Source organism: Microbacterium sp. p3-SID336 (assembly GCF_025143365.1).
GTDB lineage: Bacteria > Actinomycetota > Actinomycetes > Actinomycetales > Microbacteriaceae > Microbacterium.
This window is the reverse complement of the sequence record NZ_JALXPE010000011.1, coordinates 1-54,977: the sequence shown is the minus strand read 5'-3', so window position 1 is coordinate 54,977 and position 54,977 is coordinate 1. Positions and strand designations below refer to the sequence as shown.

Genomic DNA, 54,977 nt, shown 5'->3' with positions numbered 1-54,977 from the left:
TTCGCCACGACCATGCACCAGTTCCTGGTCGGGCGGCTCGTGCAGGGGCTCGGCACCGGCGGCCAGACCGTCGCGCTGTACGTCGTGGTGGCGCGACTGTACCCGGCTCACCTGCACGGGCGGGTCTTCGCGGCGTTCGCGGCGGCCTGGGTCGTGCCCTCGATGGTGGGCCCGTTCCTGGCCGGAGCCGTGGCGGAGTACCTTGACTGGCGATGGGCGTTCCTGGGTGTCGCGGTGCTGACGGCGGCGGCCTTCCTGATGATCGCGGTGCGTCTGCGCGGCGTGGACCTGGGGCGCGGAGAGCCACAGGACCGGCGTGCGCTGGTCGTGCGGCTGGTGCTGGCCGTGGTCGTCGCGGTGCTTGCGGTCGTGATCGGCTTCTCCGCGGACCTCGACCCGCGGATCGGCTGGCCGCTGGCGCTCGGCGCCGCGCTCGCGATCGGGGTCGCCGTGCTGCCGCTGCTTCCACGGCGCACGCTCCGCGCCGGCGTCGGGTTGCCGAGCGTGGTGCTCATGCGCGGTGTCGCAGCCGGAGCCTTCTTCGCCGCCGAGGCCTACATCCCGTACCTGCTCATGCGGAAGTACGCGTTCACGGCGACGTGGGCCGGGGTGGCGCTGATGCTCGCGGCTCTCGCGTGGGCCGGCGCCTCCGCTGTGCAGGGCCGCTACGGCGAACGTCTGGGCAACCGGCGCATCACCGTGATCGGGCTCAGCGGGCTGCTCATCGCGATGCTCTGCGTGCTGTCGGCGGCGCTGTTCGACGTGTCGCCGCTCGTGGTGATCCTCGGCTGGGCGTTCGCGGGCGGGGGCATGGGACTGCTGTACCCCCGGCTCACGGTGCTGACCCTGGCCTACTCCACCGAGAGCAATCAGGGATTCAACTCGTCCGCCCTGTCGATCTCGGATGCGACGGGCTCCGCGGTGGCGATCGCTCTCGCGGGGCTCGGGGTCGCGACGCTCGGCGGCGACCCGGGGGCGGTCGGCGTGGTGTTCGCCTTCTGTGCGGGGCTCGTGCTGTTCGCGCTGGTCCCGGGACTCAGGCTCGGGCACGCCGCGGAGGCGCCGACGCGCTGAGGGCGCCGGCGAGCGCGGCGACGCCGAGGTCGAACACCCGATCGAGTCCGGCGGTGACGTCCACCGTCTCCGTGGCGGGCAGGGCGCCGTGGCTGTCGGCGTGCATGCGCTGCTGCACGAGCGTGGCGTGACCGAGGATGAAGTGGAGGAGTGCGACGGCGCGGTCCTCCGGGTCGCCAGCGCCCTCGACGCGCAGGGCGGTCGCGAGGGCTTCCTGGGCGTGGGAAGAGCCGAGCTGGAGCGCGTACGTGCTGAGCACGAGCTCCGCGCCGTCGCGGTGGGCGAAGAGGGCGTCGCGGACACCCCGGGCCGTCGACAGCACGCTGGGTGACGAGTTCGGAACAGCGGCGGTGATGCGGTCGGCGAGATCGGCGAGCAGCTCCTGCTTGCTGGCGAAGTGCCAGTAGAGCGCGCTCGGCTGCACATCGAGCCGACCGGCGATGCGGCGCATGGAGAGGTCGGCGAGCCCCACCTCGTCGAGCAGGGCGAGGGCCGTCAGCGCGACGCTCTCGCGGTCGTGCCTCGGGGGATTCGGTGACGGCGTCATGGGCCCACTATAGTGAACGGCGTTCAGGTGAACGGTGTTCAGGAGGTAGCGTGCCCTCACAGGAGGATCGGCGAGAGGCGTCGTCCTCGATCCAGCTGAACCGCGTCAGCGTCTCGATCGACGGCCGAGCGGTTCTCCACGAGGTCGACCTCGCCCTGAGCGCCCGCCGGATCGCGGTGGTCGGCGCCAACGGCTCCGGCAAGTCCACGTTCGCCCGTCTGCTCGACGGACTCGTGCTTCCCACCAGCGGCACCACCATGGTGCACGGCCTCGATGTGGCCCGCGACACCCGGGCGCTGCGCCGTCGCGTCGGGTTCGTGTTCACCGATGCCGATGCGCAGATCCTGATGCCGACGCCGGCCGAGGACCTGGCGCTGTCTCTGCGCGGACGGCCCCGGGACGAGGTCGCACGGCGGGTCGCCGAGGCCCTCGAGCTCCACGGCCTCAGCGCGCACGCAGACCTTCCCGCGTCCGCGCTCTCGGGGGGACAGAAGCAGCTGCTCGCGCTGGCCGCCGTGCTCCTCGCCGACCCTGCGCTGATCGTGGCGGACGAGCCCACCACGCTGCTCGACCGGCGCAACGCACGCCGGGTCGGAGATCTGCTGATGTCCCAGTCCGCTCAGGTCGTCGTGGTGACGCACGATCTGGAGCTCGCCGCGCGCTGCGATGTCGCGGTGCTGTTCGACGAGGGCCGCGTCGAGGCGGTCGGCGCTCCGGATGCGGTCATCGACCGCTACTGCCGGGAGTACGCGTGATCTCCCTCTACCGCCCCGGCGACAGCATCCTGCACCGGCTTCCCGCGGGGCTGGCCCTAGCAGGGCTGGCACTGGCCGCGCTCGTGCTCACCGTGTACCCGCACGACCCCGTGAGCATCGCGGTGTCGCTCGCTGCGGCGCTGCTGCTGTATCCGGTCGGCGGTCAGTCGCTGCGGGTCGCCCTCGGCGAGCTGTGGCGCCTGCGGTGGATCCTGCTCGTGCTCGCAGGAACTCTCGTCGTGTTCGTCTCGGTCGAGGCGGCGTGGATCAGCGCCGGGCGCGTCGCCGCGCTGCTGCTTCTGGCGGCGCTGCTCACGATGACGACCCGCATGTCAGACCTGCTGGCCGTGCTGCACCGTCTGCTGCGCCCGTTGCGGCGCCTCGGCGTCGATCCCGATGCCGTGTCGCTCGCGCTCGGGCTGACCCTCACGATGGTGCCCGTGGTCGGGGCGTTCGCGCAGCGGGTGCGTGACGCGGAGCGTGCGCGGGGCGTGCGACTGGGGCTGAGGGCGACAGTGCCGCTGCTCGTGCTCACGCTGCGGCACGCCGATCGCGTGGGCGATGCACTGGCAGCCAGAGGAGTCGGCTGACCTTCACGCGACACGGAGCACCTCAGGCGATGCCACGCGTCGCCGCGCCAGGTGCGTCGCCGCCGCCAGCAACGCGACCGCGACGACGACCGTGGTCACGGATGTGCCGACCGCCAGCAGCAGCACGACACCGAGCAGCCCGGCGATGACCGCTGCCGTCAGTCGCAGCCGCGAGCCGGTGGCGACGGGAGCCGGGTGCGTCTCGAAGCGATCGGCCCACACCGCGACGACAGCCGTGAGGGCGAGCGCGCTCAGCAGCCACAGCGGGCGGCCCGCCCACCAGTCGGCGCTGTCGAGGGCGGGGAGAGCGAACCCTGTGGTGAGGGCGAAGACGGCACTCGCACCGGCCATCGCCAGCAGCACGGGCATGTGCCAGAGGTAGATCGTCATGGTGCGGCGGGTGACGAAGGCCGTGAAGGCGACGACCGGCGTGCGACGGCTCAGCCGCGCGAGCCGATCCCGGTGCAGTGAGAGCAGGGCGGTGTGCCCGACGCCCACGAGCAGCAGGGCCGCCGTCGGCGGGTTGATGTTCGCGATGAGATCGGGGGAGTACACGCCGGTGAGGAACAGCGCCACGAGGAGGAGCACGGCGGCGACGCTCGCCACGATGCGGGTGCGGCGTGTGAGGGCGTCGATGCGGCCGTCCGCGAGGAAGAACCCCAGCTGCTGCAGCGCGAGCCACACGAAGGCGAGGTTCAGGAAGCCGAGGGCCTCCTGCCCGGTGACGGCGCGCAGGACGTCGACGGCGACAGCGGCCGCCGCGAGCGCTCCGATCGTGCGCAACGGTGCGCGGTCGTGCAGGGCCACGAAGGCCGGCAGCAGCGCCTGGCACAGCAGGAACACGGCGAGGAACCACAGCGGCTGACCGTACCGGAAGCCGGCGACCTCGATCAGCTCGGCAGGGACGCCGCTCAGTGTGAGCAGGGCGAGGGCGAGTCCCACGGCGGCGACGGTCACGAGGGCAGGACGGAGCAGCCGATGGACCCTGCCTGCGATGAAGTCCCGCGCCGACGAACCGCGCAGGAGTTGGCGGCGGTAGGCGAGCATGCCGGAGAACCCGCCGATCACGAAGAACAGCGGCATGACCTGGAGCAGCCAGCTCAGCGGCGCGATCCACCCGGTGCCGTCGCTCGCGTTCTGGAACAGCGGCGCCTCGTCCGCCACGGTGACGCCGACCATGATCGCGTGCAGCAGCACCACGCCGAGCACGCAGAGCGCGCGGACGAAGTCGATGCCGGTGTCGCGGTGTCCCGATGCGGCGGGCTTCGGGACGGTCGTGTGCGGGGCCGGAGCGATGGCCATGGAGTCCTCCTCGGAACGGTGTCCTCGGAGGCTATGGACGGGGTGTGTGCGGCGGCATCACCCCGTGGTGCTGTCGCGACCCCTACGACGGGGTGAGTCAGGAGGTGGGCTCGACCAGCCCGGTGTCGTACGCCAGGATCACTGCGTGCACTCGATCGCGCAGCCCCAGCTTCGCGAGCACCTTGCCCACGTGGGTCTTGACGGTCTGCTCGGCGATGAAGAGGTCGGCCGCGATCTCGGCGTTCGAGCGCCCCCGACCGATCAGTACCAGGACCTCGCGCTCGCGATCGGTCAGCTCGGCGAGAACCGTCGCGGAGCGGGAGGCGCGTGGCCGTCGCCCCGCGAACTGCTCGATCATGCGGCGGGTCACGCTGGGCGCCAGCAGCGCATCACCGCCGGCGACGACACGGACCGCGTGCACCAGCTCCTCCGGCAGGGCGTCCTTGAGCAGGAAACCGCTCGCACCGGCCTCCAGGGCGTCGTACACGTAGTCGTCGATGTCGAACGTCGTGAGCATCAGGATGCGCGGCACATGCGCGGCGGGGTAGGAGGGGCCGAGGATGCGGCGAGCCGCCTCGATGCCGTCGAGCTCGGGCATGCGCACGTCCATCAGGATCACGTCCGGGTCCAGTCGGGCGGACAGAGCCACCGCCTCGGCACCGTTCGCGGCCTGGCCTGCCACGCGGATACCGTCGTTCGCGTCCAGCAGCGCGGCGAAGCCGGCGCGGACCATCGCCTGGTCGTCGGCGATGAGCACGCTGATCGTCACGTTCTCTCCTTGTCGGGGGCGGATGAGGTGAGGGTGTTGGGCGCCGTGAGCGGCGCATCGGGCGTCAGCGGGAGTCGTGCATCGACGCGCCATCCTCCCTCTGCGGTCGGCCCCGCGGCGAGGCTGCCGCCGAGGATCTCCGCGCGCTCGCGCATGCCTCGCAGGCCGTAGCCTCCCGCGGGGGACTCGGGGCGGTGTGGCGGCGCGGCGTTGTCCACCTGGATCCGCAGCGCTTCCGGGTCGGCGTGCAGTCGCACGGACACCCGAGCCTCCGGGGCATGGCGCACCGCGTTGCTCAGCGCCTCCTGCACGATGCGGAACGCCGCGATCTGCACCGCGGGCGTCGCGGCTCCGGCGGCGTCCAGCCCCTCCATCACGAGCCCGACCTCCACGCCCGCCCGGCGGATGCTCTCGACGAGCGCCGGCACGTCGTCGAGACCCTGCTGAGGCGCGAGCTCCGCCTGCTGGTCCTCCGTGCGCAGCACGCCCAGCATCCGCCGCATCTCGGTGAGCGAGGTGCGTGCGGTGGCGGCGATGTCGTCGAACTCGGCGGCGACGACACCGTCGAGGTCCGGGATCCGATAGCGCGCGGTCGACGCCTGCACCTGGATGACGGACATGCTGTGCGCCACCACGTCATGCAGCTCCCTCGCGATCCGCGTGCGCTCCTCCACCAACGCACGACGGGACTCCTCGAGCGCACTGTGCTCCTTCTCTCGAGTGAGCTCTGCGGCGACCCGCACCCGGCTCGCCACCAGGATCGCGATCAGGAACATGGCCGCGGCGAGGGAAGCCGTGACGATGAGGTCGGCCGTGGCGCTGCCTGCCGAGGCATCCGTGTCCACGACGTCCGGTCGGAGCAGCGGGGCCGTCAGCGAGGTGAGGGTGCCGATCACGAGTGCGAGCGCGCCGAGCCGGGCGCCATGGACGAACGAGATCACGCCGACGAACAGCACGAAGGCGAGCAGCGCGGGGACGGACCAGGGCCACGGAGACTGGGTCGCGGCCACCGGGTCGACGATGACCGGGAGGGCGAACGCTCCCACCGTCATGAGGATGATCGCCGTGCGGGGACGGGACACGGCGAGCAGCGGCGATCCGCACAGCGCGGCGCCCAGGAGGAAGGAGAGCGCGAGCGGGGTGCCGTACAGCACGGTCTGCAACGGCACCACGAGCGCGTACAGCACGACGACCGCCGCAGTCAGCGCCGCGAGGGCGGTGGTGCGGCGGCTCATCCGCGGCGCGCGCGGGGGTCGCTCTCGGCGGCGTGCCATGCGTCTCATCCTGCCAGGTGCGCCACCGGAGCGCGGCGGCGGCGGAGTGCGGCGATGCGGTCGATGATCACGCCGATCACGAGAGCGAGGGCGATGGCGATCCCGGCGCTGAGCAGCGGCTGGTCCTCGATCCAGGCGCCGGCGAGAAGCCCGATCGCGATGCTGAAGACGCTCCAGCTGAGACCGGCGATCAGGCTGAGCGGCAGGAAGCGGCGCCACGCGAACCCGAGGGCCCCGGCGGACATGTTCACGGCGACGCGGCCGACCGGGATGTAGCGGGCACCGAGGATCAGGGTGGCGCTGCGTCGGTCGAGCGCGAGCTGGGCGTATGCGAAGGCGGCGGCGACCCGCGGACGCCGCATCCAGGCGAAGCGGGTCGTCCCGAGACGCCGTCCGATCAGGAAGGCGATGTTGTCGCCGATCGCGGCGCCGATGGCGGCGACCGCGCCGAGCAGCAGCAGGTTCCCGTCGCCCGTGGACGCGGCGACGGCTGCGGCGGCGACCAGGACGGTCTCGCTCGGCACGGGCGGGAAGAACCCGTCGATCACCGTGACGGCGAAGAGCACCAGGTAGAGCCAGGGGGAGGCGATGGCCTGCATGATGAGGTCGTTGAGGATGTCCACTCCAGCACGGTAGGCAGGGGGTGTCTCCCCGGGCATCCCTCTGCGGTATCGCGGACGTCACCCCCGGGAGTGATCTTGGCGGCGGCGTCTGCCCGCGCAGCGGCATATACTGGGAGGCTGGCCGATCGGCCCATCCACTCCTCCCGAACGAACGGACGTCCGCTGTGCTTGCCGTGCACGAACTCGAGATCCGCGTTGGCGCGCGCCTGCTGATGGAGAACGTCTCGTTCCGGGTGGCCGACGGAGACAAGATCGGGCTCGTCGGGCGCAACGGCGCCGGCAAGACCACGCTCACCAAGGTGCTCGCCGGGGACGTGCTGCCATCGGGCGGGACCGTGTCCCGCTCCGGCGAGCTCGGCTACCTGCCGCAGGATCCCCGCTCCGGCAACCCCGAGGACCTAGCGCGCACCCGCATCCTCGATGCCCGCGGCCTCGGCCAGCTGAACCTCGGGATGACCGAGGCGTCGCTCGCGATGGGCTCGGACGATCCCGCCGTGGCCGCCAAGGCGATGAAGCGGTATGCGGCTCTGACGGAGCAGTTCGAAGCGCAGGGCGGATATGCCGCCGAGGCGGAGGCGGCCTCGATCGCGCACAATCTCTCGCTGCCCGACCGCATCCTCGACCAGCCGCTGTCGACGCTGTCGGGCGGTCAGCGTCGTCGCATCGAGCTGGCGCGCATCCTGTTCTCCGACGCGGGGACGATGATCCTCGATGAGCCGACGAACCACCTCGACGCGGACAGCGTCGTGTGGCTCCGCGAGTTCCTGAAGGGGTACAAGGGCGGACTGATCGTCATCAGCCACGATGTCGAGCTCGTGGGCGAGACCGTGAACCGTGTGTTCTACCTCGACGCGAATCGTCAGATGATCGACATCTACAACATGAACTGGAAGAACTACCTGCGCCAGCGCGCCGCGGACGAGGAGCGACGCAAGAAGGAGCGCGCGAACGCGGAGAAGAAGGCCACGACGCTGCAGCAGCAGGCCGCCCGCTTCGGGGCCAAGGCGTCCAAGGCCGCCGCCGCGCACCAGATGATGGCGCGCGCGGAGAAGCTCCTGGCAGGACTCGACGAGGTGCGCCAGGAGGACCGCGTCGCGAAGCTGCGCTTCCCGAAGCCGGCGCCCTGCGGCAAGACCCCGCTCATGGCATCCGGGCTGTCGAAGTCGTACGGCTCCCTGGAGATCTTCACCGATGTGGACCTGGCCATCGACCGCGGCTCGAAGGTCGTGGTGCTCGGGCTCAACGGCGCGGGGAAGACGACCCTCCTCCGGATGCTCGCGGGCGTCGACGAGCCGGACACCGGTCAGCTCGAACCGGGCCACGGGCTCAAGGTGGGGTACTACGCGCAGGAGCACGAGAACCTCGACGTGAGCCGCTCCGTGCTGGAGAACATGGTCTCGGCCGCTCCGCACATCACCGAGACCGAGGCGAGGAAGGTCCTGGGCTCGTTCCTGTTCACGGGCGACGACGTGCTGAAGCCGGCCGGTGTGCTCTCCGGTGGCGAGAAGACGCGCCTGTCGCTCGCGACGCTCGTCGTGTCGTCCGCGAACCTGCTCCTGCTCGACGAGCCCACGAACAACCTCGACCCGGCGTCCCGCGAGGAGATCCTCGGTGCGCTCGCGCACTACGAGGGCGCTGTGGTCCTCGTGTCGCACGATCCGGGCGCCGTGCAGTCACTCAACCCGGAGCGGGTGCTCATCCTCCCTGATGGTGTCGAGGACATCTGGAACCAGGAGTACCAGGAGCTCATCGAGCTCGCCTGATGCCGGCGGCCCCGAGGTTCGCCGCGGCGCGAGGCCCTCGAAGCGCCACGGTCTCGCAGGTCTTCGCGCATCCGGATGCCGTCGCCGCGGCGGCGCGCGCTCAGCCGGATCGCGCGGCATGCCGTCCTTGCCCGCTCATGGCATCATCGGGAGCGTGACCTCGACGCCGCTCACCCCCCTGTCCCGAATGCGCGACTGGCTGCGAGAGCAGCCGACACTGACGGGCAGCGGTCGACCGATCGATGACGGCGCACTGCCGGGTGACCCCGGCGCCCTCTTCGTCTCGTGGATCCGTGCCGCCGCGGAGGCCGGGGTGGCGGAACCGCACGCGGCGACGCTGGCGACGGTGGGTGCGGACGGGGTGCCGGATGCGCGCACCCTGATCCTGAAGGACCTCGACGAGCGGGGGTGGGCCTTCGCCGGACCGCGCTCCTCGGGCAAGGGCGTGCAGCTCGCCGCACACTCAGCTGCCGCGCTGAACTTCTGGTGGCAGCCGCTCATCAGGGCCGTGCGCGTGCGCGGCGCCGTGCGGGAGGCTCCCGCTGCCGAGAGCGCGGCGGATCTGGCCGCACGCTCCACCGCCGCGCGCGAGGGCGTGGCCCCCGGCGACTGGGTGCTCTGGCGCCTTCAGCCGACGCGGGTCGAGTTCTGGCAGGGAGCCGTCGACCGTCGGCACACGCGCATCGTGTACGACGCGCAGGACGGCGGCTGGTCGCTGTCGGTGAGCGGAGCGACCACGTCGACAGGGTGACGGTGGCGGACGTGCCGGGTCCCGACGCGCTGCGCGGGGGTCAGCGGGCGTCGAGCAGCTCGTCCTCGACGTCGGCGTCGCGATCGCGTCGTCGCGGGGTCTTGACCGGGGCGGGACGACCCTCGACCTCCTCGCGGTGCTTCACGATCTCCGTGCGGATGATGTAGCCGATGAAGATGAACCCCATGATGGCGAACAGGATCCACTGGATCGCGTACGACAGGTGCGGGCCGGGGTCGTCGGTCGGGGAGGCGAAGCCACCGAGGGTTCCGGCGCCCTGCGGATCCTCGCTCACCAGGCGCCCATACGCGCCCGTGATGACGTCGTCGCCGACGAGTCCGGCGATCGAGGGCAGATGGATCGTCGGCACCTGACCCTCCGGTGCGCCGCGACCCGAGGCCGGGAGCTGCTCTCCTGGGCGCAGGCGCACCGTGACCGTGACCTCGCCGGTGGGCGGGGCGGGCACGGCGTCGGGGAGCTGCCCTTCGCCGGGTGGCACCCAGCCGCGGTCGACGATGAGCACACGCCCGTCCGAATCGCGGAACGGCACGAGGACCTCGAACGCGCTGGTGCCTCCGTGCGGTCGATTGCGCACGAGCAGCTGCTCCTCGGCGAGGTACTCGCCCTGCAGGGTGACCGGTCGCCACTCGTCATCAGGGTCGAGCGCGCCGTCGTCGCCGATGACGGCGCCGAGCGGCTCGGCTGGCGCGTCGTAGTTCTGCTCGACCAGGGCGATCTGCTCCGCGCGGGACTCGTTGCGCTCGAACTGCCAGTTCGACAGGAACGCGCAGGCGGTCGCGAACGCGATGGCGATGAGCGCGTACACGCCCCAGCGGGTCAGGCGGTTGCTCATGAGGGCACTCCGTCTCTCACCGTGACCGGGAAATCCCGGGCCGCGAGGTAGTCGCGCAGAAAGGACACGTGCTCGGGGCACGCGAGCCAGATCTTCTCGCGGTCGACGGCATGGATGCGCGGGTTGCGCCACACGACCTGACTGGTGGCCGCGCTCCGGCAGCCGGCGCGCGAGCAGATGAGGTCCGTCATCGGTCCGTGCGGCCTTCGCGGATCGTGAAGACGCCCGGATCGGTCTCGCGCACCGGGGGCGGGCCGCTCGGCGCGTCGAGCTCTCGCAGGGGGGACTCGGCGCCGGTGTCGGTGCTGTCGCTGCCGGCGTTCGCGAACACCACCGCGATGTAGGGCAGTACGGCGGCGGCGAGCGCGAAGACCCAGGTGTACCAGCCGAACGGCTGCACGAAGAACATCAGCCAGAAGCACACGATGCGGATGGTCATCGTGAGGGCGTATCGGCGCACGCGGTGGTCGCCCTCATCCCGCGGTGACTGCGGCAGGGAGGTGACGGCCGGGACTCGACGAGCGTTTTTCACGATACCTCCAGCCTACGCCGGTGCCGGCCGCTCGGCGCCCCCCAGAACGGCTCGACATGCGAAGACGCAGGGCGGGAGACGGCGTCGTCTCCGGGCCCTCGGTAGGATCGTTCACGGCTCGGCCCCGACCCCCGACCCAGATCAGGAGTGTCCCATGACTGCGCAGCGTGTCGTCCTCGTCACCGGAGGCAACCGCGGCATCGGCCGCGCCATCGCGGAGCGCTTCGTCAGGGAGGGGTACCGCGTCGCGGTCACGGCACGCAGCGGCGAGGGCCCCGAGGGCACTCTCACGGTGCGGGCGGACGTCACGGACGCCGCCGCGCTGGACGCGGCGTTCACCGAGGTGGAGCAGCAGCTCGGGCCGGTCGAGATCGTGGTCGCGAACGCCGGCATCACCAAGGACACGCTGCTGCTGCGCATGAGCGAAAAGGACTTCGACAGCGTCGTCGCCACCAATCTCGGCGGCACGTTCCGCGTGGTCAAGCGCGCCTCCAAGGGCATGCTGCGCGCCCGGTTCGGACGGATCATCCTCATCTCGAGTGTCGTCGGCCTCTACGGCTCGGCCGGCCAGGCGAACTACGCCGCGTCCAAGAGCGCTCTCGTCGGCTTCGCGCGGTCGCTCACCCGCGAGCTCGGTGGTCGGGGCATCACCGCCAACGTCGTCGCCCCGGGCTTCATCGAGACGGACATGACGGCCGAGCTGCCGGAGGAGACGCAGAAGCAGTACAAGGCCAACATCCCGGCGGGGCGCTTCGCGACCCCCGACGAGGTGGCAGGCGCCGTCACCTGGCTCGCCGGTGATGACGCGGCCTACATCTCCGGCGCGGTGATCCCCGTCGACGGCGGCCTCGGCATGGGGCACTGACGCGGACGGGATCGCTGGTTAGCGGTCTACGGCCGCCACGAGCAGTGCGGCGAGCCGCTCCGGGACCGAGAACTGCGGCCAGTGGCCCGAGCCGATGCGCACCACCTCGGCGTCGGCGATCGCACCGTACTCGTCGGCATAGGGCTCCCACTGGGTGATGACCTCATCGAAGCCCGCCTGATCGAGGCCACCCATCAGAAGCGTGACCGGCACCCGGTGGCGAGCGGTGTCGGTCAGCTCGATCGCGTCGGTCGGAACGCGCCCGGGAACACTCCGTGCGAGGGGTGCCGTGCGCGCTCGCGTCTCGCTGTCCAGGTCATGGACGTCTTCTTCGGGGAAGAAGTCCCACCCTGGGAACGGCACCACGCCGTCGACGAGCTCGAACTCGCTGATGCCGTGCCCAGGAGGCGGTGGCACCGTGTCGACGAAGATCACCCTGCTCACACGGTCGGGACGCGCATCCGCGACGCCCCAGGCCACGTTGCCGCCGCCGCTGTGTCCGACCACCACGACCTCGCCAGGAAGCGCGTCCACGGCGGCGACCGCCGCGTCGATCCAGTCTTGAATGCCGATGCCCGACGACTCGGGAGCGGCGACGCCCAGTCCGGGCATGGTGAGCGGGTGCACACGGTGACCTGCGCGCTCCAGCGCAGGGGTGACGTCGCTCCAGCTGTCGGCATCGAGCCAGAGCCCGGGGATCAGGATGATGTCCATGGCCCGACGCTACCGTCAGCCACCGACATTCGCGGGGAGAGCCGTCAGGGGAGCAGCGGGATGACCTCGGCGAGATCCTGAGGGCCGACCACGAGACTCGCGGCCTCGCGCACAGCGGGCTTGGCATTGAAGGCGAGTCCCAGGCCGGCCACCGCCATCATCGGCAGGTCGTTCGCGCCGTCGCCGATCGCGATCGTCGCATGCCGGGCGACGCCGAGGTCTTCGGCCCAGGCGCGCAGCGACGCGGCCTTGGCCCGGCCGTCGACGATCTCGCCGTCGACCCGCCCGCTGAGGACCCCGTCCACCGTGTGCAGGCGGTTGGCGCGCCACCTGTCCACCCCGAGCGCGGGCGCCACCTCGTCGAGGATCTCGTGGAAGCCGCCGGAGACGACACCGACGACACCACCGCGGTCGTGCACCGCCGCGGTGAGCTCGCGCACGCCCGGCGTCGGCTCGATGCGCGCGCGCACCCTGGCGAAGGCGGCCACGGGCACACCCTCGAGCGCGGCGACGCGGGAGCGCAGGCTGGCCGCGAAGTCGACCTCCCCGCGCATCGCCGCCTCAGTGGCGGCCTGCACCTCGGCGCGACGCCCGGCTTCATCGGCCAGGAGCTCGATCACCTCGTTGCGGATGAGCGTGGAATCGGCATCGAGGACGACGAGGAATCGCGCAGTGGTCACTCTGTCGAGCCTAGCGATCGGGAGCCGTGATCCCGTGCCGCGTGACGCTCAGCGCTCGATGAACAGGCCCTTGCCGACCACGGTGATGCCGGACTCGGTCACGGTGAAGCCGCGTTCCAGGTCGCGTTCCCGATCGACGCCCACGGTCGCGCCGTCCGCGAGGACGACGTTCTTGTCCAGGATCGCGCGATGCACGCGGGCGCCCTGCCCGACATGCACGTGATCGAACACGACCGAGTCGGTGATGGTCGACCCGCCGCCCGCGAGCGTCCACGGTCCCACGACGCTGCGTTCCAGGTGCGTCCCGGACAGCACCGAGCCGAGGGACACGATCGAGTCGATCGCGTTGCCGATCCGCCCGACAGAATCCCGGACGAACTTCGCCGGCGGCGAGTTGACCGCCTGAGAGTGGATCGGCCACTCCATGTTGTAGAGGTTGAACACCGGCAGGGTGGAGATGAGGTCTCGGTGCGCGTCGAAGAACGAGTCGATGGTCCCCACGTCGCGCCAGTAGGAGCGGTCGCGCGGCGAGGAGCCCGGCACCTCGTTCTGCTTCATGTCGTAGTAGCCGGCCTCGCCGCGGTCGACGAAGTAGGGGACGATGTCGCCGCCCATGTCATGGCTGGAGGTCGGCGACTCGCCATCGGCCTCGACCGCGGCGATCAGCGCATCGGCGTCGAAGATGTAGTTGCCCATCGAGGCGAGCACCTCGTGCGGCGAATCCGCCAGCCCGGTGGCGTCGGTCGGCTTCTCCAGAAACTGCCGGATGCGCCCCGACTCGGGGTCCGCGTCGATCACGCCGAACTGCGACGCGAGCGCGAGCGGCTGCCGGATGCCCGCCACCGTCGCCTTCGCGCCGGACTCGATGTGCGCGTCGAGCATCTGCCGGAAATCCATGCGGTACACGTGGTCAGCGCCGATCACCACGACGATGTCCGGCTTCTCGTCGTTGATGAGGTTCATGCTCTGCAGGATGGCGTCGGCGGAGCCCGAGAACCAGCGCTTGCCGAGACGCTGCTGCGCGGGGACCGACGTCACGTACGAGTCCAGGAGCGCCGACATCCGCCAGGTCTGGGAGATGTGCCGGTCCAGACTGTGCGACTTGTACTGCGTGAGCACGACGATCTGGCGCAGACCCGAGTTGATGAGGTTCGAGATCGCGAAGTCGATCAGCCGGTACTGGCCGCCGAACGGGACGGCGGGTTTCGCGCGGTCCGCTGTCAGGGGCATGAGTCGCTTGCCCTCGCCGCCGGCGAGGATGATCCCGAAGACCTTCTTAGGAGCGGACATGGCTCAACCATAGATGGCGTTCGCCGGCAGGAACTAGCGTCTGGACAAGCCGGTCGATAGCGTCTAAGAATGCGAGTCGAGATGATCAGCAAGGAATACCCGCCGGAGATCTACGGCGGGGCAGGGGTCCACGTCGCGGAGCTGGTCACCGCACTCCGCCGGAGCATCGAGGTCACGGTCCGTGCCTTCGGGGCGCCGCGCGACGAGGAGGGCACGTTCGCCTACCGCACGCCGGCCGAGCTGAGCGGCGCGAACGCCGCCCTGCAGACCCTCGGCACCGATCTGGAGATCGTGTCGGCGATCGCGGGGGCGGACCTCGTGCACAGCCACACCTGGTACGCCAATTTCGCGGGCCACCTCGCCGCGCAGCTGCACGGGATCCCGCATGTGCTGACCGCGCACAGTCTGGAGCCGCTGCGGCCGTGGAAGGCCGAGCAGCTCGGCGGCGGCTACGCGGTGTCGAGCGGGATCGAGAGGCTCGCCTACGAGAACGCCGCCGCGGTCATCGCAGTGAGTGCGGGCATGCGGGCGGACATCCTCCGCAGCTACCCCCAGGTCGATCCGGCCAGGGTTCGTGTCATCCACAACGGCATCGACGTCGAGCGGTGGCGTCCGGTGGAGGATGCGGCCTTCCTGCAGTCGATCGGCATGGACCCTGCGCGGCCGTCCGTGGTGTTCGTCGGCAGGATCACCAGGCAGAAGGGGCTGCCGTACCTGCTGCAGGCCGCCCGTCTGCTGCCGCCGGAGGTGCAGTTGGTGCTGTGCGCGGGCGCTCCGGACACCCCGGAGATCATGTCCGAGGTCCAGGAGGGCGTGCGGCTGCTGCAGCAGACCCGCGATGGTGTCATCTGGATCGAGCGGATGCTGCCGCGGGACGAACTGTCGGCGATCCTCACCGCGGCCACGACCTTCGTCTGCCCTTCGGTGTACGAGCCGCTCGGCATCGTGAACCTCGAGGCCATGGCGTGCGGTGCGGCGGTGGTGGGCACCGCGACCGGCGGGATCCCCGAGGTCATCGATGACGGCGTCACCGGACGACTGGTGCCCATCGAGCAGATGCAGGACGGGACGGGCACGCCGATCGATCCCGAGCGGTTCGTGAATGATCTCGCTGCCGCGCTCACCGAGGTCGCGACGGACCCGGTGAAGGCACGGGAGTACGGCGACGCCGGGCGGGAGCGCGCGCGGACCCGGTTCAGCTGGGCCGCGATCGCCGATGAGACCCGCGCGCTCTACGCGGAGCTGATCGGCTGAGCCGTTAGGCTTGGCGTATGCCGAGCGCTCTGGAATTCACCGACGTCGTCGTGCGCCGTGAGGGGCGCAACATCATCGATCACGTGACCTGGGAGGTCTCCGACGACCAGCGGTGGGTGATCCTCGGGCCGAACGGCGCGGGCAAGACCACGCTGCTGCAGCTCGCTGACACGCTGATGCACCCGACCGCGGGAACCGTGACGGTGCTGGGGGAGACGCTCGGCCGCACCGATGTGTTCGAGCTGCGTCCGCGCATCGGCTTCGCGTCCTCGGCGATGGCGAAGCGGGTGCCCCGCGACGAGACCGTGCTGAACACCGTCCTCACCGCGGCGTACTCGGTGCTCGGACGCTGGAACGAGAGCTATGAGGACATCGACGAGCGTCGCGCGCTGCGCGTGCTGGGCGACTGGCGTCTCGACCACCTCGCCGACCGCACGTTCGGCACGCTGAGCGATGGTGAGCAGAAGCGCGTGCAGATCGCGCGCGCGGTGATGACGGATCCCGAGCTCCTGCTGCTCGACGAGCCCACAGCCTCGCTGGACCTCGGCTCGCGGGAGGAGCTGCTCGCCCTCCTCAGTGGCTACGCCTCGTCGCCGACGACGCCCGCCATGCTGATGGTGACGCATCACGTCGAGGAGATCCCGGTCGGGTTCACGCACGTGATGCTGCTGCGCGAGGGCGCCGTGGTCGCCGCCGGGCCCATCGAGCAGACGCTGACGGCGGATGCCCTGACCGCGACGTTCGGGATGCCGATCGCGCTGTCGAGCGAGGACGGTCGCTACGCCGCGCGCGCAGCGTCCTGACGCGATCTGATAGAATCGACCCTTGGTGCGTTCAGCACCGCAGACTTCCCTCGTCCCTGGCAGAATCCAGGGCAGCAGCAAAGGAATCCGATGAAGACTGACATTCACCCCGACTACAAGGCGGTCGTGTTCCGCGACCTCGGCTCGGGCGAGACCTTCCTCACCCGCTCCACGGTCACCAGCGACAAGACCATCGAGCTGGACGGCGTGGAGTACCCGGTGATCGACGTCGAGATTTCCTCGGCCTCGCACCCCTTCTACACGGGCAAGCAGCGCATCATGGACTCGGCCGGCCGCGTCGAGAAGTTCAACCAGCGCTTCAAGAACTTCGGCGGCTCGTCCAAGTAAGCGACCGCAGGCCAAGGCCCCGTGCTCCTCGGAGCGCGGGGCCTTCGTCGTCCGCGGGAGTCGGCGTCGGGTGCCTCAGAGGTCGAGCGTGATGCGGCCGTCGGAGATGCGGTCGGGTGGATCACCGGGGGAGGGCGCCGGCGCCGTGCGCCTCGTCTGCCGATCGCGCTCCTGACCGGCCTCGTGAGCGGTGGGGGACCACACCGCGTCGAAGGCGCCGACGAGGCCGCCTCCCGCCGCGTGCTCGTACTTCTCCTCGACGGGACGACGGGAGAACGTGTGGCGCATGCCCGCGACGAGCAGCACCGGGCCGATACCCAGCACGAGGGCGACGGTCGCCCAGGCCATCACCGCGGTCATGCGTCCAGGATAGGACGAGGCGTCGGCACGGGCATCCGCCGTGCGGGGGAGCTCAGCGCAGGCGTCGGCCGCGGGCGAGGTCGATGAGCCGCGACAGGACCGGGCCGGTGCGCAGACCGTTGTGCTCGTGCTCGCTGGTCACCCAGGGCGTCACTCCCGGCAGCAGTCGCGCCGTCTCCAGTGAGAACTCCATCGGCACGTAGACATCGTTCACGTACACCGCGGCGGCACCCGTGGCACCGGAGGCGGCGATCGCGTCGGCGTCATAGATGGTCGGCCAGGGGTGCTCGGCGAGGATCGAGGCCACCTCGCGCCACGGGCGCAGGACGGGCACCGTCTCGGTCCAGTCGCTGCGGATGTGCTCGCCCGTGAACAGCGTCACGTCGTCGCGGAAGTCCTGGGGCTCGACGCGCTCGGCCGACCACCGCGTGACGTGGCCGCTCGCGTAGCTGGACTCATGGAACGCGAAGTACAGCGGATTGCGGCCGTCGAAGGGCATCGCGTGCATGAGGTCGTAGCGGAAGGCGTTCGATGCGGGGTCGCGTTCGAGCAGCGACCACACCGTCTGCCAGCCGTCGTCCGTGCCGAGAGCGGAGCCCACCGACCGCAACCGGGAGCGCGATACCACCTCGCCGTCCGGCAGCACGATGTCGCCCGCATCGGCGAGGTCCACCAGGCGCCGCATTGCGTCGCGGTGCTCGCGGAACCGGCGGTAGTAGCGCTCGGAGGCGTCGCGCATCTTGTCGTAGCAGAGCGCGTAGACCTCGTCGGGGTGCCGGTCGACCGTGCTGAGACCGCCCGTGATGAACACGTCGGCCAGGGACGCGGCATGCGTCGACAGGTAGGCGAGGGTGGTGAAGCCGCCGAACGACTGGCCGAGCACGCTCCAGGTCACGGCGCCCAGATGCTCGCGCAGCGCCTCGCAGTCGCGCACGATGGCGTCCGCCCGCAGGTGCGTGAGGTGCTCCGCGACGTCGGCGGCGCCGCGCTCGAGGTCCCGGTCGCCCACAGGAGTGGAGCGGCCGGTGCCGCGCTGATCGAGCAGCACGACGCGGTAGTGCGCGAGGGCCTGGTCGAGCCAGGCCGGCGAAGTGGCGGAGTGGAAGGGCCGCGGCGCCTCGTGTCCCGGACCGCCCTGCAGGAACACGAGGTGGGGGAGGTGCTCGCCGCCTTCCCGCGACACGACGGCGGCGTACACGTCGATCGTCCGCGGATCCGCGGGGTCGTCCCAGACGAGGGGGACGGTGAGCGTGTGCTCCTCGACGGTCAGGTCGAGCATGCGACGGCGGGTGGTGGTCGTGGCGGTGGTGGTCATGGTCACATCACATTCCCGATGTAGGAGTACTTGACGAAGACCTCGGCAGCGATGCCGGACTCCTCCAGCACGCCCTGCACGGCGGTCATCATGTAGTTGGAGTCCCAGCCCATGTAGAGGAAGTGGGCGTCGTCGAGCTCGTCCCAGTGGCCCTTCCACGCCATCTCGCCGTAGATCGGACCGCCGTGGGCCGCGCAGTATGCGAGCGTGGCCGCGGTGGTGTCCGTCCAGGCGCGACGGAAGACCCGGTTGAACAGGTGCCTGACGTCGTACACCTCCCACCGCTCCCCGCGGTACTCCACGTAGTCGAACTCGCGCTCCCACCCGGCGGGCCAGCCGCGCCGGCGCACCGCATCGAGGATCGGCGTGAGGCCGTCGTCGTCGATCTCGGGCAGGGCAGGTCGAGCCCAGATGCGCACGAGGTCGGCGGTGAGCGCGACGGTGCGGGCCGTGATCGCCGCCGTGTTCCACGCCTCCTCGGCGGCCAGCGCACGGGTCGCGGCGACCGTGCTGCGGGCGTACGCGTCGTCCCGCTTCACCGGGAACGACGCCCCGAACACGCGCTCGGTCAGGCCCTGCTCCAGCAGTGTGAGGTTGCCGAGGGTGGGTGCCAGCGCGCGATGGCTGTTCTGCTCGTCCTCGGTGTACTCGTGCCACAGGCGTGCGCCGTCGCCGGACCACGCGTCACCCGGCACCGTCGGCACGATGTGCTCGACGTCGAAGCCTGCGACGTCGTCCACGCCCTCGAGGCGGCCGAGCACATAGGCGGGGTAGGGGAGCTCGCTGTACTTGAGCACGGCGCTCACTCGCTCATCGGAGGGCGTGATGCGGGCGATCGCGCGCGCGAGGGCGTCGTGGCCCTCCTCGCGGGCACGGCAGAGCCGGGCGATCAGCCGCTCTGCGGGAAGGTTGACCAGGGCCCGGCGCAGGAACATCGCCTGCAGCCACTCCAGGGTCTCCAGGAGCTGCGCGCGGGTGATGCGTCCCGTGATGTGGTCGCTGTACGCGCTCATGACGAGAGGGAACGAGGCCCGTCCGAACGTGCCCACGTGCTGCAGCTGCCGGGAGATCTCGCGGTCGGACTCGCGCGAGGGGTCCAGCAGCACACTGTAGATCGCGGCGTAGTGCCGCCAGGTCTCGGCGTCGGCTTGGAGGTGTGCGGCGTCCACGCGCGGGAACGACTGACGGAACGCGCTGTACACGCCGTGCTCGCCGTTCGCGGCGACCTCACGACCCGTCACCATCACCAGGAAGTGACGCCAGAAGGCACCGATCGCCTCGCCGGTGTGCTGCTCGATCGGCAGCCAGAAGCGCGACTCCACGTCGAGCTGCTCCGCGTGGCTCAGCCCCATGAGGATGTAGTTGTGGATGAGCTCGTGGTCGCGCAGCGGTTCGCCGGTCGAGTTCAGGCTCTCGAAGATCTGCTGCGCATTGGCCCTGGCGCCGAGGGTGATCGACACGTGCTCCAGGCGCTGCAGGCCCTTCCAGATCGCGGGGACCTCGTCGGCGTGGATCTGGCTGCGGAAGAACGCGTAGTTGTCGTCGAAGCGGGATTCGCGATCCAGGTCGTCCCGGCGGTCGAGCACGACCGACTCGTAGAGATCCGCCCAGGCGTCATGCGGGCGCAGCTTCGTGCGCTCGGGGTCGTCGGCGCGCACGAGCACGCGCGACAGGGCGACCGCGAGGTCGGGGTCGGAGTCGCGCACTGCGTGGTGCAGCGCGGCCACCAGCAGCATGAGCGTGGTGATGCGCTGCTGCCCGTCGATGAGGATGAGGTCGGCGTCGGGGCCGGAGCCGTCCTCGGCGGAGAGGATCGAGCCGATGAAGTGCCGATGCGAGTCGTCTTCGCCGGCCACCGCGCGGATGTCCGACAGCAGCCGCTCGCAGCCGCCGATGTCCCAGCGGTACTGCCGCTGATACACCGGGACGACGATGGTGGTCCTGCCCGCCGCGAGCCATTCGATCGTGTTGACTGCTGTCGCCTCGACGTTGGTCGCGGTGCTCATGCTGGTGTCTCGTCCTCCCGTAGCGACGGGCGGCCGGGACTCGCCGGGCGCCCCGATCAGTCTATTCGGTTATCCACGGCCGCCCTCCGGGGACGCCCCGGCACCCGCTGTTAGGCTTGCCTTATCAGGGCCTGTTAAAACGTGCTGGCCCCCGATGAAAGGAACATGACTCGATCATGGGATACATCAAGTCCGCAGCGCTGGAGGAGAAGGGCTTCGTCGTCCTCGACAGCTACGACCAGGAGGCCGATCCCAAGGAGTGGCTCGACGTCGAGTACAACGACTGGAAGTCCTCGGGCGACACCCGGTTCGCGCCCCTCGCCAGCGCCTTCGGCGACATCGAGTGCAACGGCTTCTGGAACCACAAGCCGCCGCGCACCGACAAGGACGGCGTCTGGATCGACTCGCAGGTCGCGAAGGCTCCGAACCTGACGCGTCGTGCGCAGGAGCCCGGAGCGAACGTCGGCCGCTGCCGCATCATCGAGCTGCAGCCGACCCCGTACGGCGACTGCCTCTACAACCTGCACCAGGACGACAACAACCGTCTGAACCCGGACGGCACGGGCTGGGTCGTGCGCGGCTTCTTCAACCTCACCGATGACAAGGACAGCTACTTCGTCCTGCGTGAGAACCGCACCGACCCCAGCATCGAGTACCGCATCGCTCTGCCCGCGGGTGCGCAGCTGATCGTCGACACGCAGCGCCTGTGGCACGCCGCCACGCACAACGGCACCGACCCGCGCTACTGCCTCATCACGTCGTGGACCTCCGGTCCGGAGCTCGACGCGTACATCGAGAAGTACCACGGCACCGACGACGTCCCGAACGTCGAGGTCCCGCAGGACGTGCTGGAGTTCGGCTACGCCGAGCAGGCCCGCAAGGACGCCGCTCGCGCCGCTTACTACGCTGCCAAGGGCCAGCAGGTGAAGCAGGCGATGAGCGAGGCGTGATCGCCCGCTGAGACGCCCGAAGGCCCCGGTCGCACGACCGGGGCCTTCGTCGTCGAATCACACGCTTGTGATTTCGCGTCGACTCGGCGAGAATGGGCGCACAACCGCATATTCTCGCCACTTCGTGGTTCAGGTCGTAGGGGAAGACGCACCTGATGAAACGGAGAGATCATGGCGACGGCTTACGCACGCGGAGTGGTGTACATCCACTCGGCGCCTCGCGCGCTCTGCCCGCACCTGGAATGGGCGGTAGGTCGCGCTATCGGGCGTGCGGTGAACTTCGACTGGACGGAGCAGCCGGTCCTGAGCGGCGCGCGTCGTGCGGAGTTCTACTGGGACGGCCCCGTCGGCACGGGAGCGGCCCTGGCGACCGCGATCCGCGGGTGGGAGCACCTGCGGTTCGAGGTGACGGAGGACCCGACGCCGCGCAGCGACGGCGGCCGCTGGCTGCACACGCCCGACCTCGGCATCCACTACGCGCAGACGGATGCCGCGGGCAACATCGTGATCGGCGAGGACCGCATCCGCTACGCCATGGAGATCGCGGCGGGCAACGCCGTCGAGCTTCAGCGGGAACTCGACATCGCCCTCGGCTCCGCCTGGGACGAGGAGCTCGAGCCGTTCCGGCACGCCAGCGACGACGCACGCGTCGTGTGGCTGCACAAGGTCGGCTAGCCGACGAGACCCGGAGCGCGGGAGGCGTGAGTATCGGATGCCGGTGAGTCATCCCGGACGCTGAGAAGACGTATGCCCGCTCCACCTGACGAGGACCCCGCCCCGACCACGAGGCGGGGTCCTCGTCATCGCGCTCAGATGACGGCGACGTGCCCGAGCTCGCGAGCCTGGGCGACGGCTCCACCGTGGAGGTCGTCCCAGGCCAGGGCGAGACGCGCCATCGCCTCGGCGGCTCGCTCCGGGGTGAGGGTGATCGGGATCCGCAGCCGCCGCTCCAGCACGCCGCCCGTCGTGAAGCGCGGCCCGGGCGGCAGGATCAGCCCGCGGTCTCGCGCGGCCAGGGAGAGTGTCGTCGAAACCGGAGCTCCCAGGTCGATCCAGGCGGAGAGGCCTCCCGGCGTGTGCGGCATCCGGATGCCGGGGATCGGCGCGAGGCCATCGGCCACCGCTGCGCGTCCGGCGGCGAGCCGCCGGCGCACGTGAGCGGTGAGAGCGGGGACGTCGGCGAGCAGCTCCACCGCGATGCACTGCTCCAGCAGCGCCGTGCCCAGCTCGAAGGACGGTCGCACGGCGAGCAGCCGGGCGACGACGGAGCGCTCCGCGCGGATCCACCCGATGCGCATCCCGCCCCAGGCGACCTTCGACATCGAGCCCACCGTGATCACCCCGGGCCCGCCTGCGGCCATGGGCTGCGGCGCCCAGCCGCGGTCGATGTCGAGTTCTGCGGTCGTCTCGTCCACGATCAGGTGCGTGCCGATGTTGCGTGCGGTCGCGGTGATGCGCGTGCGCTCCTCGTCGGTGAGCGTGGCGCCCGTCGGGTTGTGGAAGTCGGGGATCAGGTATGCCACGTGGGGTCGCGCGCTGAGCAGGGTGTCGGTGAAGTGCCTGGTGTCCCATCCGTCGGTGTCCACAGGTGTCGGCACCAGGCGGTATCCGTGGCGGTGCAGGGCCTCCAGCGCATGCGGGAACGTCGGCTGCTCGACGAGAGCGCGTTCGCCCCGGCGGCCGATCGCGGTCAAGATCAGGTTCACCGCGTTCAGCGCGCCCGAGGTGACGACGATCTCGTCGGCCGAGGTCGGCACACCGCGCTCATCGAACCGCCGCGCGATCGCCTCTCGCAGTTCGGGGAGGCCCTGAAGGGAGTAACCGCTCGTCCCCCGGAGCGCGGCCAGACGGGGGAGCGAGCGCACCGTGGCGTCGTACAGACCGGGGGTCGAGTCCATCGAGGCGATGGACAGGTCGATGGCCTCGTCGTCGCGCTCGGGTGCGGGGGCGGACGGGCCGTGCGGGAGGGCGACTCTGGTGCTTCCTCCGTGATGCCGGGACACGTACCCGCCCGCCTCCAGCACGCCATAGGCGCGGGTTATGGTGGACCGCGAGCGGCGCAGCTCGACAGCGAGGGCTCGTTCGCTCGGGAGCCGCTCGCCGACGGTGAGGCGACCGTCGAGGATGAGGGCCCTGATGCGGTCGGCCAGTCCGGACGCGGAGGCGTCGTCCAGGTCCTGCGTGCCGAGGTGCATGACGAGACGGGAAGACATGGTCCCAGCCTGCCGCAAAAGTGGCCTCCCATGTGCAGGCCACTTTTCCCTCAGTGGTCGCCTCGGGGCGCCTCCGCACGGGCCACGATGGAGAGATGCTCTTCCGTGCCGTCTTCCTGCCCTTCACCGCGACGAGCCGTCGGGATCTGGTCGAGCGGCTGGCGCAGCTGGTCGGCGGGCTCTTCCTCTACGGCGTGGCGCTCGGCTTCATGGTGCGGGGCGGCATCGGCGTCGCGCCCTGGGACGTGCTCTCGCTGGGCGTCGCGCGATGGACAGGACTGGGCTACGGGGTCGTCACCGTGCTCATCTCGATCGTCGTCCTGCTGCTGTGGATTCCGCTCCGTCAACGCGTGGGCCTCGGCACCCTCCTGAACGCGCTGCTCATCGGTCCGTTCGCCGACCTCACGCTCCTCGTGCTGCCCGCGCCGCCGACCGTGTGGGTGGGGGCGCCCATGTTCGTCTTCGGGCTGGTGCTGCTGGCGTTCGCCACCGGTCTCTACATCGCGGCGGACTTCGGTCCCGGCCCGCGCGACGGCCTCATGACCGGTCTCGTCCGGGTGACCCGCTGGCCGGTCTGGCTGGCACGGACGGTCATCGAGGGGTCCGTGCTGCTCGTCGGCTTCCTGCTCGGCGGTCCCGTCGGCGTCGGTACCGTGCTGTTCGCGTTCGGCGTCGGCCCGTTGATCGGCTGGTTCCTCCCGCGCATCGAGCACCGCCGCCAGGCCCGCTCGGCGCGACTGGCGGTATCGGTGCGGTGAGCTCCGCATTCATGACGAAGGCCCCCGGGACATCATCCCGGGGGCCTTCGTCCTGTGTGTGAAGGCGTCAGTCGACGCCGCCGAGCACCAGCACCGCGTTGTGACCGCCGAAGCCGAACGAGTTGCTGATGGCGACCTGCGGGCCGTCGCCGAGGGGCGCGGGCTCGCCGGACAGGCGGAACGGCACCGCCGGGTCGGGCTCGGTCATGTTGATCGTGGGCGGAGCCACCCGGTCGCGCAGCGCGAGGATCGAGAAGATGGCCTCCAGCGCGCCGGTGCCGCCGAGCAGATGTCCGGTCGACGCCTTGGTGGCCGAGACGGGGATCTCGTCGATGCGGTCGCCGAAGACCTTCTTCAGCGCGGTGTACTCGTTCGGGTCGCCCACCGGGGTCGACGTGGCGTGCGCGTTGATGTGGGTGACCTGGTCGGCGGTGATGCCCGCCTCCTCGAGCGCCTGCGTGACCGCGCGGGCTGCACCATTGCCCTCCGGGTCGTTCCCGGTGATGTGGTAGGCGTCCGCTGTCACGCCGCCGCCGAGGATGTAGCCGTAGATCTTGGCGCCGCGAGCGGTGGCGTGCTCCTCGGTCTCGAGGATGAGGGCGGCCGCGCCCTCGCCCATGACGAAGCCGTCACGGTCGATCGCCCCGGGGCGCGACGCGTGCGCCGGATCGTCGTTGCGGCGCGAGAGAGCCTGGGCGGAGGCGAAGGATGCCATGGTGATCGGGTGGATCGCCGATTCCGTCCCTCCGGCGATGACCACGTCCGCCAGTCCCTCCTGCAGGTGGTGGAACGCGTGGATGATGGACTCGGTGCTGGAGGCGCAGGCGCTGACGACCGTCTGCGCATAGGCCCTGGCCTCGAACTGCAGCGACAGGTTGCCCGCTGCGGCGTTGGGCATGAGCATGGGCACCGTCAGCGGCATGACCCGGCGCGGCCCCTTCTCGCGCAGCGTGTCCCAGGCGTCCAGCAGCGTCCAGAGACCGCCGATCCCGGTCGCGAAGTCGACGCCGAGGCGCTCGGGAGCGACCTCCGGCGAACCCGCATCCGCCCAGGCCTCGCGTGCGGCGATGAGCGCGAATTGCGACGACGGGTCGAGGCGCTTGGCCTCGTGACGTGGCAGCACCTCTTCGGGCCGGACGATGGCCTGGGCTGCGAAGGTGACGGGCAGCTCGTACTGCTGCACCCAGTCGTGCTCGATCGTGCGCGTGCCGGACATGCCGGCGAGGAGGTTGGTCCAGTTCTCCGGAGCCGTCCCGCCGATGGCGGAGGTGGCGCCGATGCCGGTGACGACGATGCGCTTGGTCATGAAGGTGTGGTTCCTTGTCGAACGGAGTCGTGCAGGGTCGGTCAGGCGGAGGATGCCACGCCCCGAGCGGCCGGGGGTGGCATCCTGCCGGGATTACTCCTGGCCCGCGACGATGAAGTTGACGGCGTCGCCGACGGTCTTCAGGTTCTTGACCTCGTCGTCGGGGATGGTGACGCCGAACTTCTCCTCGGCGTTGACGACGATCGTCATCATCGAAATCGAGTCGATGTCGAGGTCGTCCGTGAACGACTTCTCCAGGGCGACCTCGGAGGCGTTGATGCCGGTCTCGTCGGTGATGAGCTCTGCGAGGCCGGCGAGGACCTCATCGTTGGTGAAAGCCATGGTGGTCTTCCTCTTTCTTACGGGTTGTATTCGGAACCGTGGAACAGTCTAGGGAAGGTCGGCGCGCGATCAGGGGAGCACGACGACCTGTGCGGCGAACACGAGACCGGCGCCGAAGCCGATCTGGAGCGCGAGTCCGCCGGACAGCTCGGGGTGCTCGGCCATCAGACGGTGGCTCGCCAGCGGGATGGAGGCGGCGGATGTGTTGCCGGTGGTCTCGATGTCCCTGGCGATCACCGTCGTCTCCGGCAGGCCGAGCTGCTTGGCGAACTCGTCGATGATGCGCATGTTGGCCTGGTGGGGGATGAACGCGGCGAGGTCGGCGGCCTCGATGCCGGCCTTCTCGAGCGCCTCGCGGGCGACCTTCACCATCTCCCAGACGGCCCAGCGGAACACGGTCGGTCCCTCCTGGCGCAGGGTCGGCCACGGGATCTCGCCGTCGCGGAACGCGGTGAGCGTGCCGTTCATGCCCACGGCGTCGGCCTTCGAGCCGTCCGAGCCCCAGACCGCCGGGGCGATGCCGGGGGTGTCGCTCGGGCCGATGAGTGCCGCGCCGGCGCCGTCTCCGAGCAGGAACGAGATGCTGCGATCGGTCGGGTCGACCACGTCGGAGAGCTTCTCCGTGCCGATCACGAGCGCGTGGCGCGCGGCGCCTGCCCTGATCAGGGCGTCCGCCTGCGTGACGGCGTAGGCGTACCCGGCGCACGCGGCGTTCACGTCGTAGGCGGCCGCGGGGTTCGCCCCCACGCGGTCGGCGACGATCGCGGAGACGGAGGGCGTCTGCTTCGGGTTGCTGATGGTCGCGACGATCACCAGGTCGACCTGATCGGCCGGGACTCCGGACTTCTCGATCGCCTCGGCGGCTGCTGCCGTGGCCAGGTCGATCGCGTCCGTGCCCTTGTCCGCCCGGACGCGGGTGACGATGCCGGTGCGCTGGCGGATCCACTCGTCGCTGGAGTCGATCGGGCCCACGAGATCCTCGTTGGGCACGGCGTTCTCACCGCGCGCGGCGCCGAAGGAGTAGATGCGGGTGTACGCGGGGCCGGTGCTCTGGGCGAGGGTGGCGCTCATGCGGCTTCTCCGTTCAGCAGCGCGACCGCCGCATCGAGGTCATCAGGGGTCTTCACGGCGACGGCCGGGACGCCGCGGAGCCCGCGCTTGGCGAGGCCCACGAGCGCACCTGCGGGCGCGAGCTCGATGACGCCGGTCACTCCCGCCTCGGCGAAGGACGCCATGCAGAGGTCCCAGCGCACCGGCGACGACACCTGGTCGACGAGGAACGTCAGCGCCTGAGCACCCGAGCTCACGACCGACCCGTCGCGGTTGGTCCAGAGCGTGACCTCCGGATCGGCGGGGGTGACGTCGGCGACGGCGTCACGCAGCGCGGCGACGGCCGAAGCCATGTAGTCGGTGTGGAAGGCACCGGCGACCTGCAGCGGCACGACGCGCGTGCCCTTCACCGGTTCCTCGGCCAGGGCGGCCAGAGCCGGGAGCGCGCCCGCGACCACGATCTGTCCGCCGCCGTTGTAGTTGGCGGGGGAGAGCCCGAGCTCGCCCAGACGAGCGAGCAGTGCCTCCTCGTCGCCACCGAGCACGGCGCTCATGCCGGTGGGGGTCTGGGCGGCGGCGTCGGCCATGGCACGGCCGCGGATGCCGACCAGCCGCATGCCGGTGGCGGCGTCGATCACACCGCTACCGACCAGCGCGGCGATCTCGCCCACGGAGTGGCCCGCGATCCCATCTGCCCGGCGGCCTGCCCGCTGAACCAGCGCGTCGCCCGCGACGAGCGATGCCGCGACGATCAGCGGCTGCGCGATGCGCGTGTCACGGATGGTCTCGGCGTCGGACTCGGTGCCGTGGGCGCGGAGATCGACCTGCGCGGCTTCGGAGTAGTCGGCGAGGCGCTCCTCGACACCGTCCAGTTCGAGCCAGGGGGTGAGGAATCCGGGGGTCTGTGAGCCCTGTCCAGGGCAGACGACGACAATCACCCACCCAGTCTGCCAACGATTGCCGACGAGCGGTGGATGATCCATCACAAGATTGCGAGAAACCCTTGTGTGTGGCGCACAGCCGACGCGGCTGCCCTCAGCGGGGTGTGCGGCGCAGCGCGGGGCGTCGACGCACCTGCTCCGCGGCGCCGATCGAACCCAGGATCAGCGCGGTCTGCAGGATCAGCGCCTCGCGCGGTCCCGTCGCGTCCCAGCCGATGACCTCGCTCACGCGCTTGAGCCGATAGCGCACGGTGTTCGGGTGCACGAACAGCTCGCGCGCGGTCGCCTCCAGCGAGCGGCCGTTGTCGAGGTAGCTCCACAGCGTCGTCACGAGATCCGTCGAGTGCGCCTGCAGCGGGCGATAGATCCGTTCGATCAGCGTCTGCTTCGCCAGCGGGTCGCCCGCGAGCGCCCGCTCCGGCAGCAGATCGTCGGCCTCCACCGGGCGCGGCGCACTGCGCCAGGCCCTGGCGACGGCGAAACCGGCGAGGGCCGCACGCGCGCTCTGGCTCGCGTCCACCAGCGCGGCGACCTCAGGGCCGAGCACCACGAAGCCGGGACCGAACGAGGGCTCGAGTCGCGCGGCGATCTCCTGGAAGCCGAGCTCCTCCTCCTCGCCGTCCTGCCCCGCCACGCGGGCGCGGCCGAGGACCAGCACGAGGCGCGAGCCCTGCACGCCGATCAGCACGTCGACGGAGAGCTTGCGTGCGGTGCGGCGGACGAGATCGACGTCGAACTGCGGGGGCGTCGTGCCCACCAGCACCGCGACCTCGCCGTGTCCGTGCCAGCCGAGTGCGGCGATGCGACTCGGCAGCTCCTCGTCGGCCTCGCCCGTGAGGATCGAGTCGACGACGAGCGCCTCCAGGCGCGCATCCCACAGACCGCGCGCCTCCGCGGCGCGGGCATACACGTCGGCCGCGGCGAACGCCACATCACGCGAGTACAGCAGGATGGCCTCACGCAGGTGCTCGCCCTTGCCTGCGACGCGCTCCTCCGTGACCTCCACCGTGACGCGGATCAGCTGGAGCGTCTGCTGCAGGCTGACGCTGCGCAGCAACTCCCGCGGGGCGGCGGCGAAGATGTCCGCCGCGATCCATGGTGTGGAGGTGGGGTCGTCGTACCACTGGATGAACGACGTGATGCCCGCCTGCGCCACCAGCCCGACCGCGGAACGGCGGGCCGGCGGCATGTCGGCGTACCACGGGAGGGTGTCCTCCAGCCGCTTGATGGTCACCGAGGCGATGTCACCGGAGATCCGGCGCAGCCAGGTGAGCGTCGCGGCCTTGTCCATGCCCTCGGCAGACGATGATGCCACCGAGGGTCAGCTCTCGCCGCCTGCGTTGCCGCTGGTGCCGGCGTTCACATCGTGCAGACGGTACTTCTCGATCGCCTGCGCCGCGAGCGAGCGGTCGACGGTGCCCTCCTCGGCCAGCGACTGCAGCGTGCGCACCACGATCGACGGACCGTCGATCTTGAAGAAGCGACGCGCCGCGGCGCGGGTGTCCGAGAAGCCGAAGCCGTCGGCGCCGAGCGTGGCGAAGCGGTTCGGGACCCACGGACGGATCTGGTCCTGCACCGCGTGCATTAAGTCGCTCACCGCGACGACCGGGCCCTCGGCGCCCTGCAGCTTCTGCGTCAGGTAGGCCGTGCGCGGCTCCTGCTCGGGGTGCAGGAAGTTGTGCTCGTCGGCGGCGAGGCCGTCGCGGCGCAGCTCGGTCCACGACGTGACGGACCACACGTCGGCGATCACACCCCAGTCGTTCTTGAGCAGCTCCTGCGCCTCCAGCGCCCACGGCAGGCCGACGCCCGACGCGAACAGCTGCGCGCGGGGACCGTCGCCCTCGCCGACCGAGACGCGGTGGATGCCGCGGACGATGCCGTCCACGTCGACGTCCGCAGGCTCGGCGGGCTGGACCAGCGGCTCGTTGTACACCGTGAGGTAGTACATGACGTTCGGGTCCTCGTGATTCCCGCCGTACATGCGCTCCAGACCGGAGCGGACGATGTGCGCGATCTCGTAGCCGTAGGCCGGGTCATACGACACGGTGGCCGGGTTGGTGGCCGCGAGCAGGTGCGAGTGGCCGTCGGCGTGCTGCAGGCCCTCACCCGTGAGGGTGGTGCGACCGGCGGTGGCGCCGATGATGAAGCCGCGCGCCATCTGGTCGCCGGCAGCCCACTGGGCGTCGCCGGTGCGCTGGAAGCCGAACATCGAGTAGAAGATGTAGATCGGGATCAGCGGCTCGCCGTGCGTCGAGTACGACGTGCCCGCGGCGGTGAAGGCCGCGAGGGCGCCCGCCTCGTTGATGCCGACGTGCACGATCTGACCCTGCGGGCTCTCCTTGTACGCCAGGAGCAGCTCGCGGTCGACCGACGTGTAGTGCTGGCCGTTGGGGTTGTAGATCTTCGCGGTCGGGAAGTACGCGTCCATGCCGAACGTACGTGCCTCGTCGGGGATGATCGGCACGATGCGGTGGCCGAACTCCTTCGTGCGCAGCAGGTCCTTCAGGAGGCGGACGAACGCCATGGTGGTGGCGATCTCCTGCGTGCCGGAGCCCTTCTTGGGCAGGGCGTACGCCGCGTCGTCCGGCAGGGAGAGCCCGACGTGGGTCGAACGGCGCTCCGGGAGGAAGCCGCCGAGCGCGCGACGACGCTCGAGCATGTACTGGATCGTCTCGTCCTGCGGTCCCGGGTTGTAGTACGGGGGAAGGTACGGGTTCTCCTCGAGCTGCGCGTCCGTGATCGGGATGTGCATCGCGTCGCGGAACGTCTTGAGGTTGTCCAGCGTCATCTTCTTCATCTGATGGGTCGCGTTGCGGCCCTCGAAGTGCGGACCGAGGCCGTAGCCCTTGACGGTCTTCGCGAGGATGACGGTGGGCTTGCCCTTGTGCTCGGTCGCGGCCTTGAACGCCGCGTAGACCTTGCGGTAGTCGTGACCGCCGCGCTTGAGGTTCCAGATGTCGTCGTCCGAGTAGTCCTTCACGAGCGCAGCGGCGCGCTCGTCGCGACCGAAGAAGTGCTCGCGGATGTAGGCGCCGGACTCGGCCTTGTAGGTCTGGTAGTCGCCGTCGGGGGTGACGTTCATGAGGTTCAGCAGCGCGCCGTCGGTGTCGCGGGCGAGCAAATCGTCCCACTCGCGGCCCCAGACCACCTTGATGACGTTCCAGCCGGCACCGCGGAAGAACGACTCGAGCTCCTGCACGATCTTGCCGTTGCCGCGGACCGGGCCGTCGAGACGCTGCAGGTTGCAGTTCACGATGAAGGTGAGGTTGTCGAGGCCCTCGTTCGCGGCGACCTGCAGCTGCCCGCGGCTCTCGACCTCGTCCATCTCGCCGTCGCCGAGGAAGGCCCAGACGTGCGACTGCGAGGTGTCCTTGATGCCGCGGTTCTCGAGGTACTTGTTCGACATCGCCTGGTAGATCGCGTTGATCGGGCCCAGACCCATCGACACGGTCGGGAACTGCCAGTACTCGGGCATCAGGCGCGGGTGCGGGTACGACGGGATGCCGTGCGGCGCGTGCGACTTCTCCTGGCGGAAGCCGTCGAGCTGGTCCTCGGTCAGACGCCCTTCGAGGAACGAGCGGGCGTAGGTGCCGGGGGAGGCGTGGCCCTGGATGAAGATCTGGTCTGCGCCGCCCGGGTGGTCCGCACCCTTGAAGAAGTGGTTGAAGCCCACCTCGTACAGTGCGGCAGACGAGGCGTACGTGGAGATGTGCCCGCCGACGCCGATCCCGGGGCGCTGCGCACGGTGCACCGTGATCGCCGCGTTCCACCGGATCCAGGCGCGGTAGCGGCGCTCGATCTCCTCGTCGCCGGGGAACTCCGGCTCGTTCTCCGGGGCGATGGTGTTGATGTAGTCCGTGGTCGGCACCATCGGCACGTTCAGGTGCAGCTCCTTGGAGCGCTTGAGCAGGCTGAGCATGATCTCGCGGCCACGGCCGTGGCCCTTGGCATCCACCAGCTCATCGAGCGACTGCTGCCACTCGCCGGTCTCCTCCGGATCGCTGTCGAGGGGGCCCTGAGAGTACGGATCCTGATCGTGGACGGTCACGGGGAGCCTTTCGTCAAGCTGGCAGGTCATGCCAAGGAAACGGGAAGCGACACGGGCAGCCTTGTCGGCCGTGCACAACGCGCGCCGACTTCAGCCTATCCCTCTTCCACGACACGGGTGCGCATCCCTGCCCGGATAGACTGAGCGCACCAGGGCCTTTAGCTCAGCTGGTAGAGCGCCACGTTTACACCGTGGATGTCGTCGGTTCGATCCCGGCAGGGCCCACCTCCTCCCGTGATCGCCTCCTGGCCTGCGCTGCGCCCGCTTCGGACTCCGTGCCGCGGCTCGCAGCGAGTACCGTGGGCGGTCAGAGCATTCGGTGCGAGGGGGAGGGGACGAGCACCATGACGCGACGCATCGTGATCAGCGGGGCATCGGGATTGATCGGATCCGCGCTGAGGGACTCCCTGCGCGGCGACGGCGTCGAGGTGACGACGCTCGTCCGGCGCCCTCCGCGCGACGACGGCGAGGTGCAGTGGATGCCGGGGGTGAGCGCCCTCAACCCCGAGGTGCTCGCGGGGGCCGAGGCCGTCGTGGCACTCGGCGGCGCGAGTGTGGGGCGCCTGCCGTGGACGCCGCGCTACAAGCGCGAGCTGGTCGAGTCCCGCCTGGATGCGACGCACACGCTCACCACCGCGCTGCGGGCCCTGCGCACGGACGCGCCGGCCTTCGTCTCGGCCTCCGCCGTGGGGTACTACGGCTCCGCGCCCGGCGAGGTCCTCACCGAGGACTCGGCGGCGGGCGACACGTTCCTCGCCGACCTCACCGTGCGCTGGGAGGATGCGGCCCGACGGGCCGAGGACCACACCCCGGTGGCGCTGCTCCGTACGGCTCCCGTCATCCACCGCCGCGGCGTCCTGCGGCCCATGATCACGCTCACCCGGCTCGGCGTCGCGGGACCGCTCGGCGGCGGGGACCAGGTCTGGCCGTGGATCTCCCTCACCGACGAGGTGCGCGGCATCCGTCACGTGATCGACGAGCGCATCGCCGGTCCGGTGAACCTGACGGGACCGACACCCGCCACGGCCAACGACATCGGACGTGCTCTCGCCGTCCGCATGCACCGGCCGTTCTGGCTCCCGGCTCCCGCGTGGGCGCTGCGCCTGGCCCTGGGTGACGCGGCTGTGTCGCTGCTGCTGCCGGATGCGGACGTGCGGCCGACGGTGCTGGAACGGACGGGCTTCGCCTTCACGCATCCGACAGCGCAGGAGGCTGTGGCCGCCGCCGTCTGAGCGTCGCGCGAATGTCCGGCGTCGACCCTCCCGCTGCGCGGCCGCCGCTGCCAGGATGAGCGCATGGAGATCATCGAGAACTCGAAGCTCACGGTCGTCGGTGCCGGCAGCGTCGGCTCCAGCGTCGCGTACGCCGCGCTGATCCGCGGCTCGGCCAGACATATCGCGCTCTATGACATCGCGGCCGAGAAGGTGGAGGCCGAGGTGCTCGACCTCGCACACGGCACGCAGTTCACCGGCACCAGCGACATCACCGGGGGCAGCGACATCTCGGTCGCCGCGGGCTCGCACGTCGTGGTGATCACGGCGGGCGCGAAGCAGGATCCCGGCCAGACGCGCATCGAGCTCGCGGGCGTGAACGCGGGCATCATCCGTCGCATGATGCCGGAGCTGCTCGCCGTCGCCCCGAACGCGGTCTACGTGATCGTCACGAACCCCTGCGACGTGCTCACGGTCATCGCGCAGCAGGAGACCGGGCTCCCGCCGCAGCGCATCTTCGCCTCCGGTACGGTGCTCGACACCTCGCGTCTGCGCTGGAAGCTCGCGGAGCGGGCCGGGGTGTCGACCGCGAGCGTGCACGCGTACATCATCGGCGAGCACGGGGATACGGAGTTCCCGCTGTGGTCGCGGGCCACGATCGGCACCGTCCCGATCCTGGAGTGGGAGACGCCGGACCACCCGAGGTTCTCGCTTGCGGAGCTCGACGAGATCGCGGTGGATGTGCGCGACGCGGCCTACAAGGTCATCCGCGGCAAGGGCGCGACGAACTACGCCATCGGACTGTCGAGCGCCAGGATCGTCGAGGCCATCCTGCGCGACGAGCACGCGGTGATGCCCGTGAGCACGGTGCTGCGGGACTTCCACGGACTTGACGGCGTCGCCCTCTCGGTCCCGTCGATCGTGAGCGCGGCGGGCGCGGAGCCGATCCGCAGCACCTCGTTCTCCGCGCACGAACTCGGCCAGCTCCAGCAGTCCGGTGCGGCGCTGGCCGCCGTGGTGGAGTCCCTCCGCTCCTGACGGAGACCCGCGCCGCTACGACTCCTCGTGCGTGGCGGGGTCCGCCCCGAAGAGCCGCCCATCCGGGCGGCCGAGCCCCGTGATGGCGGCGACCTCCGCATCGTCGAGGTGCACAGCGGCGGCGGCGAGGTTCGCGGTCTGATGCGCCGTCGAGGAGGCCTTCGGGATCGCCACCGTCCCGCGCGCGGTGTGCCAGGCGAGGACGGTCTGCGCTGGCGTGATGCCGTGCGCTGCGGCCACCTCGCGGATGACCGGCTCGTCGAGGACGGCCGCCGCGCGACCGAGCGGACTCCAGGCCTCGGTGAGGATGCCGAGTTCGCGATGCGCGGCCAGCTGCTCCTCCTGCGGGAAGTAGGGGTGCACCTCGATCTGGTTGACGACGGGTCGCACGCCGGTCTCGCGCTCGATGCGGTCGAGGTGCTCGGGAAGGAAGTTCGACACCCCGATCTGCCGCACGACGCCGCGCGCCTGCGCGTCGACCAGAGCGGTCCATGCCTCGACGTACTCGTCCTGGCTCGGATTGGGCCAGTGGATCAGGTGCAGGTCGGTCGCGTCGAGTCCCAGGCGGGAACGGCTCTCCTCGATGCTCGACGGCGCCAGCGCGGCGGGATGGTGGCGACCGGGCAGCTTGGTGGTGACGATGACCTGGTCGCGGGCGACCGCGGCGGCGGCGACACCGCGGCCCACGGACCCCTCGTTCTCGTAGTTGAACGCGCTGTCGATGAGGCGGTAGCCGGCGTCGATGGCGGCGGCGACCGCGGCGGCACCCGCGTCGCCGGTGAGTCGGTAGGTGCCGAGGCCGATGGCGGGGAGCGCGAAGCCGTTGTGGGCGGTGAAGGTGGGGACGGCGGTCATCGGTTCTCCTTCGGGGGCGTCTCTTCAGCGTAACCTTGCCTCTGTATATCACTCAGGGGTATATCTATAGCCATGCAGTTCCTCATCCTCGGGCTCCTCCTCGACGGTCCGCTCACGCTGTACGACCTGCACAAGCGCTTCCGGGCCGGCGTCTCGCTCTTCTATGCGGCGAGCTTCGGCAGCATCCAGCGAGCGCTCCGGCAGCTCGAGACCCAGGGGTGGGCGGTGCCGGAGGACGCGCATCACGGCGGCCGCCGGCGGAAGCTCTACGCGGTCTCCGAGAGCGGGCGCGCTGCCTGGCGCGAGTGGATGACCTCGCCGCTGACCGGGGCCGACCCCGAACAGCTGATGCTGGCCCGCGTCTACCTGCTCGGCAGCCTCCCCTCCGCGGCCCGCGAGGACGCCGTCGCGGTCATCCGGGCGCGGCTCGCCGAGGACCACGCGCGACTGTCCGCACTGGCCGACGAGCTCGACGCGACGGACGTGCCGACCGCAGTGGCCGAGGTGTATCGCTATCGTCGCGCGACGCTGGAGTACGGGCTCCGGTCCCATCGGCTCGCCCTTGGCTGGCTCGACGACGTGGAGGCCCCCGCATGATCGCCCGCCGTGACAGGAGGGGCGCGGCATGACGCCCTTCGCGCTCGTGGTCGCCCTCGCCGTGCTGGCGGCGCTCACGGTGTTCCAGATCGCACTGATCTGCGGCGCGCCGTGGGGCCGTCTGGCCTGGGGCGGCGCGCATCGTGTGCTGCCTCTGCGGCTGCGCATCGGCAGCGCGGTGTCGGTCGTGCTCTACGCCGTGTTCGCGATCGTGCTGCTCTCCCGCGGCGGCCTGCTGCCGGGCTCGCACAGCGTGCTGGTCGTGGCGGGGACCTGGGTGCTGTTCGGCTACTTCGTGCTGGGCATCGTGCTCAACGGGATCTCACGCAGCGCCGCCGAGCGGTGGACGATGACGCCCGTGTGCGCGATGCTGGCCGGCATGACCCTGATCGTCGCGCTCTCATGACCGGTGTGCTCCGCTGCCCCTGCTTCTCCGGGGACAGCTTCGACGCCTGCTGCGGCCCGCTGCTCGCGGGAGCGCCCGCACCAACGGCCGAGCGGCTGATGCGCTCGCGCTACACCGCTTTCACTCGGGAGGACGCGGCCCATCTCCAGCGCACCTGGCACCCCCGCACCCGCCCGCGCACGATCGAGTTCGAGCCGGGACTCGAGTGGTGGCGCCTGCTCGTGCTCGACCGGGAGGCTGGTGGTCCGTTCGACGCGGAGGGGATCGTGGAGTTCGAGGCCTTCTGGCAGCAGGGCGGCGATCGCGGGTCCCTGCGCGAGCGCAGCCGCTTCGTGCGAGAGGACCGGACGTGGTTCTACGTCGACGGCGACCTCGGCTGATGGGCGTGCGGCCGTGCAGCGACTAGATTTGAGAGCGTGAACGCCACCCCGGAGAACCAGCGCACCCTGCTCGACATCGCGGACCTCGACCGGCGCATCGCGCAGGCGGAGCGCGCACGCACGCAGCCGAGCCAGGCGGGCCGGATCTCCGAGCTCGTCGCCATCCGCCAGGAGCAGCTCCGGGAGCTCACCGTGCTCACCGGTGCCCGTGACGATGCGCGTGCAGAACTCGCCCGCCTGGAGTCCGACGTGAAGCTTGCCGAGCAGCGTCGCGACCGCGACACCGCACGGCTCGCGGCGGCGACCAACGCGAAAGAGGCGCAGGCGCTGGAGCACGAGCTGGCCAGCCTCGCCAAGCGGCTGAGCGACCTGGAGGACGCCGAGCTCGACGTGATGGGACGTGTCGAAGAGGCCGATGCCGCCGTCGCCGCACAGCAGGCACTGCTCGACATCACCACGGCCGAGGGCACGGCGCTGACCACGCAGGGCAAGGCGGATGTGGCCGCCGCGACCGAGCTCGGCACGCAGCTGGCGCGAGACCGCGAGGCCGTGGCCGCCACCGTCCCCGCGCCGCTGCTGGCGGAGTACGACCGTCGTGCGCAGAACAGTGCGGGGGCCGCGCTCCTCACCCGTGGCACGTGCGAGGGTTGTCGCATGATGCTGCCGGGCACCGACCTCAACGAGATCCGGCGCGCCCCGGCTGATGCCGTGGTGTCGTGCCCCGAGTGCGGCTGCATCCTCGTGCGCACCGAGGAGTCGGGGCTCGGATGAGCGTGTCCGGCGCGCGCCGACCATGACGGCGCCCGCGTCGGGAGCCGAGCGCCGCATCGCCCTGATCGCCCTCGGGGCGGGGGAGTACGCGGCCGTCGAGCTCGACGAGCACGACGAGGAGCAGAGCAGGATCCTGCTGCCGTCCGCCGAGCTCGCGGAGTGGGTGTCCTCCGTCGAGGCGGAATCCGCTCCGCGGTGGATCGTGCGCTCTGCCTCCGAGCAGTACGCCCTGCTGCTGCGCGAGGGCGTCCGCATCGGCCGCAGCCACGACCTGGTGCTCTGCCACGCGATCCTGCGGGACACGGCGATGGTCGCCTCACCTCTTCCGGAGTCGGCTGCCTGGGAGCGGAAGGAGCCGTCCGACACGACGCCCTCCCTCTTCGACGTGTTCGAGGAGGACGCCGGGGAGGCCGCGGTGGACGCGGCCCTCGAGCAGTACCGCGCGCAACGTCGCGTGATGGCGGAGGCCGCAGACGGACGGCTGACGCTGCTGTGCGCGGCCGAGTCGGCGGGCGGGCTGATCGCGGAGGAGATGCGGGTCGCGGGCCTGCCGTGGGACGCGGCGGTGCACGACGCCATCCTCACCGCGACGCTCGGCACCAGGCCGGTGGCGGGCGGGCTGCCCAGCCGCATGCAGGAGCGGGCGGACGAGGTGCGCACCCTGCTCGGGGACGGCACCCTGCACCTGGACAGTCAGCCGAAGCTGCTGCGGGCACTGCACCGCGTCGGCGTGCCCGTCGAGTCCACGGCGAAGTGGGAGCTGTCTGCGCACGAGCATCCGGTGATCGAGCCGCTGCTCGCCTACAAGAAGCTGTCGCGACTGCTCAGCGCGAACGGCTGGACCTGGCTCGCCGAGTGGGTGCACGACAACCGGTTCCGCCCCGTCTACATCCCCGGCGGCGTGGTGACGGGCCGATGGGCGTCGGCCGGAGGGGGCGCGCTGCAGCTGCCGAGGAGCCTGCGGCCGGCCGTGCGCGCCGATCCCGGGTGGACGCTGGTCGTCGCCGACGTCGCACAGCTGGAGCCGCGCATGCTCGCCGCGATGGCGGCGGACGAGGTGATGGCGGAGGCCGCGCGCGGGGGAGACCTGTATGCGGGCGTCGTCGCGTCCGGCGCGGTCGCCACGCGCGAGGAGGCGAAGTACGCGGTGCTCGGTGCGATGTACGGAGCGACCAGCGGTGACAGCGGCCGCCTGGTGCCGCGGCTGCGGCGCGTGTACCCGCGCGCCATGGCCCTCGTCGACGACGCGGCCAGGGTGGGCGAGGACGGCGGGATCGTCTCCACCTGGCTCGGACGCTCGTCGCCGCGGCCGTCGGCCGAGTGGATGCGCCTGCAGTCCGACGCCAGCTCCGCCGACGCGGATCCCGCGGTGGTCGCCCTGGCCCGACGGCGTGCCAGGGACTGGGGCCGGTTCACCCGCAACTTCGTCGTGCAGGGGACGGCGGCCGAGTGGTCGCTGATCTGGTTGGCCGAGATCCGGCATCGCCTGCAGCAGCTGCCGCAGGTCTTCGGAGCCGCGGAGGCGTCCGGCCCCTTCGCGCGCGAGCCGCACCTGGCGTTCTTCCTGCACGACGAGGTCATCCTGCACACGCCGCGGGAGCACGCCGAGGCTGCCGCCGCGGCGGTGCGGGACGCGGCCGTGACCGCGACCGCCCGGCTGTTCGGCACGTTCCCGATCGACGTGCCCCTGGATCTGCGCATCGCGGACTCCGCGGAGAAGTGAGCGCCGTAGACTGGTGGGGCGAATGGGTCGACTGGACGGTCGCGTTGCGGGCAACCGCACCGAGGAACGTCCGGGCTCCACAGGGCAGGGCGGTGGGTAACACCCACCCGGAGTGATCCGCGAGAAAGTGCCACAGAGAGCAGACCGCCCGTGATCCTCGGATCGCGGGTAAGGGTGAAAGGGTGGTGTAAGAGACCACCGGGGGCCGTGGTGACACGGCTCGCCAGGTAAACCTCGCCCGGAGCAAGGTCAGACAGAGGATGTTGACGCGGCCCGCCGAGTCCTCGGGTAGACCGCTGGAGCGCCACGGCAACGTGTCGCCGAGAGAGATGGCCGTCGAAGGGGCGAAGAACCCCGGAACAGAACCCGGCGTACAGGTCGGCCCATTCGCCTCGAACGACGAAGGCCCCGCAGACGCTGCGGGGCCTTCGTCGTGTCGTGGGACGAGTCAGTCGCCGGCGAGAGAGGCCGCGCCGATGATGCCGGAGTTGTTGCGGTGGATCGCCGGGACGATCGGCGTCTTCAGGTCGAGCAGCGGAAGGAAGTCGCCCGCGTTCTTCGAGACGCCGCCGCCCACCACGAACAGGTCCGGGCTGAAGATGAACTCGATGTGCGAGTAGAACGCCTGCAGCCGCTCCGCCCACTCGGCCCAGCTGAGCCCCTCGCGCTCGCGCGCAGACGTGGCGGCCCAGGTCTCGACCGACTCGTGACCGCGGAAGTTGAGGTGACCGAGCTCGGTGTTGGGCAGCAGCACGCCGTCGTAGAGGAAGGCGGAGCCGATGCCGGTGCCGAGGGTCGTGAGGAGGGTGAAGCCCAGGACGTCCCGTGCGGCGCCGTGGCGGGCCTCTGCGACGCCCGCCGCGTCCGCGTCGTTGACGAAGACGATGTTGCGGCCGAGGCCGTCGCGGAAGAAGCGCTCGGCGTCGAAGCCGATCCACTTCTTCGAGACGTTCGCGGCGGAGAGCGTCTTGCCGCGCTTGACGATCGCGGGGAAGGCCACGCCGAGAGGCAGGGTCGAGTCATGCACGTCGAGCGTCTTCAGGACCGTCTGCACCGCGACCAGCACGTCTTCCGGCGAGGCGCCGGCCGGGGTGGGCACGCGCACCCGATCCGAGGCCATGGTGCCGTGCTCGAGGTCGACGATTCCCGCTTTGATGCCCGTGCCGCCGATGTCGACGCCGATCGCTTTTGCCATGGCCGATAGCTTAGCGACCGCTATGCACGCCAGTAGGATCGATGACATCACCCGAACGACTCGCGGGACGAAGGAGCAGCCATGACCGACGGCGATCACAAGTACTGGTACAACTCCGCCACGGGCGAGGTCGAGTTCGGCATGCTGTCGCCCTCGATCGACCGCGTCGGACCGTTCGACTCCGAGGCGGAGGCGCGCCGCGCCCCGGAGGTGCTCAAGGAGCGCTCCCGCGCCTGGGCCGAGGAGGAGGCCGCCGAGCAGGGTTGGGACGCGAAGCCCGCCAGCGGCTTCGGTGCGGAGAAGGGCCAGGGCGCAGAGTAGCCATGGACAAGCAGAGGGACTTCGTGCTCCGCACGATCGAGGAGCGCGGCGTCAAGTTCGTGCGGCTGTGGTTCACCGACGTCATCGGCACGCTCAAGTCGGTGGCGATCGCGCCGGCGGAGGTCGAGGGCGCCTTCGCGGAGGGTATCGGCTTCGACGGCTCCGCGATCGAGGGACTGACCCGTAGCTACGAGTCCGACCTGCTCGCCCAGCCCGACCCCACCACGTTCCAGACGCTGCCGTGGCGCGGGGAGATCGACCCCACGGCGCGCATGTTCTGCGACCTCACGACGCCCGACGGTCAGCCCGCGGTGGCAGACCCCCGACATGTGCTCAAGCGCGCACTCGCGAAGGCCGCCGATGCGGGCTTCACCTTCTACACGCACCCGGAGATCGAGTTCTACCTGCTCAAGTCGTCGTCGTTCGGGCCGGAGGGCCCGGTGCCGGTGGACTCCGCCGGGTACTTCGACAACGTGCCGGGCGGGACGGCCCACGACTTCCGACGCCGTTCCGTGCGCATGCTGGAGGACCTCGGCATCTCCGTCGAGTTCAGCCACCACGAGGGCGGCCCCGGGCAGAACGAGATCGATCTGCGCTATGCCGACGCGCTGACGACGGCCGACAACGTGATGACCTTCCGCACGGTCATCAAGGAGGTCGCGATCGAGCAGGGCGTGTACGCCACGTTCATGCCGAAGCCGCTCAGCGGCCAGCCCGGCAGCGGCATGCACACGCACATGTCGCTGTTCGAGGGCGACCAGAACGCCTTCTACGAGGAGGGCGCCAAGTACCAGCTGTCGAAGACCGGGCGGCACTTCATCGCGGGACTCCTCAAGCACGCGAACGAGATCTCCGCGGTCACCAACCAGTTCGTCAACTCGTACAAGCGCCTGTGGGGCGGCGATGAGGCGCCGAGCTTCATCACGTGGGGGCACAACAACCGCTCGGCCCTGGTGCGCGTGCCGATGTACAAGCCGAACAAGGGGCAGTCCTCCCGGGTGGAGTACCGCGCGCTGGACTCGGCCGCGAACCCGTACCTGGCGTATGCGCTCATGCTCGCCGCGGGCCTCAAGGGCATCGAGGAGGGCTACGAGCTCCCGCCGGAGGCGGAGGACAACGTGTGGGCGCTGAGCGACGCCGAGCGCCGGGCGCTGGGCTACTCGGCGCTTCCCGCGAGCCTCGACCACGCGCTGGAGTACATGGAGGCGTCCGAGCTGGTCGCGGAGACCCTCGGCGAGCAGGTGTTCAACTACGTCCTGCTGAACAAGCGCAAGGAGTGGGAGGCCTACCGCGGCCAGGTGACGCCCTTGGAGCTGAAGAACAACCTCGAACTCCTCTGAGGCGCGCATGGCCCGCCCCGACGCATCCGTCTCGCTGTCCGCGTTGGCGAGGCTCGGTTTCGCCGAGCTGAGCGATGCCGCGACCGCCCTCGCGGAGCTGGAGTCTCTGCTGGAGCGGCCGCGCGCCGAGCTGCTGGCCGGCGCCGTCGCGGCAGACCTCGACGCGGCCCTGCGCGGAATGCTACGGGTCGCGCGGCGGGATCCGCGCCCTCTGAGCGCGCTGATGGACGATACGGAGACGCGTCGCCGCACGTGGATGGTGTTCGGCGCGTCCACCGGCCTCGCGGACTTCTTCCTGCGTCATCCGGAGCAGCTGGCGGTCCTGCGCGAGCCGATCGCGGCACCCGCCGCGCCCGACGTGCTCAGGGACCGGCTCCTGGCCGCGGTCGGCGCCGACGAGGGGTTCGCGGCATCCGCCGACGACGACGCGATCGTCGCGCTGCGCGTCGCCTACCGTCGTCAGCTCGCCGCCATCGCCGCGTTCGACGTCACGCATCCGCAGCCGGAGGGCGTCGTGGCCGAGGTCGCCGCGGCCCTGGCTGACCTCGCCGGTGCGGCCCTGGAGGCCTCGCTCGCGATCGCCCGCACGCGTGCGACCTCCGCGCTCGGACGCGAGGAGGTCGCGGCCACGCAGCTGTCCGTCATCGGGATGGGCAAGGCGGGGGCGCGGGAGCTGAACTACGTCAGCGATGTCGACGTCATCTTCGTCGGGGGCACGAGCGACGAGACCGTCGTGGCGGAGGCGAAGGCGATCGACATCGCGACCCGTCTTGCTCGCGAGATGATGCGCAACCTCAGTGCCATCGAAATGGAGCCCGCGCTGTGGGAGGTCGACGCGGCGCTTCGCCCCGAGGGCAAGCAGGGCGCCCTCGTGCGGTCGCTGGGGTCGCACGTCGCGTACTACGACCGGTGGGCGAAGAGCTGGGAGTTCCAGGCGCTGCTGAAGGCACGGCCCTTGGCAGGCGACGCGGAGCTCGGTGCGGCGTACATCGAGGCGGTGCAGCCGCGGGTCTGGTCCAGCGCCGCCCGCGAGGAGTTCGTGGAGAGCGTGCAGCGCATGCGCGAGCGCGTCATGGAGCACATCGATCCGGAGGACGCCCCGTATCAGCTCAAGCTCGGTGCGGGCGGCCTGCGCGACATCGAGTTCACGGTGCAGCTGCTGCAGCTCGTGCATGGTCTGACCGACGCCTCGCTGCGCACGCGAGGCACGCTGGAGAGCATCGACGCGCTCGTGGCCGGCGGCTACATCGGCCGGGCGGACGCGGCGGTCTTCGCGGACGACTACCGCGTGCTGCGCCTCATGGAGCACCGCCTGCAGCTGCGGGAGCTGAGCCGCACGCACCTGATGCCCAAGACACCGGCGGGTCTCCGCGTGCTGGCACGGGCCACGGGCCTCGCCGAGACCGGGGAGGGCATCTGGGCGCGGTGGGAGGCCGTGCGCCGGGAGGTGCGCGAGATCCACACCCGCCTGTTCTACCGGCCGCTCCTGAGCGCTGTCGCCGCGCTGCCCGAGGAGGAGCGCACGCTCTCGCTGGAGCAGGCGCACGACCGTCTCGCCGCCATCGGCTTCCGCGATCCGGCCGGTGCTCTGCGGCACATCGGCGCGCTCACCAGAGGCCTGAGCCGCAAGGCGACCATCCAGCGGCACCTCATGCCGGTCATGGTGCGCTGGTTCGCCGACGGCAGCGACCCTGACTATGCCCTCCTGGCCTTCCGCCGCATCAGCGAACGTCTCGGCGACACCTCCTGGTTCCTGCGGATGCTGCGCGACTCGTCGGGAGCCGCCGAGAGCCTGACGCGGTTGCTCTCCTCCTCCCGCTACATCGGCGAGCTGATGGAGTGGATCCCGGAGTCCGTGGCCTGGCTCGACAGCGCGGAGCGGCTGCGCCCGCGGGGAGCCGCCGCTCTCGATGAGGAGGCGCGCGCGATCCAGACCAGGCATGAGACGGTGGCGGACGCGCTGCGGGCGGTCAGGGCACTGCGACGCCGCGAGCTGCTGCGGACCGCGATGGGGGCCGTCCTGGACGTGCTCACGATCGAGGAGGTCGCGACGGCCCTCACCGACATCACCGCCGCGACCATCCAGGCCGGCCTCCGCGCCGTCCTGCGGGAGGTGGTGCCGCCGGAGGACGCCGCGCTGGACTTCGCGGTCATCGCGATGGGCCGTTTCGGCGGAGCGGAGCTGGGGTTCGGGTCCGACGCCGACGTGCTGTACGTCTACGACGCGAACGGCCTGGATCCCCAGCGCGCGGAGAAGCTCGCGGGTCGCGTCGTCGCCGGTCTGCGGGAGCATCTCACGGACCACCGTCTTCCTCTGGAGCTCGATGCCGGGCTCCGCCCGGAGGGACGCAACGGGGCCCTCGTGCGCTCCATCGAGGCGTACACGGCGTATTACCGCCGGTGGTCGCTCTCCTGGGAGGCGCAGGCGCTGCTGCGCGCCCAGGGCGTCGCCGGGAGCGCGAAGCTGATCGCGCGCTTCACCGAGCTCGCGGATTCGATCCGCTACCCCGAGGTGGTCGACCTGCAGGGGCTGCGGGAGATCAAGCGGATCAAAGCGCGGGTGGAGGGGGAGCGGCTGCCCCAGGGCACGGACCCGCGGCGGCACCTGAAGCTGGGGCCGGGCACCCTCAGCGATGTGGAGTGGCTGGTGCAGCTTCTCCAGCTGCAGCACGCGCACGCTGTGCCGGGACTGCGGACCACGTCGACGCTCCACGCGCTGGATGCGGCGGTGGCTGCGGGGCTCGTGGAGGGGGAGGACGCGGAGCGCCTGCGTGCCGCGTGGCTGCTGTCGAGCCGCCTCCGCTCGGCCATCACCCTGCTGACGGGGCAGACCAGCGACGTGCTGCCGGCTGACCGACGTCAGCTCGACGCGCTGGCTCGTCTGCTCGGCTACCCGAATCGGGCGGCGACGCAGCTGGAGGAGGACTACCTGGGCGTCACGCGGCGGGCGCGCCGGACCTTCGAGCACTTGTTCTACGGGTGACCTGTCAACCGAGTTGCACGATCGGCGTCGGTCGCCCAGGCTGAGCGCATGACGTCTTCTCGCCTGGCAGTGATCTGGAACCCCACGAAGTCGGACAGGGCGGTTCTCGAGGAGGCCGTGCGGCTCGCGTTCGGCGACGAGGTGGACGCCCGCTGGTGGGAGACCACGCCGGAGGATGCGGGGCGCGGCATGGCCGCCGAGGCGGTCGCGGAGGGCTGCGACCCGGTGATCGCGGTGGGCGGCGACGGGACCATCCGCGCGGTCGCGGAGGCGCTCGCAGAGACGGGGGTCGCGCTCGGCATCGTGCCGCAGGGCACCGGCAACCTCCTGGCGCGCAACCTCGGCATCCCGCTCGAGGGCGTGCTCCCCGCACTGGAGCACGTCCGCGACAGCGAGCCGCGGAACATCGACCTCGGGTGGGTCGAGATCGACGGCGAGGAGCACGCGTTCTCCGTGATGGTCGGCTTCGGCGTCGACGCCCAGATGCTGGTGGAGACCAACGACGACCTCAAGGACCGCGCGGGCTGGCTCGCGTACGTCGAGGCCATGGGCAGGGCGCTGGCCGGCACGGAGATGACGGACATCACGCTGCAGCTGGACGACGGCGAGCCGCAGGAGCTGCGCGGGCACACGCTCCTGATCGGCAACTGCGGCATGCTGCAGGGCGGGATCCGGCTGCTCCCGGACGCGCTCGTGGACGACGGGCTCCTCGACATGCTCCTGATCAGCGCCGACGGACCGCTCCAGTGGCTGGACACCGTCCGCTCGGTGGTGTGGGACAACGGCATCCGTCGCATTCTGGGCAGCGTGGATCAGGCCGTGAGCACGGATTCGACCACCCACGTGTCGGCAGAGCGCATCGAGGTGCGTCTGGCCGCGCCGCAGATGTTCGAGATCGACGGCGAGGAGGTCGGCGAGATCTCGTCCTTCGCCGTCCGCGTGCAAGCGGGCGCGGTGACCGTCCGCTGATCAGGCGACGGTGACTGCCGGTGGTGTCTTCTTCCGGTCCTGAGTCGGGAACACGACCTTCTGCACGATGATGATGATGCTCGCCGCGATGGGGATGGCGACCAGGGCGCCGAGGATCCCGCCGAGCGCACCGCCTGCGACCGCGGCGATCACGACGAGCGCGCCCGGTACGGCCACCGCGCGGTTCATGATGCGGGGCGAGAGCACGTACGCCTCGATCTGCATGTACACGAGGTAGTAGATGACGGCGATGAGCGCGGTCGTCGGCGACTCGAACAGGCAGATGAGCGAGATGATGATCGATGCCGACAGCGTGCCGACGAGCGGGATCATTGACCCGATGAACGCGATGAGGGCGAGGAGGGCGGGCACCGGAGCGCCGATGATGGTCAGGAAGATCAGGCTGAGGATGCCGTTGGTGAGGGCGAGGCTCGCCTGGCCGATCACGTAGCGGCCGACGGCACTGGACACGTCCTCGAGCAGCTCGCTGAAGGTGTCGCGCTGATAGGCGGGCACGAAGCGCGCAGCCGCCCGCTTGATGCTGCGCAGGGAGGCCATGAAGTACAGCGTGAGGATCAGGACGATCGTGACACCGGTGATGCCGCCCGCGATCCCGGCGCCGACGGCGAAGACGCCTCCGCCGATGTCGAAGAAGTTGTCGGGGTCCTGCACGAAGCCGAGCACGCCGTTGACGGCGTCGGTGATCGTCGACCCGAACTGGGCACTCATGTCCTTGTACCAGTCCGTCTGCATGAAGTCCTCGATCATCTTCGGGCCGTCCTTGATCAGATTGGTGATCTGCTCGACGAGGATCGGGACGATCGCGAGGATGACGCCGACGAACGCGAGGACGACCCCGGCGACGACGATCGCGACGGCCGCGGGCCGGGGGAGTTTGCGCTCGATGCTGGTGACGATCGGGTCGAGCCCGAGGGCGAGGAAGATCGCGACGCCGATGTAGACGAGCACGGTCGCGAGCTGTCCGACGATGCCGCCGATGGCGAGTGCGACCAGGACGCCGAGCGCTCCCAGAAGGCCGAACATGAACGGGTTCGCCCGGGCTCCGGCGACCACGGTCGACGGGGAACGGCGCTGCGCCGACACGCTCTGCGTCTCGTCCGGCGTGATGATTCTCCTGCGGCGCATGGGCCTCTCCCTCTGTGCGTGCTCGACACTCGATCTTGCTCCACCCCGCGCGGCGCGGGGCTCAGCGACACCCGGGCGGCTCGTCCGCCCTCGGTGCGACGGCGGAGTCAGCGCTCGGCGCCCTCGCCCTTGGTACCGTTGCCGTTGCCGTTGTTGTTGCCCTTGCCGCGGTTGTCGGACCCGGGGGTGTCGGCTGCCGCCTCCGCTGGTCCGCGTCGAGGCGCGTCCGCGCTGTCCGCCGGGGCGGCAGGGAGCTGCGGGTCGGTGCTCGTCGAGGCGGGCACGACGGGTGCCGTCTCCTCGACGATCGCGGGCGGCGGCACCTCGGTGGACGCGTCCGACATCTCGACGGCGCTCAGGCTCTCGCGCACGGCGCCCGAACTGGCGACGGCCGGCTGCCCGCTTCCGGACAGCGCGGCGGCGGCACTCACGACGATCCCCACCGCGACGACAGCGGCGACGAGCACGGACGGACGCCGACGTGCGGTGGCGACCGTGCTCCCCGCGACGACGGCGGTTCCCGCGCGGCGGCCTCGGGTCCGCTGTCGTGCCTCCGCGCGGGTGCGCGGAGCGGACGCGGGCATGCTGCCGCGCGGCGCCGCTGCGAGCGGGAGCGTCGCGGTGACCGGCACAGAGGTGGCGACGGGCGCGAGGGTGGCGACCGGCGGGGGGCCGACGATGGATCGGGGTGCCGCTGCGGACCGGGGTGCCGCGGTCGACCGGGGTGCCGCGGTGGTGGTCGGGGCGAGGAGCAGAGGCACGGTCGCGACCTCGGCGGCGGTGGGCTCGGTGATCGGCTGGGAGAGCCGACGCAGTTCGACCTCCACCTCGGCGGCGCGGGGGCGCTGTTCCGGGTCGACACTCGTCATCGCCGTCAGCAGGCGGACCCAGCCCTGGCCGAGTGATTCTGGGATGTCGGGCGGCAGGTGCAGACGGGCCAGGGCGGACTCCACACTCGTCGTCGCGGTGTAGCCGGGCTTGCCCGTGAGGGCCTCCAGCAGCACGAGCGCCAGAGCGTAGACGTCCACGGCCGGACGCAGCTCGCCGTTGCGCAGCTGCTCCGGAGCCATGTACGTGAGCGTGCCGAGCACCACGCCGGGCGTCGTCATGCGGGAGGTGTCGATCGCGCAGGCGATGCCGAAGTCGGCCAGCTTCGCGGTCCAGCGCTCGGCGCCCGGGGTCGGGGGAGTGAGCAGCACGTTCGAGGGCTTCACGTCGCGATGCACGATACCGGCCGCATGCACCGCGTGCAGGGCGGCCGCGATGTCAGCGCCGATGTGCGCGACCTCGTGCGGGGCGATCGTCGCCCTGGCCAGTCGCATGCTCAGGGTGGGGCCGGGGACGAACTCCATCACGAGATACTTCGTGCGTCCAGGCATGAGACTCGCGTCGAGGAGGGTGACCAGGTTGGGGTGGTTGAGGGAGGCGAGCAGCGCCTTCTCCGAATGCGCGCGATCGGCGGAGGTGAGCGTGTCGTCGGACTCGCGGAACACCTTCACGGCGACGGTGCGTTCCAGGGCGATGTCCTCCGCGCGGTACACGGTCGCCATCCCGCCCACGCCGACGGCCTCGGCCAGTCGATATCGCCCGTCGAGCAGAGCCTCGGTCGGGGTCGCCTCTTGCGTCCACATGGTGCTGCCTCCCCGTCGCAGGGTCGGGTAAGCCCTGCGACGCTCTCACGCTAGAGGCGGACACGATTCTCGTCCGCGGGCTTGACTCGGGCATGCTCCACCTGCAAGGGGCCGTCGACGAGCGGAGACTGACGACGAAGCGCCCGCCCGGATCCCCGGACGGGCGCTTCGACAGCAGGAGGTCAGACCCCGAAGTACAGCTCGTACTCGAACGGGTGCGGACGCTGCGCGATCGGCAGGATCTCGTTCTCGTACTTGTAGGAGATCCAGGTCTCGATGAGCTCCTCGGTGAACACGCCGCCCTCGAGGAGGAACTGGTGGTCGTTGCGGAGCGCCTCGAGCGAGTCGAGCAGCGAGTTGGGCACCTGCGGGATGTTCTTGGCCTCCTCGGGCGGCAGCTCGTAGAGGTCCTTATCGACCGGTTCGTGCGGCTCGATGCGGTTCTTGATGCCGTCGAGACCCGCCATGAGCTGCGCGGCGAAGGCGAGGTACGGGTTGCCGGAGGCATCGGGCGCACGGAACTCGATGCGCTTGGCCTTCGGGTTCGAGCCGGTGATCGGGATGCGGATCGCGGCCGAGCGGTTGCCCGCCGAGTAGACCAGGTTCACCGGCGCCTCGAAGCCCTTCACCAGGCGGTGGTAGCTGTTCAGCGTGGGGTTGGTGAATGCGAGCAGGGCGGGGGCGTGCGCCAGGATGCCGCCGATGTACCAGCGGGCGATGTCGCTGAGCTGCCCGTAGCCGGCCTCGTCATAGAACAGCGGCTTGCCGTCGTTCCACAGCGACTGGTGCGTGTGCATGCCGGAGCCGTTGTCGCCGTACAGCGGCTTGGGCATGAAGGTCGCGACCTTGCCCCACTCCTCGCACGTGTTCTTGACGATGTACTTGAACTTCAGGATGTCGTCCGCCGAGTGCACCATGGTGTCGAAGCGGTAGTTGATCTCCTGCTGGCCCGCCGTACCCACCTCGTGGTGCGAGCGCTCGAGGATGAAGCCCGCATCGATCAGCTTGAGCGTGATGTCGTCGCGGAGGTCGGCCGTCTTGTCGACCGGGCTCACCGGGAAGTAGCCGCCCTTGTACGGGGTCTTGTTGGCGAGGTTCCCGCCCTCCTCCTCACGGCCGGTGTTCCATGCGGCCTCCTCGGAGTCGACCTTGTAGAAGCTCTCGCCGGCGGTGACGGAGTAGCGCACGTCGTCGAAGATGTAGAACTCGGCCTCCGGCGCGAAGTAGGCCGTGTCCGCGATGCCCGTCGACGCGAGGTACTTCTCCGCCTTCTTGGCGACCTGACGCGGGTCCTTCGCGTAGATCTCGCCCGTGCGCGGGTTGTAGATGTCGAAGACCATGACGAGAGTGCTCGCCTCGCGGAACGGGTCCATGTACGCCGTGGTCACGTCCGGGATGAGCTGCATGTCCGACTCGTGGATGCTCGCGAAGCCGCGGATCGAGGAGCCGTCGAAGAGCTGTCCGTCGGTGAAGAAGGCCTCGTCGACAGTCGCCGCAGGGATGTTGAAGTGCTGCTGCACACCAGGGAGGTCGGTGAAACGGATGTCAAGGAATTTGACGTCGTTCTCCTTGATGTAGGCCAGTACCTCGGACGAATCTTTGAACATGTACGACTCCTGTGATGCGGATCGATGGCTTCGGGGCCACTCTGCACAGTACGGACGGGGGATTTCTCCACCGTATCCGCTTTGTTTCGAGCGTGTTACGGCGTGAGGCCGGAAGGAGCGACTCCACCGGCTCGGTAGGCTGGAAGGCGTGACGGATGCTGTGAACACGTACCCCGGCGAGCGACTCGGGCTCCCCGAGACGGGAACGGGCAGCATCGCCCGCCCCGGTCGACGGATCGGCGCACTGCTGATCGACTACGCCGCGGCGACGATCATCGCGACCGGCTTCCTCGGATTCGACCAGTTCGCCCTGCCCAGCGAGGCGGGGCTGACCCAGTTCGCACCGCTGCTGGTGTTCGCCGTGCTGCAGATCCTGTTCATCCCGACGGCCGGCGGCAGCCCGGGCCACCGCATCCTCGGCATGCGCCTCGTGCCGCTCGACGGGGGATGGATCGGTCTGTGGCGTCCGATCGTGCGGACGCTGCTGCTCGTGGTCGTGATCCCCGCCGCGATCTGGGATCAGGATCAGCGGGGCCTGCACGACAAGGCGATCGGCGCGGTTCTGATCCGCGCCTGAGCGTCGCTCTCGCCGATCAGGCGCGCCCGCGATTGCGGCGTCGCGCCTCTCGCGGTGCCCTTCCGCCCAGGAAGGAGCGCGCGGGATCGACGATGTATCCGCGGCGCAGCGCCTCGCGGCCGATCAGCATCCGGAAGCCCATCTCGTCGCGGTTGCTCAGCGTGACCTCGGCCAGCACCTCACGGTCGACCAGGCGGATCATCAGCTGCACGACGAGGCGATCCTGCGCGTGGCCGGAGGAGCTGCGCACGGCGCGCCGGTCGTGGATGGGGCATTCGACGACGACCGCGTCCTCCTGGCTGTCCTGCCAGGGCTTGACCCGGAAGCGGACCCAGGGCTCGCCGTCGCTGTCGAGCTCCTCGATGTCGAAGGCGTGCAGCGAAGAGGTGCGGGCACCCGTGTCGATCTTCGCTTTGATCCAGTCGACGCCGAGATCGGGCAGGCTCACCCACTCTCGCCACCCCGTAAGGGTGTTTGAATGGGTAGACCTACTCACCTGATACATCCTGGCAGGTATTCCTCCGTGAAGATCGCAGTGCTGTCCCGTGCGCCGCAGGCGTACTCCACCCAACGCCTCCGCGCCGCCGCGTTGCAGCGGGGGCACAACGTCAAGGTCCTGAACACCCTGCGCTTCGCGATCGATCTCACCTCGGACGAGCCGGATCTGCACTACCGCGGCCGTCAGCTCAGCGACTACGACGCGATCCTGCCTCGCATCGGCAACTCGATCACCTACTTCGGCACGGCCGTGGTGCGGCAGTTCGAGCAGATGGACGTCTACACGCCGAACACCGCCAACGGCATCTCCAGCGCGCGGGACAAGCTGCGTGCGAACCAGATCCTGTCGCGGCACAACATCGCCATGCCGCCCACCGCCTTCGTGCGCAACCGCGCTGATGTGCGGCCCGCGATCGAACGCGTGGGCGGTGCCCCGGTGGTGATCAAGCTCCTCGAAGGCACGCAGGGCATCGGGGTGATCCTCGCCCCGCAGGTGAAGGTCGCCGAGGCCATCATTGAGACGCTGCACTCGACGAAGCAGAACGTGCTGATCCAGAAGTTCATCGCGGAGAGCCGAGGTCGCGACATCCGTGCCCTCGTGGTGGGCGACCGCGTGGTCGCTGCCATGCGACGGTCGGCCGCCGGCGACGAGTTCCGCTCCAACGTGCACCGAGGCGGCTCGGTCGAGGCGATCGAGCTCGACCCCGTCTACGAGCGCGCGGCCGTGCGCTCGGCGCAGATCATGGGTCTGCGGGTGGCCGGCGTCGACATGCTCGAAGGCGACGAGGGGCCCCTGGTGATGGAGGTCAACTCCTCCCCGGGCCTGCAGGGCATCGAGACCGCCACCAGACTCGACGTGGCCGGCGCCATCATCGACTACATCGCCGGGCAGGTGGCGTTCCCGGAGATCGACGTCCGCCAGCGCCTCACCGTCTCGACCGGCTACGGCGTCGCGGAGCTGATGGTGCACGGCGCCGCCGACCTCGTCGGCAAGACGCTGGGGGAGGCCGGGCTGTGGGAGCGTGACATCACGGTGCTCACCCTGCACCGTGGGGTGAGCGTGATCCCGAACCCGCGCAAGCACGTGGTGCTCGAGGCCGAGGACCGCCTGTTCTGCTTCGGCAAGCTCGACGAGATGCGCTCGATGATCCCCGAGCGCCGTCGTCGACGCGCGAAGGTGCGGCGACTGCCGAAGCAGCCGCTGTCGGAATGACGAGAGCGCGGTCGCCCTCCGAGGAGGACGACCGCGCTCTGTGGTTCGTGGGGCTGCGGCTCAGCGCGGACGCTGCGGGCGCACCTTCGTCGGGTCGATGCCCTTCGGGATCGGCAGCGAGGAGAGCGACTGCGACACCGAATCGACGCGGCGGATGACCGCGGCCATGGTCGCCTTGTCGATCGCCTTCGGCAGCTTCTTGATGGTCTTCGCGAGGTCGGCGATGGGGACCTCGTCCTCACCGTGTCCGACGTAGAGGACGGTGACGGGGACGCCGTGGGCGACGCGCTGCGCCTTGCTGCGCTCCTCGTTGACGAGGCGCGTCAGGCGGCCGCGGGCCCCCTCGCCCACGACGACGATGCCGCCGCGGCCGATGGTGCGGTAGACCGCCTCCTGCGTCTTCGGGTTGATGCCGACGGGGGTGTCCGAGGCCTGCCAGCGTCGACCGAGGCTCGTGCTGAGGACATGTCCTGTGGCCCCGGGCATGCCGTCGATCTTCGCGTACATCGCCGACGTGGACAGGCGGGTCATCAGGAACAGCGAGCCGAGCACACCGACCATCAGGCCCGTGATGCCCCAGAGGATGAGCGTCCAGATCTGGAAGGGCGGGATGAGGTAGCCCGCCACGAGGCCGAGCAGCACGCCGCCGATGAGGATCGCGGCCTGGGCCCAGGGGAGCCACGGGTAGGCCTCGCGCGTGAACCGGAAGAGGGATTTGATCTGGGAGAAGAACCCAGGACGCTTCTCGGGTTCGGGAGCACGCTTTGCCATGGGGTCCAGCCTACCGATTCCCACGGCCTCGCGATGCCGCCGTTCGCGCCGAGCGGAGCGTGCGCACGGGCACTCTCCCTGCACACCCACGGGCTCGACCGCCAACCCTTCGCATCTGTCGGAGTCCCGTCCGCGACGGGCGGCGCTGTGCTGGGATCGTCCCCATGAGTGAACCTCTCCTGCAAGACGCCCCCGAGACCTTCGCTGCGCCGCTGCTGACCGGCGCCCACCGCGTCATCAGGGTCCTCGACGGTGCAGAGGGCCCGTTCGACGGAGTGCTGGTGACCGACGGCGACCGCGTCGTCCTGCGGCGGAGTGCGGAGGAGATGGCCGGGTGGGAGGGGTGGCGATTCGCTGGCGCCCAGCATGTGCTGGGCCCTCTCGACGTCGCGCGGCGGGGGCGAGGGCACGATGTGCTGCTGCCCTGGTGCACCGAGCGGGTGGGCGAGCTGGTCGGCCGGCGGACGAGCCGGGGCCGCCCGCTCTCTTCGGGCGAGGCGACGACGATCGTCGCGAGTCTGCTGAGGGGGACCGGCGAGCTCGTCGCCGCCGGGCGGAGTGACGCGCGGGGGACGTGGTGGCTCACGGACGACGGGCGGCCGCTGTTCGCCATCGGCGCGGGGGATGAGGCCATCGCGGCCGCGGCGGAGATCGTCGACCGGATCGCGGAGAGCACGACCGACCGCCCCCTGATGCGCGTGCTGGCGCGAGTGGCGACGGGGCTGCGGGAGCACAACGCGCGCACGCCCGCGCGGCTGCTGCAGTCGTGGGAGCAGGAGGTGCTCGCCACCGCCGCCCCGCGGGCTCTGGCGAGCGACACGGGCGACGGAGACCACTCGGAGCCCGCTCGTGCGCGGGAGGTCGCCCGTGCACTCGTGCTCGACGGGCCCGCGGTCACCCCCACCCGTGTCAGCTTGCGCACGGCTCGACAGTCCGAGCGGACGCGGCAGCCGTGGCACGGTCGCTCGGCGGAAGCGCTGCGGGACATGCTCGCAGTCGCGGGCGGGGTCTTCGTGCGGCTGGGGCGCACCGCCGGCACGCTGGGCCGAACCGCCGGTACGCTGCGGGGCGTCGTGTCTTCCAGGGAACGGCGCCCGCGTGGCACGGCTGCAGCCGAGGGCACCCGGCCGCGTGCATCGCGCCGACGCGTGCTGCTCCTGGCGGGCGCCGGGGCCGCGGTCGTGCTCGCGGGCGGGCTCCTGTGGCCTGCGGGGGATGGCGCCGAAGGGGCGCGCGGTGCGACGAGCACGTCCACGGCCGTCGCCGCGGACACGGCGGTGCCGCAGCCGGACCCTGGGACCCCACGCACGCAAGCCGCGGCGTCCGCGTCGCCCTCCCTGGCGCCCGACTCTGGGGCACCCGAGCACCCGGCGTCCTCCACTCCGGAGCCCTCCGCACCGGTGGACAGCGGCGACCCGATCGCGGCGGTGTACCCGCTGCTTGCTGCCGTCGATGCCTGCCGCACCGCGGACGACGAGGTCTGTGCGGGCACGATCGAAGCCGGTGCGTCCGGCGTCGTCGCCGCGTTGGCAGACGCGGGACCCGACCCTCTCGTGGAGCTTGTGGACGAGTATGGCGGCGTCGCCGTCCTCCAGATCACACGGGACGAAGCGGAGGGCGGGGACGACATGGCGGCCGGTGAAGAGACCAGCCGCCGGATGGTTCTGGT

The 54,977-nt window shown here is 70.5% G+C and carries 54 protein-coding genes, 1 tRNA gene and 1 other RNA gene (1 of these 56 running past the window's edge); 28 read left to right on the top strand and 28 right to left on the bottom strand.

All coding sequences use genetic code 11. The features are described 5' to 3' along the window. Positions 1-1,074: the 3' portion of an MFS transporter gene (locus M3C17_RS04905; protein WP_259976528.1), read on the top strand. It extends 297 nt beyond the left edge of the window; 1,074 of the gene's 1,371 nt are visible here — the last part of the coding sequence; the start codon falls outside the window, past its left edge; its stop codon occupies positions 1,072-1,074. Here the strand turns inward: M3C17_RS04905 and M3C17_RS04900 are convergent. Beyond that, positions 1,037-1,621: a TetR family transcriptional regulator gene (locus tag M3C17_RS04900; RefSeq protein ID WP_259976527.1), complete on the bottom strand. Its 585-nt coding sequence runs from the start codon at positions 1,619-1,621 to the stop codon at positions 1,037-1,039. The genes M3C17_RS04905 and M3C17_RS04900 overlap by 38 nt on opposite strands. Positions 1,622-1,671: 50 nt before the next feature. Between M3C17_RS04900 and M3C17_RS04895 the strand changes: the two genes are divergently transcribed. Both M3C17_RS04895 and M3C17_RS04890 read left to right on the top strand, forming a co-directional pair. After that, on the top strand, positions 1,672-2,376 hold the full coding sequence (locus M3C17_RS04895) for an energy-coupling factor ABC transporter ATP-binding protein (protein WP_259976526.1): 705 nt from the start codon (positions 1,672-1,674) through the stop codon (positions 2,374-2,376). Continuing rightward, the gene (locus M3C17_RS04890; RefSeq protein ID WP_259976525.1) at positions 2,373-2,966 is read left to right on the top strand and encodes a CbiQ family ECF transporter T component; all 594 of its coding nucleotides are present in this window, start codon (positions 2,373-2,375) and stop codon (positions 2,964-2,966) included. The genes M3C17_RS04895 and M3C17_RS04890 overlap by 4 nt, the downstream gene beginning before the upstream one ends. 3 nt (positions 2,967-2,969) lie before the next feature. Here M3C17_RS04890 and M3C17_RS04885 read toward each other — a convergent pair whose 3' ends face one another. The 4 genes from M3C17_RS04885 to M3C17_RS04870 all read right to left on the bottom strand — a co-directional run bounded on the left by M3C17_RS04885 (position 2,970) and on the right by M3C17_RS04870 (position 6,934). Then, on the bottom strand, positions 2,970-4,268 hold the full coding sequence (locus M3C17_RS04885) for an acyltransferase (RefSeq protein WP_259976524.1): 1,299 nt from the start codon (positions 4,266-4,268) through the stop codon (positions 2,970-2,972). Between the two features lie 97 nt (positions 4,269-4,365). After that, positions 4,366-5,037 carry a response regulator transcription factor gene (locus tag M3C17_RS04880; protein WP_259976523.1) on the bottom strand — a complete coding sequence of 224 codons (672 nt, stop codon included), beginning with the start codon at positions 5,035-5,037 and terminating at the stop codon, positions 4,366-4,368. Beyond that, complete coding sequence (locus tag M3C17_RS04875) at positions 5,034-6,311, bottom strand: sensor histidine kinase (RefSeq protein WP_259976522.1); 1,278 nt, start codon at positions 6,309-6,311, stop codon at positions 5,034-5,036. The genes M3C17_RS04880 and M3C17_RS04875 overlap by 4 nt, the downstream gene beginning before the upstream one ends. A 5-nt stretch (positions 6,312-6,316) precedes the next feature. Then, positions 6,317-6,934 carry a DedA family protein gene (locus M3C17_RS04870; protein WP_259976521.1) on the bottom strand — a complete coding sequence of 206 codons (618 nt, stop codon included), beginning with the start codon at positions 6,932-6,934 and terminating at the stop codon, positions 6,317-6,319. Between the two features lie 164 nt (positions 6,935-7,098). Between M3C17_RS04870 and M3C17_RS04865 the strand changes: the two genes are divergently transcribed. Together M3C17_RS04865 and M3C17_RS04860 are read left to right on the top strand one after the other, a co-directional pair. Beyond that, positions 7,099-8,697: an ABC-F family ATP-binding cassette domain-containing protein gene (locus M3C17_RS04865; protein ID WP_259976520.1), complete on the top strand. Its 1,599-nt coding sequence runs from the start codon at positions 7,099-7,101 to the stop codon at positions 8,695-8,697. A gap of 154 nt (positions 8,698-8,851) precedes the next feature. Further along, positions 8,852-9,448 carry a pyridoxamine 5'-phosphate oxidase family protein gene (locus tag M3C17_RS04860; protein ID WP_311198426.1) on the top strand — a complete coding sequence of 199 codons (597 nt, stop codon included), beginning with the start codon at positions 8,852-8,854 and terminating at the stop codon, positions 9,446-9,448. Positions 9,449-9,488: 40 nt separating this feature from the next. Here the strand turns inward: M3C17_RS04860 and M3C17_RS04855 are convergent, their stop codons facing one another. From M3C17_RS04855 to M3C17_RS04845, 3 genes are read right to left on the bottom strand one after another with little or no spacing between them, the layout of a single operon-like run. Next, the gene (locus M3C17_RS04855; RefSeq protein WP_259976519.1) at positions 9,489-10,301 is read right to left on the bottom strand and encodes an SURF1 family protein; all 813 of its coding nucleotides are present in this window, start codon (positions 10,299-10,301) and stop codon (positions 9,489-9,491) included. After that, on the bottom strand, positions 10,298-10,492 hold the full coding sequence (locus tag M3C17_RS04850; RefSeq protein ID WP_259976518.1) for a hypothetical protein: 195 nt from the start codon (positions 10,490-10,492) through the stop codon (positions 10,298-10,300). The genes M3C17_RS04855 and M3C17_RS04850 overlap by 4 nt, the downstream gene beginning before the upstream one ends. Beyond that, positions 10,489-10,833: a DUF3099 domain-containing protein gene (locus M3C17_RS04845; RefSeq protein WP_259976517.1), complete on the bottom strand. Its 345-nt coding sequence runs from the start codon at positions 10,831-10,833 to the stop codon at positions 10,489-10,491. Before M3C17_RS04845 ends, M3C17_RS04850 begins: the two co-directional genes overlap by 4 nt. A gap of 154 nt (positions 10,834-10,987) precedes the next feature. On the opposite strand from M3C17_RS04845, the gene M3C17_RS04840 reads away from it, so the two are divergent. After that, complete coding sequence (locus M3C17_RS04840) at positions 10,988-11,698, top strand: beta-ketoacyl-ACP reductase (protein WP_259976516.1); 711 nt, start codon at positions 10,988-10,990, stop codon at positions 11,696-11,698. 18 nt (positions 11,699-11,716) lie between these two features. On the opposite strand, the gene M3C17_RS04835 is transcribed toward M3C17_RS04840, so the two are convergent. Genes M3C17_RS04835 through glgC form a run of 3 tightly spaced genes read right to left on the bottom strand, consistent with a single transcriptional unit; the run spans position 11,717 to position 14,382 of the window. After that, on the bottom strand, positions 11,717-12,412 hold the full coding sequence (locus M3C17_RS04835) for an alpha/beta fold hydrolase (RefSeq protein WP_259976515.1): 696 nt from the start codon (positions 12,410-12,412) through the stop codon (positions 11,717-11,719). 44 nt (positions 12,413-12,456) lie between these two features. Then, complete coding sequence (gene serB, locus M3C17_RS04830) at positions 12,457-13,092, bottom strand: phosphoserine phosphatase SerB (RefSeq protein ID WP_259976514.1); 636 nt, start codon at positions 13,090-13,092, stop codon at positions 12,457-12,459. Between the two features lie 48 nt (positions 13,093-13,140). Continuing rightward, a complete protein-coding gene (glgC, locus tag M3C17_RS04825) occupies positions 13,141-14,382 on the bottom strand; it encodes a glucose-1-phosphate adenylyltransferase (protein WP_259976513.1) in 1,242 nt (413 codons plus the stop codon). Between the two features lie 69 nt (positions 14,383-14,451). Between glgC and glgA the strand changes: the two genes are divergently transcribed. From glgA to M3C17_RS04810, 3 genes are all read left to right on the top strand, one after another. Further along, positions 14,452-15,636 (top strand): glycogen synthase, encoded by a 1,185-nt coding sequence (glgA, locus tag M3C17_RS04820; RefSeq protein WP_259976512.1) that lies wholly within the window; start codon positions 14,452-14,454, stop codon positions 15,634-15,636. Positions 15,637-15,653: 17 nt separating this feature from the next. Further along, entirely contained in the window at positions 15,654-16,439 is a 786-nt protein-coding gene (locus tag M3C17_RS04815; protein WP_259976511.1) for an ABC transporter ATP-binding protein, read from the top strand. A 90-nt stretch (positions 16,440-16,529) separates the two neighbouring features. After that, positions 16,530-16,787 carry a type B 50S ribosomal protein L31 gene (locus tag M3C17_RS04810; RefSeq protein ID WP_259976510.1) on the top strand — a complete coding sequence of 86 codons (258 nt, stop codon included), beginning with the start codon at positions 16,530-16,532 and terminating at the stop codon, positions 16,785-16,787. Positions 16,788-16,862: 75 nt separating this feature from the next. Here the strand turns inward: M3C17_RS04810 and M3C17_RS04805 are convergent, their stop codons facing one another. Genes M3C17_RS04805 through M3C17_RS04795 form a run of 3 tightly spaced genes read right to left on the bottom strand, consistent with a single transcriptional unit; the run spans position 16,863 to position 20,468 of the window. Continuing rightward, complete coding sequence (locus M3C17_RS04805; RefSeq protein WP_259976509.1) at positions 16,863-17,147, bottom strand: hypothetical protein; 285 nt, start codon at positions 17,145-17,147, stop codon at positions 16,863-16,865. 52 nt (positions 17,148-17,199) lie between these two features. Then, a complete protein-coding gene (locus M3C17_RS04800; RefSeq protein ID WP_259976507.1) occupies positions 17,200-18,462 on the bottom strand; it encodes an alpha/beta fold hydrolase in 1,263 nt (420 codons plus the stop codon). A gap of 2 nt (positions 18,463-18,464) precedes the next feature. Then, entirely contained in the window at positions 18,465-20,468 is a 2,004-nt protein-coding gene (locus M3C17_RS04795) for a DUF262 domain-containing protein (RefSeq protein ID WP_259976506.1), read from the bottom strand. 176 nt (positions 20,469-20,644) lie between these two features. On the opposite strand from M3C17_RS04795, the gene M3C17_RS04790 reads away from it, so the two are divergent. Both M3C17_RS04790 and M3C17_RS04785 read left to right on the top strand, forming a co-directional pair. Then, positions 20,645-21,418 carry a hypothetical protein gene (locus M3C17_RS04790; RefSeq protein WP_136030209.1) on the top strand — a complete coding sequence of 258 codons (774 nt, stop codon included), beginning with the start codon at positions 20,645-20,647 and terminating at the stop codon, positions 21,416-21,418. A 171-nt stretch (positions 21,419-21,589) separates the two neighbouring features. After that, positions 21,590-22,093 (top strand): DUF3145 domain-containing protein, encoded by a 504-nt coding sequence (locus M3C17_RS04785; protein WP_259976505.1) that lies wholly within the window; start codon positions 21,590-21,592, stop codon positions 22,091-22,093. A gap of 134 nt (positions 22,094-22,227) precedes the next feature. Here the strand turns inward: M3C17_RS04785 and M3C17_RS04780 are convergent, their stop codons facing one another. After that, the gene (locus M3C17_RS04780) at positions 22,228-23,631 is read right to left on the bottom strand and encodes a PLP-dependent aminotransferase family protein (RefSeq protein ID WP_259976504.1); all 1,404 of its coding nucleotides are present in this window, start codon (positions 23,629-23,631) and stop codon (positions 22,228-22,230) included. Between the two features lie 95 nt (positions 23,632-23,726). On the opposite strand from M3C17_RS04780, the gene M3C17_RS04775 reads away from it, so the two are divergent. After that, positions 23,727-24,389, top strand: coding sequence for a YitT family protein (locus tag M3C17_RS04775; protein WP_259976503.1), 663 nt, complete (start codon positions 23,727-23,729; stop codon positions 24,387-24,389). A 67-nt stretch (positions 24,390-24,456) separates the two neighbouring features. Here M3C17_RS04775 and M3C17_RS04770 read toward each other — a convergent pair whose 3' ends face one another. From M3C17_RS04770 to aceE, 6 genes are all read right to left on the bottom strand, one after another. Beyond that, positions 24,457-25,695, bottom strand: a complete 1,239-nt coding sequence (locus M3C17_RS04770; RefSeq protein WP_259976502.1) for a beta-ketoacyl synthase — start codon at positions 25,693-25,695, stop codon at positions 24,457-24,459. A gap of 93 nt (positions 25,696-25,788) precedes the next feature. Next, complete coding sequence (locus M3C17_RS04765) at positions 25,789-26,037, bottom strand: acyl carrier protein (protein WP_017202249.1); 249 nt, start codon at positions 26,035-26,037, stop codon at positions 25,789-25,791. A 69-nt stretch (positions 26,038-26,106) separates the two neighbouring features. Beyond that, complete coding sequence (locus M3C17_RS04760; protein ID WP_259976501.1) at positions 26,107-27,108, bottom strand: beta-ketoacyl-ACP synthase III; 1,002 nt, start codon at positions 27,106-27,108, stop codon at positions 26,107-26,109. After that, on the bottom strand, positions 27,105-28,025 hold the full coding sequence (locus M3C17_RS04755) for an ACP S-malonyltransferase (RefSeq protein ID WP_259976500.1): 921 nt from the start codon (positions 28,023-28,025) through the stop codon (positions 27,105-27,107). The genes M3C17_RS04760 and M3C17_RS04755 overlap by 4 nt, the downstream gene beginning before the upstream one ends. 97 nt (positions 28,026-28,122) lie before the next feature. Beyond that, a complete protein-coding gene (locus tag M3C17_RS04750; protein WP_259976542.1) occupies positions 28,123-29,319 on the bottom strand; it encodes a CdaR family transcriptional regulator in 1,197 nt (398 codons plus the stop codon). A gap of 30 nt (positions 29,320-29,349) precedes the next feature. Next, complete coding sequence (gene aceE, locus M3C17_RS04745) at positions 29,350-32,076, bottom strand: pyruvate dehydrogenase (acetyl-transferring), homodimeric type (protein WP_259976499.1); 2,727 nt, start codon at positions 32,074-32,076, stop codon at positions 29,350-29,352. A gap of 152 nt (positions 32,077-32,228) precedes the next feature. Here aceE and M3C17_RS04740 point away from each other — a divergent pair. The 3 genes from M3C17_RS04740 (at position 32,229) to M3C17_RS04730 (ending at position 34,325) form a co-directional block, all read left to right on the top strand. After that, positions 32,229-32,301, top strand: a tRNA-Val gene (locus M3C17_RS04740). Positions 32,302-32,420: 119 nt separating this feature from the next. Then, a complete protein-coding gene (locus tag M3C17_RS04735; RefSeq protein ID WP_259976498.1) occupies positions 32,421-33,308 on the top strand; it encodes a TIGR01777 family oxidoreductase in 888 nt (295 codons plus the stop codon). 63 nt (positions 33,309-33,371) lie between these two features. After that, a complete protein-coding gene (locus M3C17_RS04730; RefSeq protein WP_259976497.1) occupies positions 33,372-34,325 on the top strand; it encodes an L-lactate dehydrogenase in 954 nt (317 codons plus the stop codon). Between the two features lie 15 nt (positions 34,326-34,340). Here the strand turns inward: M3C17_RS04730 and M3C17_RS04725 are convergent, their stop codons facing one another. Continuing rightward, a complete protein-coding gene (locus M3C17_RS04725) occupies positions 34,341-35,180 on the bottom strand; it encodes an aldo/keto reductase (protein WP_259976496.1) in 840 nt (279 codons plus the stop codon). 72 nt (positions 35,181-35,252) lie between these two features. Here M3C17_RS04725 and M3C17_RS04720 point away from each other — a divergent pair, with 72 nt between their 5' ends. The 6 genes from M3C17_RS04720 (at position 35,253) to rnpB (ending at position 39,447) form a co-directional block, all read left to right on the top strand. Continuing rightward, positions 35,253-35,777, top strand: coding sequence for a PadR family transcriptional regulator (locus M3C17_RS04720; RefSeq protein WP_259976495.1), 525 nt, complete (start codon positions 35,253-35,255; stop codon positions 35,775-35,777). Between the two features lie 28 nt (positions 35,778-35,805). Beyond that, on the top strand, positions 35,806-36,183 hold the full coding sequence (locus tag M3C17_RS04715) for a hypothetical protein (RefSeq protein WP_259976494.1): 378 nt from the start codon (positions 35,806-35,808) through the stop codon (positions 36,181-36,183). Beyond that, entirely contained in the window at positions 36,180-36,563 is a 384-nt protein-coding gene (locus tag M3C17_RS04710) for a YchJ family protein (RefSeq protein WP_259976493.1), read from the top strand. The genes M3C17_RS04715 and M3C17_RS04710 overlap by 4 nt, the downstream gene beginning before the upstream one ends. A 36-nt stretch (positions 36,564-36,599) precedes the next feature. Continuing rightward, complete coding sequence (locus M3C17_RS04705; protein WP_259976492.1) at positions 36,600-37,334, top strand: zinc ribbon domain-containing protein; 735 nt, start codon at positions 36,600-36,602, stop codon at positions 37,332-37,334. A gap of 22 nt (positions 37,335-37,356) precedes the next feature. After that, entirely contained in the window at positions 37,357-39,057 is a 1,701-nt protein-coding gene (locus tag M3C17_RS04700; RefSeq protein ID WP_259976491.1) for a bifunctional 3'-5' exonuclease/DNA polymerase, read from the top strand. A 23-nt stretch (positions 39,058-39,080) separates the two neighbouring features. Continuing rightward, positions 39,081-39,447, top strand: an RNA gene (rnpB, locus tag M3C17_RS04695) — RNase P RNA component class A. 58 nt (positions 39,448-39,505) lie between these two features. Here rnpB and ppgK read toward each other — a convergent pair. After that, positions 39,506-40,252, bottom strand: coding sequence for a polyphosphate--glucose phosphotransferase (gene ppgK, locus M3C17_RS04690; RefSeq protein ID WP_259976490.1), 747 nt, complete (start codon positions 40,250-40,252; stop codon positions 39,506-39,508). A gap of 81 nt (positions 40,253-40,333) precedes the next feature. Between ppgK and M3C17_RS04685 the strand changes: the two genes are divergently transcribed. From M3C17_RS04685 to M3C17_RS04670, 4 genes are read left to right on the top strand one after another with little or no spacing between them, the layout of a single operon-like run. Then, a complete protein-coding gene (locus M3C17_RS04685; RefSeq protein WP_259976489.1) occupies positions 40,334-40,573 on the top strand; it encodes an SPOR domain-containing protein in 240 nt (79 codons plus the stop codon). Between the two features lie 2 nt (positions 40,574-40,575). Beyond that, complete coding sequence (gene glnA, locus M3C17_RS04680; protein WP_259976488.1) at positions 40,576-41,913, top strand: type I glutamate--ammonia ligase; 1,338 nt, start codon at positions 40,576-40,578, stop codon at positions 41,911-41,913. 7 nt (positions 41,914-41,920) lie between these two features. Beyond that, positions 41,921-44,896 (top strand): bifunctional [glutamine synthetase] adenylyltransferase/[glutamine synthetase]-adenylyl-L-tyrosine phosphorylase, encoded by a 2,976-nt coding sequence (locus M3C17_RS04675; protein WP_259976487.1) that lies wholly within the window; start codon positions 41,921-41,923, stop codon positions 44,894-44,896. Between the two features lie 48 nt (positions 44,897-44,944). Further along, a complete protein-coding gene (locus tag M3C17_RS04670) occupies positions 44,945-45,865 on the top strand; it encodes a diacylglycerol/lipid kinase family protein (protein ID WP_396819656.1) in 921 nt (306 codons plus the stop codon). Here the strand turns inward: M3C17_RS04670 and M3C17_RS04665 are convergent, their stop codons facing one another. From M3C17_RS04665 to glnA (M3C17_RS04655), 3 genes are all read right to left on the bottom strand, one after another. Then, the gene (locus tag M3C17_RS04665; RefSeq protein ID WP_259976486.1) at positions 45,866-47,011 is read right to left on the bottom strand and encodes an AI-2E family transporter; all 1,146 of its coding nucleotides are present in this window, start codon (positions 47,009-47,011) and stop codon (positions 45,866-45,868) included. It lies immediately after the preceding gene. Between the two features lie 107 nt (positions 47,012-47,118). Further along, the gene (locus tag M3C17_RS04660) at positions 47,119-48,642 is read right to left on the bottom strand and encodes a serine/threonine-protein kinase (RefSeq protein ID WP_259976485.1); all 1,524 of its coding nucleotides are present in this window, start codon (positions 48,640-48,642) and stop codon (positions 47,119-47,121) included. A gap of 182 nt (positions 48,643-48,824) precedes the next feature. Continuing rightward, positions 48,825-50,249 carry a type I glutamate--ammonia ligase gene (glnA, locus tag M3C17_RS04655; protein WP_259976484.1) on the bottom strand — a complete coding sequence of 475 codons (1,425 nt, stop codon included), beginning with the start codon at positions 50,247-50,249 and terminating at the stop codon, positions 48,825-48,827. Positions 50,250-50,397: 148 nt separating this feature from the next. Between glnA (M3C17_RS04655) and M3C17_RS04650 the strand changes: the two genes are divergently transcribed. Further along, the gene (locus tag M3C17_RS04650) at positions 50,398-50,826 is read left to right on the top strand and encodes an RDD family protein (RefSeq protein ID WP_259976483.1); all 429 of its coding nucleotides are present in this window, start codon (positions 50,398-50,400) and stop codon (positions 50,824-50,826) included. Positions 50,827-50,842: 16 nt separating this feature from the next. Here M3C17_RS04650 and M3C17_RS04645 read toward each other — a convergent pair whose 3' ends face one another. Beyond that, complete coding sequence (locus M3C17_RS04645) at positions 50,843-51,331, bottom strand: RimK/LysX family protein (RefSeq protein ID WP_259976482.1); 489 nt, start codon at positions 51,329-51,331, stop codon at positions 50,843-50,845. An 18-nt stretch (positions 51,332-51,349) separates the two neighbouring features. On the opposite strand from M3C17_RS04645, the gene M3C17_RS04640 reads away from it, so the two are divergent. After that, positions 51,350-52,537, top strand: a complete 1,188-nt coding sequence (locus M3C17_RS04640) for a RimK family alpha-L-glutamate ligase (protein ID WP_259976481.1) — start codon at positions 51,350-51,352, stop codon at positions 52,535-52,537. 60 nt (positions 52,538-52,597) lie between these two features. Here M3C17_RS04640 and M3C17_RS04635 read toward each other — a convergent pair whose 3' ends face one another. After that, a complete protein-coding gene (locus M3C17_RS04635; RefSeq protein WP_259976480.1) occupies positions 52,598-53,308 on the bottom strand; it encodes a DUF4191 domain-containing protein in 711 nt (236 codons plus the stop codon). A gap of 164 nt (positions 53,309-53,472) precedes the next feature. On the opposite strand from M3C17_RS04635, the gene M3C17_RS04630 reads away from it, so the two are divergent. Further along, on the top strand, positions 53,473-54,977 hold a 1,505-nt coding region (locus tag M3C17_RS04630), incomplete at its 3' end, for a hypothetical protein (RefSeq protein ID WP_259976479.1).

What these genes read in the sequence shown, in the direction of transcription:
- M3C17_RS04900 (WP_259976527.1), bottom strand. Translation starts at nt 1,621, where the DNA reads ATGACGCCGTCACCGAATCCCCCGAGGCACGACCGCGAGAGCGTCGCG.
- M3C17_RS04885 (WP_259976524.1), bottom strand. Translation starts at nt 4,268, where the DNA reads ATGGCCATCGCTCCGGCCCCGCACACGACCGTCCCGAAGCCCGCCGCA.
- M3C17_RS04875 (WP_259976522.1), bottom strand. Translation starts at nt 6,311, where the DNA reads ATGGCACGCCGCCGAGAGCGACCCCCGCGCGCGCCGCGGATGAGCCGC.
- M3C17_RS04855 (WP_259976519.1), bottom strand. Translation starts at nt 10,301, where the DNA reads ATGAGCAACCGCCTGACCCGCTGGGGCGTGTACGCGCTCATCGCCATC.
- M3C17_RS04850 (WP_259976518.1), bottom strand. Translation starts at nt 10,492, where the DNA reads ATGACGGACCTCATCTGCTCGCGCGCCGGCTGCCGGAGCGCGGCCACC.
- M3C17_RS04840 (WP_259976516.1), top strand. Translation starts at nt 10,988, where the DNA reads ATGACTGCGCAGCGTGTCGTCCTCGTCACCGGAGGCAACCGCGGCATC.
- M3C17_RS04835 (WP_259976515.1), bottom strand. Translation starts at nt 12,412, where the DNA reads ATGGACATCATCCTGATCCCCGGGCTCTGGCTCGATGCCGACAGCTGG.
- glgC (WP_259976513.1), bottom strand. Translation starts at nt 14,382, where the DNA reads ATGTCCGCTCCTAAGAAGGTCTTCGGGATCATCCTCGCCGGCGGCGAG.
- glgA (WP_259976512.1), top strand. Translation starts at nt 14,452, where the DNA reads ATGCGAGTCGAGATGATCAGCAAGGAATACCCGCCGGAGATCTACGGC.
- M3C17_RS04815 (WP_259976511.1), top strand. Translation starts at nt 15,654, where the DNA reads ATGCCGAGCGCTCTGGAATTCACCGACGTCGTCGTGCGCCGTGAGGGG.
- M3C17_RS04810 (WP_259976510.1), top strand. Translation starts at nt 16,530, where the DNA reads ATGAAGACTGACATTCACCCCGACTACAAGGCGGTCGTGTTCCGCGAC.
- M3C17_RS04805 (WP_259976509.1), bottom strand. Translation starts at nt 17,147, where the DNA reads ATGACCGCGGTGATGGCCTGGGCGACCGTCGCCCTCGTGCTGGGTATC.
- M3C17_RS04800 (WP_259976507.1), bottom strand. Translation starts at nt 18,462, where the DNA reads ATGACCACCACCGCCACGACCACCACCCGCCGTCGCATGCTCGACCTG.
- M3C17_RS04795 (WP_259976506.1), bottom strand. Translation starts at nt 20,468, where the DNA reads ATGAGCACCGCGACCAACGTCGAGGCGACAGCAGTCAACACGATCGAA.
- M3C17_RS04790 (WP_136030209.1), top strand. Translation starts at nt 20,645, where the DNA reads ATGGGATACATCAAGTCCGCAGCGCTGGAGGAGAAGGGCTTCGTCGTC.
- M3C17_RS04785 (WP_259976505.1), top strand. Translation starts at nt 21,590, where the DNA reads ATGGCGACGGCTTACGCACGCGGAGTGGTGTACATCCACTCGGCGCCT.
- M3C17_RS04780 (WP_259976504.1), bottom strand. Translation starts at nt 23,631, where the DNA reads ATGTCTTCCCGTCTCGTCATGCACCTCGGCACGCAGGACCTGGACGAC.
- M3C17_RS04775 (WP_259976503.1), top strand. Translation starts at nt 23,727, where the DNA reads ATGCTCTTCCGTGCCGTCTTCCTGCCCTTCACCGCGACGAGCCGTCGG.
- M3C17_RS04770 (WP_259976502.1), bottom strand. Translation starts at nt 25,695, where the DNA reads ATGACCAAGCGCATCGTCGTCACCGGCATCGGCGCCACCTCCGCCATC.
- M3C17_RS04765 (WP_017202249.1), bottom strand. Translation starts at nt 26,037, where the DNA reads ATGGCTTTCACCAACGATGAGGTCCTCGCCGGCCTCGCAGAGCTCATC.
- M3C17_RS04760 (WP_259976501.1), bottom strand. Translation starts at nt 27,108, where the DNA reads ATGAGCGCCACCCTCGCCCAGAGCACCGGCCCCGCGTACACCCGCATC.
- M3C17_RS04750 (WP_259976542.1), bottom strand. Translation starts at nt 29,319, where the DNA reads ATGGACAAGGCCGCGACGCTCACCTGGCTGCGCCGGATCTCCGGTGAC.
- M3C17_RS04735 (WP_259976498.1), top strand. Translation starts at nt 32,421, where the DNA reads ATGACGCGACGCATCGTGATCAGCGGGGCATCGGGATTGATCGGATCC.
- M3C17_RS04730 (WP_259976497.1), top strand. Translation starts at nt 33,372, where the DNA reads ATGGAGATCATCGAGAACTCGAAGCTCACGGTCGTCGGTGCCGGCAGC.
- M3C17_RS04725 (WP_259976496.1), bottom strand. Translation starts at nt 35,180, where the DNA reads ATGACCGCCGTCCCCACCTTCACCGCCCACAACGGCTTCGCGCTCCCC.
- M3C17_RS04720 (WP_259976495.1), top strand. Translation starts at nt 35,253, where the DNA reads ATGCAGTTCCTCATCCTCGGGCTCCTCCTCGACGGTCCGCTCACGCTG.
- M3C17_RS04715 (WP_259976494.1), top strand. Translation starts at nt 35,806, where the DNA reads ATGACGCCCTTCGCGCTCGTGGTCGCCCTCGCCGTGCTGGCGGCGCTC.
- M3C17_RS04710 (WP_259976493.1), top strand. Translation starts at nt 36,180, where the DNA reads ATGACCGGTGTGCTCCGCTGCCCCTGCTTCTCCGGGGACAGCTTCGAC.
- M3C17_RS04700 (WP_259976491.1), top strand. Translation starts at nt 37,357, where the DNA reads ATGACGGCGCCCGCGTCGGGAGCCGAGCGCCGCATCGCCCTGATCGCC.
- ppgK (WP_259976490.1), bottom strand. Translation starts at nt 40,252, where the DNA reads ATGGCAAAAGCGATCGGCGTCGACATCGGCGGCACGGGCATCAAAGCG.
- M3C17_RS04685 (WP_259976489.1), top strand. Translation starts at nt 40,334, where the DNA reads ATGACCGACGGCGATCACAAGTACTGGTACAACTCCGCCACGGGCGAG.
- glnA (WP_259976488.1), top strand. Translation starts at nt 40,576, where the DNA reads ATGGACAAGCAGAGGGACTTCGTGCTCCGCACGATCGAGGAGCGCGGC.
- M3C17_RS04675 (WP_259976487.1), top strand. Translation starts at nt 41,921, where the DNA reads ATGGCCCGCCCCGACGCATCCGTCTCGCTGTCCGCGTTGGCGAGGCTC.
- M3C17_RS04670 (WP_396819656.1), top strand. Translation starts at nt 44,945, where the DNA reads ATGACGTCTTCTCGCCTGGCAGTGATCTGGAACCCCACGAAGTCGGAC.
- M3C17_RS04665 (WP_259976486.1), bottom strand. Translation starts at nt 47,011, where the DNA reads ATGCGCCGCAGGAGAATCATCACGCCGGACGAGACGCAGAGCGTGTCG.
- M3C17_RS04660 (WP_259976485.1), bottom strand. Translation starts at nt 48,642, where the DNA reads ATGTGGACGCAAGAGGCGACCCCGACCGAGGCTCTGCTCGACGGGCGA.
- glnA (WP_259976484.1), bottom strand. Translation starts at nt 50,249, where the DNA reads ATGTTCAAAGATTCGTCCGAGGTACTGGCCTACATCAAGGAGAACGAC.
- M3C17_RS04645 (WP_259976482.1), bottom strand. Translation starts at nt 51,331, where the DNA reads ATGTATCAGGTGAGTAGGTCTACCCATTCAAACACCCTTACGGGGTGG.
- M3C17_RS04635 (WP_259976480.1), bottom strand. Translation starts at nt 53,308, where the DNA reads ATGGCAAAGCGTGCTCCCGAACCCGAGAAGCGTCCTGGGTTCTTCTCC.